The sequence below is a fragment of the Streptomyces sp. NPDC051582 genome, assembly GCF_040681715.1.
Lineage (GTDB): Bacteria > Actinomycetota > Actinomycetes > Streptomycetales > Streptomycetaceae > Streptomyces.
This window is the reverse complement of record NZ_JBFAZJ010000031.1, coordinates 1-55,487: the sequence shown is the minus strand read 5'-3', so window position 1 is coordinate 55,487 and position 55,487 is coordinate 1. Positions and strand designations below refer to the sequence as shown.

Below are 55,487 nucleotides of genomic sequence, written 5' to 3'. Positions count from 1 at the left end.
CTCGGCGGGGTCATCGGTGCGGTCGCCGCCGAACTCCACCGGGAGAACGGCGTCGACCTGCGCACCGGCATCATGGTCACGGCGCTGGAGGGCGACTCCACCGGCCGGGTCCGCGCCGCGCACTTCTCCGACGGCACCACGCTGGAGTGCGACGTCGTGGTCGTCTCGCTCGGGGCCCAGCGCAACACGGACTGGCTCAGCGGCTCCGGTCTCGGCGCCGGACCCCGGGGCATCGCCTGCGACGCCGGCTGCCGGGCCTTCGACATCCGCGGCATCGTGACCGACGACATCTTCGTGGCGGGCGACGTGGCCCGCTCACCGCACCCGCTGTTCGGCTACCAGTTCCTGTCGCTGGAACACTGGGGCAACGCCGTCTCCCAGGCGGAGACCGCGGCCCACAACATGCTCAGCGAGAGCACCGAGCGGCGCCCGCACATCTGGGTGCCGGCCTTCTGGTCCTCGCAGTTCGGGGTGAGCATCAAATCGGTCGGCGTGCCCTCGATGGGCACCGAGATCATGATCACCCAGGGTTCGCGCGCCGAACGCCGCTTCACCGGCGTCTACGGCTACCAGGGCCGGGTCATCGGGGCGGTCACGTTCGACAACTCGCGCTGGCTGCAGTTCTACCAGCAGCAGATCGAGGCCACCGCGCCGTTCCCGCCGCCGTTCCCCACCGTCGACCGGCGTTCCGAAGGGCAAAAGCCCCTCCCCGCGGACTTCCCGGACCCGTCCCTGCCCACGCACGGACCGACCGTCACCCTCAGCGGATACTCGCCGGCCGACCGGCGCCTCACCTTCACCCCCGCCGGGCACTAGGGGGCGCGCTCCCCCGACCGCCCGCCTCCCGGAGGACCCGGCCATGAAGCAAGGCATCCTGAACGACATCCTCGACTACTCGAACCGCGCGAACCCGTACCCCCTCTACGCGGAGCTGCGCAAGACCCCGGTCTTCCACGACGGGGACGGCCCGTACGTCGTCAGCACGTACTTCGACATCCAGAGCCTGCTGCACGACCCGCGGCTCAGCTCCGACGCCCGCAACCTCGCCGCGAGCGCCGGGGACCCGCTGGCCGGGGCGGAGGGCGAGGGAGCGGCGGCCCTGCCGCCCAGCTTCCTCAAGCTGGACCCCCCGGAGCACGACCGGCTGCGCCGGATGACGAACCGCCCCTTCGGGCCGCCGCACTCCCCGCACCGCGTCGACGACATGCGCGGCTTCCTCCAATCCACGGTCACCGGGCTCATCGACAACCTCGGCGACCCGGAACGGATCGACCTGGTCGACCAGTTCGCCTACCCGTTCCCCGTCACCATGATCTGCCGGCTGCTCGGCGTACCGCGCGAGGACGAGGCCCGCTTCCACGTCTGGGCCGACACCCTGGCCGCGAGCCTGGACCCCGATCCCGACGCCGATCCGAAGGAGCGGGAGAAGAAGACCCACGACGCCCGCATGGAACTCGGCATGTACCTGGCCGGGCTGATCGAGGAGCGCCGCAAGGAACCCGGCGAGGACATGCTCTCGCAACTGGCCGTCGGCCACGGCCAGGACGAGACGATGAGCACGATGGAGCTGCTCAGCACCGCGGCCCTGCTGCTCATCGCGGGCCACGAGACGACGGTCAACCTGATCACCAACGGGATGCTGACCCTGCTGCGCAACCCGGACGTCCTGCGGCAGCTGCGCGAGACGCCCGACCTCGCCGTGCCCCTGGTGGAGGAACTGCTGCGGTTCGAGCCGCCGGTGCAACTGCTCCCGCAGCGCACCCCGCTCGTGGACATCGAGGTCGGCGGGGTCACCATCCCCAAGGGCTCGTCGATGTGGCTGATCCTCGCCTCCGGCAACCGGGATCCGAACCGCTTCGAGAACCCGGACCGCTTCGACCCGTACCGCAAGGACATCCAGCACCTGGGCCTCGGCAGCGGCATCCACAGCTGCTTCGGCGCCCCTCTGGCCCGGCTGGAGGCGCAGCTCGCGCTGACCGAGCTGGCCCGGCGTCTGGAGAACCCGCGGCTGATGGAGGACCCGCCGCCGTACCGGCAGAACGCGGTCCTGCGCGGACCGCGCCACCTGCGGATCACGTGTGACGCGGTCCGCCCCTCCTGAGCAACGGCGCAGTGGTTCCCCGAAGAGCCGAGGATCGGCCGGTGCCGGCCGTCCGCCCGCAGGCGATCGGCCGGCCACGGAGCGGGCTAGGAGAGCTTGCCGTCGTAGTCCGGCAGCTTGAAGGTGCGCTCGGCGTGGCCGCCGACCAGGTCGCTGTCGTTGTTGCCGATGTTGGCGATGATCGTGTAGCCGCGGCCCTCGATCTCGGCGCGCTTGCCCGTCTTGTACGCGCTGACCTCGTCGAAGAGGTCGGGCAGGTCCCGGACGTACAGCCCCGTGACGGGGTAGCCGACCGCCTTGAGGTTGTGCTCGGTGAGGGACTGGATGATCCCGGGGCGGGCGGTGACGAAGAAGATGGCGACGCCGTGCTCGTTGGCGTACCGGGTCAGGTCGCGGACCTCGGAGATCGCCGGGGTCGGGAACGTCCAGAACCAGTGGAAGTCCGTCTCCAGCGAGGAGTTGTCGATGTCGAGGACGATCGCGGGCTTCTCGCCCGCCGGTGACTGGGCGATGCGCTGCTCGACGTACGGGCGGGCCGTGGCCATGACGGCGGCCACGTCGCGCTTCCACGTGCCGTAGTCGACACCGCGCAGCAGCGCGTTGCCGCCGGGCGCGGAGGCGGTGGCCGCGGCCGGGGCGGCCGCCGGGGCCGGGACGGGAGCGGGCGCGGCCTCGGCGGAGGCGGCGGGGGCCAGCATCAGGACGACGGTGGCCGCTGCCGTGGCGGTGGCGGTGCCGAGCAGGCGGGCGCGGGTGCTGCGCATGTGGGGGCGCTCCTCAGTGGCTGAATTTGACATGTACGGAGCCAGAATCCGTAAGATCGAGCCCCCTGTCTACTGGTCGGTAGTTAAATTCAGGTGGCCGTCCAGCCACCATCGAGGGGGAGCGAGGTTCCCGTGAGGTAGCCGGTGTCGGGCCCGCAGAGCCACACCGCCGCCGCCGCCACCTCCTCGGGCTCGATCAGCCGCTTCACCGCGGACCGGGTGAGCAGCACGCGCGAGAGCACGTCGGCGGGGTCGATGCCGTGCGCGGCCGCCTGCTGCTCGATCTGCGCCTCGACCAGGGGCGTACGGACGTAGCCGGGGCTGATGCAGTTGCTGGTCACGCCGTACGGTGCGCCTTCGACGGCGGCGACCTTGCTCAGCCCCTCCAGCCCGTGTTTGGCGGCCACGTACGCGGACTTGTACGCGCTGGCCCGCAGCCCGTGGGCGCTGGAGATGTTGACCACGCGCCCCCAGCCGCCGGCGTACATGTGCGGGAGCACGTGGCGCAGCAGCAGGAACGGCGCGGTGACCATCACCTGCTGGATCAGCGTGAAGCGCTCGGCCGGGAACTCGGTGATGGGGGCGACGTGTTGCAGGCCCGCGCTGTTGACCAGGATGTCCACGGCCGCCGGCAGCCGCTCGATCGAGCCCGGGTCCGCGAGGTCGACGACGTGCGCCTGTCCGCCGACGCGTGCGGCGACGGAGGCGGCCGACTCCTCGGCGATGTCGACCACGTGCACGTCGGCACCCGCCTGGGCCAGGGCGATCGCGCAGGCCCGGCCGATGCCGCTGCCGCCGCCGGTCACCAGCGCGACGCGCTCCCGCAGGAAAGGAAGTTGGCTCGTCATGGCTGAACCCTAGGGAGGGCGGAGGGCCGCGCCCATGGCGCCGCGCACCACACTCGGGGGCCGACGTGTGGTGCGCGGCGCCATGGGCGACGGCGGGCGGTGACCCCCCGTGCGGTGACGGCGTGCGGTGACGGCGTGCGGCGACGGTCGCCGTCAGCGCTTCCGTGCCGTGAGGAAGTCGAGCAGGGTGTCGCTCGCGTTCAGTGCGGTGCTGACGGATCCGAAGCCCGAGGGCGGCGCCATGGTCGACCCGGGCCAGGTGTGACCGGCCCCGTGCATGAGGAGCAGCCGTACCGTCGCCCCGGCCGGTCCGGGCGGCCAGGTGACCGAGTCGTAGCCGGACCTGCCCTCCTCGACGGGAGCCCCGGCCCCGGCCGCGGCGGCGAAGGCCTCCATGCCCGCCCGGGCGGACATCGTCGGCGTGATGGGTTCTTCCCCCGGAGCGGCCGGCCCGGGAGTGGGCAGACCGGCCGGCGGCCGTACCGGGTCCTCGGCCCCGTAGATCGTCAGGACGGGCACCGGGCCGGTGGGCTTCACGGCGGCGGCCCCGGTGGGCAGTTCACCGGAGACCGAAACCGCGCCCGCGACCAGCTCCGGGCGCTGCGCGGCCATCCGCAGCGCCATGGAACCGCCGTTGGAGAACCCGGCGACGTAGACCCGGTGCGGATCGGCCCGGCCGGTGCGCACGAGCGCGCCGACCAACGCCTCGGTGAAGCGGACGTCGGCATCCGGATCGGGCCGCTGCGGGGAGGGCGCGCTGCCGGCGCCCCAGGCCTTGCCCAGGGCCTCCGGGTACACGAGGAGCATGCCGCGCGCCTCTGCGGCCTTGTCCAGCGCGCTCTGCTCGCGCAGCTGCGCGGCGTCGGCCCCGCGCCCGTGGAAGGCGATCAGGAGCGGCCGGGGTCCACCGCCCTCCGTGGCCGGGCGGTGCATCAGGTACTCCCGGGTGCCGCCGTCCACGCGCAGCCGCTCCCGGCTGTCGACGCCGGAAGCGGCGGGGGCGGAGGCGCTCAGGGTCGCGCTCGTCCCGACCGCGCCGCCGGGCGGCCGCGAGTCCGTCGAGCAGCCGGTGAGCCCGGCGGATGTCAGCGCGAGGCCGAGGGCCAGGGCGGCGGCGTACGCGGCGCGACGGGTTGCCGTGCGCCGGGCCGCCGTCCCGCGGGAGGGCGGGGAGAAGGGTTTCGAGGACATGCCCGGAGCAGACCACCGCCGCCCACCCTCCGTCCAAGATGGATATGGATCTCGGATCGATCAATCTCCGATATCGTTGCTGATCGTGGACCTGATCCGGCATCTGCAGTGCTTCGTGGCTGTTGCAGAAGAAAGACACTTCGGCCGTGCCGCCGAGCTGCTCGGCATGGCCCAGCCACCCCTGTCCCAGCGCATCCGGCGCCTGGAACGCGAGCTCGGCGTCCGGCTCTTCGAACGCACCAGCCGTCAGGTGGCCATCACCGCGGCCGGCACGATGCTGCTGGAGGACGCCCGCCTGCTGCTCGCCCGCGCGGACGCCCTCACGGCCACCGCCCGCCGCATCCGCGAGGGCGAGAGCGGACTCCTGCGCGCCGCGCTGCCGCCCGATCTCGCCGCCGAGGCGATCGCCGCGATCCTGGCCGCCTTCCGTCAGCACCACCCCGGCGTGGAACTGGAGCTCCACGAACTGTCCACGGCCGAGCAACTGACCCGGTTCGGCTCCCGCGAACTCGACGTCGGGCTCGTCCGGCACCCCTGTGACATCGCCGGGCTGGAGCTCGGGCCGGTCCTGCGCCGGGAGCTCGGCGTACTGCTGCCCGGCGCGGCACCGGCCGCCGCGCTCGACGAGGTGCCGCTCGCCGCCCTCACCGGATACGGCCTGGTCCTCTTCCCGCGCGCCGAGGCCCCCGCCCTGCACGACGACGTCCTGAACACCTGCGCCCGCGGCGGCTACACCCCGGCCACCGTCCGCCAGGGCAGCGGCACCGGCTTCGTGCGCGGCCTCGTCCTCTCCGCGAACGCCGTGGCCTTCGCCCCGCGCGACACCGCGTCGGCCGATCCGGCCGGCCCGCACGCGGACATCGTCTGGCGGCCCCTCGCCGGCGCCCCGCTGGCCTGGCGCCACAGCGTCGCCTGGCCGCGGGGCCGCGGCGACGCCGCCGTCGGCGCCTTCGCCGAAGCGGCCTTCCGCGCCCTGTGGAACACTGCGGCGGTGACCGCCGACGCACCCGCACGGCCGCTCCACCTGCGCCCGGCGGCGGAGTACTGGCTGTGAACGACATCCGCCGCCGCATCGCCGCGGCCTTCGCCGAAGCCGGCGTCAGCGGCCGGCTGCACGCCGTGGACATCGATTCCGGTACGGAGATCGACGCCGGCGCGGACCACGCGGTCGTCACCGCCAGCGTGCACAAGCTCTGCCTGCTCGTCGCCCTCCACCAGCAGGCCGCCGCCGGCCTCCTGGACCTCACCGAACAGGTCGAGTGCCCGCCGGGCGACCGCACCGCCGGACCCACCGGGGTCGCCGCCATGCTGGATCCCGTCCGCATGTCCCTGCGCGACGCCGCCTACCTGATGACGGCCGTCAGCGACAACGCCGCCGCCGACCTGCTCCTCGCCCGCATAGGCCTCGACGCCGTCAACGAGGCCACGGCCCGGCTCGGCCTGACCCGCACCCGGGCCGTCCACACCTCCTTCCGCTCCCTGTTCGCCACCGTCCGGGAGGACGCGGGCCCCGCAGGCGCCCGGGCCCTCGCCGATCCGCAGGTCCTCGCCCGGCTCCGCGCCCTCGACCCGGCCCGGAGCAACCGGAGCACGCCCCGCGACATGACCCGGCTGCTCACCGCCGTCTGGCGCGACGAGGCCTGCACCCCCGAACACGGCGCCGCGATCCGCCGGCTGCTCGGACTCCAGGTGTGGCCGCACCGGATGGCCGCCGGATTCCCCTTCGACGACGTGCACGTGGCCGGCAAGACCGGCAGCCTGCCGACCGTGCGCAACGAGGTCGGAGTCATCGAGTACCCCGACGGAGGCCGCTACGCCGTCGCCGTCTTCACCCGCGCCGCCAACCCCGCGGCCACCCTCCCCGCGGCCGACGCCGTGATCGGCGCCGCGGCCCGCATCGCCGTCGACGCCCTGCGCACGAGGCCGCGGGCGGACGGCGGCGCGTACTCCCCGGGGAGTACGCCCGATCGGCCCGCCCGGCGGACGACGACGGCGGGTCCGGCCGTCTAGCGTGGCCGCATGGCGGAACGGCGGTGGCAGTACTGGGCGGAGCGCACCGGCGACGTCGGGCGGCTGCCCTGGCGGTCCACGCTCCTGGTCGCCGTCTTCACACAGGCGGCCACCGGCTGGGCGCAGCACGCCCAGCCCGGCCGCGAGGCCGTCGACCCGATCGGCCGGATCCTGCTGCTCATCGCCCCCGCCCTGCTGCTCCTGCGCCACCGGTACCCGGTGCCCGTCCTCTACGGGGTCTGCGCGGTCACGCTCGGGTACCTCGCGGGCGGATATCCGTACGGGCCCGTCTTCCTGAGCGTCGCCCTGGCCTGCCTCGCGGCCGTCGTCGCGGGCCACCGCCGCGCCGCCTGGGGAGCGGTGGGCGCCCTGTGGGCCGGCCACCTGCTCATCGCGCACTGGCTGTACCGGTGGCTGCCGCCGCCCGGCGACGGTCCCGCCCCCTGGGGGACGGAGGGCGGGATCACCGCCTGGGCGATCGCCGTACTCGCCGCCTCCGAGGTGGTCCGCGTGCGCCGGGAGCAGTGGGCCCGCGACCGGGCCGAGCGCAAGGCCGCCGAGCGGCGCCGGGTGGACGAGGAACGGCTGCGGATCGCCCGCGAGCTGCACGACGTACTGGCCCACAGCATTTCCGTCATCAACGTGCAGGCGGGCGTCGGGCTGGCCCTGCTCGACACGGACCCCGAACAGGCCCGTACGGCGCTCACCACCATCAAGGCGGCCAGCAAGGAGGCGCTCGGCGAGGTCCGGCAGGTCCTGAACACCCTGCGCGCCCCAGGTGAAGCCCCGCGCGCGCCCGCCCCCGGACTCGACCGGCTCTCCGAACTGGTCGACCAGGCCGCCTCGGCCGGGCTCACCGTCTCCGTGACGGGCGGGGCGCAGGCCCGGGGGCTGTCACCGGCCACGGACCTCGCCGCGTTCCGGATCCTCCAGGAGGCCCTCACCAACGTGGTGCGCCACTCGGGTTCGCGGACCGCCCGGATCCGCATCAGCCGGCCGCCCGGCGCGCTGGAACTGCTGGTGGACGACGACGGGCCCGCCACGGGCGGCGACGCCGGCGGCAGCGGCACCGGCCTGATCGGGATGCGCGAGCGGGCCGCCGCGCAAGGCGGCACCATCGAGGCCGGCCCCCGGCCGGACGGCGGCTTCCGGGTCCTGGCCCGGATCCCGCTGGAAACCAAGGAGGACTCGTGATCCGCGTACTGCTCGCCGACGACCAGGCGCTGGTACGGGCGGGCTTCCGCGCGCTGCTCGACGCGCAGCCGGACATCGAGGTGGCCGGCGAGGCCGCCGACGGGTCCGAGGCCGTGCGCCTGGCCCGCGAACTGCGCCCGGACGTCGCCCTGATGGACATCCGGATGCCCGAGCTCGACGGCCTGGCCGCCACCCGCACGATCACCGCGGACCCCGGCCTGGCCGAGGTGAAGGTGGTCATGCTGACCACGTTCGAGCTCGACGAGTACGTCTTCGAAGCCCTGCGCTCCGGCGCCTCCGGGTTCCTGGTCAAGGACACGGAGCCGGAGGAACTGCTGCGCGCGGTACGGGCGGTGGTCGCGGGGGACGCGCTGCTGTCCCCCGGGGTGACGCGCCGGCTGATCGCGGAGTTCGCGGCGCGCTCCAAGGCCCCCGAGGCGGCGGCCGGGCTGGAGCGGCTGACCGAACGGGAGCGCGAGGTGATGGCCCTGGTCGGCCTCGGGCTGTCCAACGAGGAGATCGCCCGCAGGCTGGTGGTCAGCCCGCTGACCGCGAAGACGCACGTCAGCCGGGCCATGATCAAGCTCGCCGCCCGGGACCGGGCCCAGCTGGTGGTGCTCGCGTACGAGTCGGGGCTGGTCCGACCGGGCTGGCTCGGCTGAGGCCCCTCCTGCCCGCCGGGTACTCCCGCCGCCGTACGCACGGTGCCGCCGGCCGTACGACGACGGGGACACCCTCCCGGGGCGAGTCTCGGAAGCGACAAGGAAACCGCACCCTTCCGAGGAGCTGAACCGAGATGAACACCCTGGCGTACGACGGGCCCGGCCCGTGGATCCTCTTCGTCCCGCTGATCTGGGCGGCCGTCGTCTTCGGCGTCGTGACGGCCTTGCGCCGCACGGTGTGGCGCGGCGGCCGCGGCCCGCGAGGCCCGTGGGCGACCCGGGGCTCGTACGGGGAGAACTCGCCGATCGCGATCCTAGGCCGCCGGTTCGCCACCGGCGAGATCGACGAGGACGAGTACTGGCGCCGGCTGTCCGTCCTGGACGAGCAGTTCGGCCGGACGAGCCCGGAAGGCACGGGCGGGGCCGGCTGAACCGGCCGGACTTCCGAGATTGCGCCCCGCACCCGGGCGGGGGGCCCGGAAGCGGGGTTACGGTCCCGCGATGGATTCGAACACGCAGACATTGGGCGCCCCTCCGCACAGCCGCCGGGGCCCGCTCCGCGCCACCGCGGCGGGCCCGGCGGCCGTGGGGTCCGTCCTCCCCCTCGCCGCCGCCCCTGTTGCGGCACCGGCACCCGCACCGCTCGCCGCCGGGGAGGCCGCCACGGGCCCCGTGTCGCCGCAGGAGGCGCTGCGCCGGCTGACCGCGGGCAACCGGCGCTGGCGCACGTACGGGCAGGAGCACCCGCACGAGTCGGCCTTCTTGAGGCTGCGGTTGACCAAGGCCCAGCACCCCTTCGCCATCGTCCTCGGCTGCGTCGACTCCCGGGTGCCGCCCGAGCTCGTCTTCGACCAGGGGCTCGGCGACCTCCTCACCGTCCGCTCGGCGGGCGAGGTACTGGACGAGGCCGTCCTCGGCAGCGTCGCGTACGGGGTCCTGGAACTGGAGATCCCGCTGGTGGTGGTGCTCGGGCACCAGTCCTGCGGGGCGGTCGGCGCCGCCGTGCACGCCGAGGCGACGGGCGAGCCGCTGCCCGCCCACATCCAGTACCTGGCCGACGGGATCCGGCCGTCCATCGACCATTCCCGGCAGGGCGAGGCCCGGATCGACTCCACCATCGACGCGCACGCCCGGCGCACCCGCGACCTGCTCGCGGCCGAACCCGACCTCGCCCGGCGCATCGCCGACGGCAGGCTGGAGGTCGTCGCGGCCCGCTACGGGCTCCGCGACCAGAGGGTGCGCACCCTGGAATAGGGCGGGCTCCGGGACCGGGCTCCCCGGGGGCGCTGGAGCGCCGCCGTGCGCCCCTGGTGGGGACGGCGGGCCGGCCGCCACGCTGGAGTTCGGTACACCCACCAGGGCGGGGGTCACGGTCGATGGCGACTTCGATGGAGAACCAGGGAAAGCCGACCACCACGCACGACATGGTGGTGGTCCACCGGATGTTCCGGCGCGAGTTCGGGGAGGCGGCGGGCCTGGTGCGCGGAGTGCGCCACGGCAGCCGCGCCCAGGTCAGGCTGGTCGCGGACCGGCTGGAGCTGCTGCTGGACACCCTGTACCACCACCACGAGGGCGAGGACCGGCTGCTGTGGCCCAAGCTGGCCCGGCGCCTGCCCGCGCAGGGCGAGCTGTGGCAGCGGATGCGGGGCCAGCACGCCGAGCTGTCGGCCGGGCTCGCACGGGCGCAGGACCTGCTCCGGGCATGGGCCGCGGACGGAGGGAACAGCCACCGCCAGGAGCTGGCCGAGGCGTTCGACCAGGTCTCCAAAGCCGTCGGGGACCACTTCGACCAGGAGGAGCGCGAGGCGCTGCCGCTGGTCGCGGGCGTGGTGTCGCAGGCGGAATGGGACGAGATGGGCGACGCGGCGAGCGCCGCCGTGCCCAGGAGCAAGCTGTTCACCGTCCTCGGGATGATCCTCAAGGACGCCGACCCGGGCGAGCAGATCCTGATCATGGGCCACCTGCCGCTGGCGCCCCGGGTGCTCTGGCGGGCGGTGGGCGAACGCAGCTTCCACCGCCTGGAACAGCGCCTGGAGGCGGCGGTGGGCCACGGCTGACGCGGGACGGGGAGGCTGCGGAACGGGCCTATGAGGTCTCGCAGTCCCTGAGCCCGGCTATCGCGAACGCGCGCTCGGCCGGATACGCGCCGGCGCAGGGGAAGGCGAGTACCGTCCGGAACTGCTGGCCCGCCTCACGGACCCGGCCCGCCGCCGAGTAGGCGCGGCCGAGTCTGCCGCGGATCTCCATCTCCATCCGGGTCTGGTGGGGTTCGTTCAGCGGGGACAGCGACTGGAGCCGGGCCAGGGCCTCTTGATGAAGTGCCAGGGCCGCCTCCAGATTCCCTTCGCCGAGCTCCGCCGTGCCCAGCATGCTCAGCGTGATCGCGGTCAGCGGGATGTCGCCCGCCTGCTCGACCAGCTGCGCCGCCCGGGTCAGCAACTCCTTGGCCTCGGCGAACCGGCCGAGGCCGAGGTGGACCTCGGCGGCGCAGCTCAGGGTCCTGCTGATCATCGTGGGCCGTCCGTTCGCCTCGGCGCGGACTGCGGCCTCGTCCAGACACCGCAGCGCGTCCCCGGTCCGCCCCAGCGCACGGTAGGCCGTGCCCAGCACGCAGAGCGCCATCGCCACCAGCCACTCGTCCTCCAGCCGCCGGGCGAGGTCTACCGCCGCGGTGACGGGGGCGACGGCCAGGTCGGGCCGTCCCACGTTCAGTTCGGCGGTCCCGATCCCGGCCAGCGCGCGGGCTTCCTCGCGCCGGTCCGCGTGCTGCCGGCTCAGGCGCAGCGCCTCGGCGAACGTCGCACGCGCGCGGGCGGGTTCGCCCTGGTAGATGCCGATGGCGCCCATGCAGTTCCGCAGCGCGGGCACCATCCGCCGGTCGCCTGCGCGGTCCGCCTGGGGGAGCGCGATCTCCAGGGCCGTACGGCCTTCGTGGTAGCGGCCCCGGCGCACGAAGTGGTCGGTCAGCGCCTCGGCGATCCAGCAGGCGAGGTCGGCTTCTCCGAGGCCCGCGGCATGGCCGACGACGTCGGCGAGTTCCGCGTCGGCGGCGTTCAGCCAGCCACTCGCGTCGGACCAGTGCGCGAACGCGCCCGTTGCGGCCGGCCCGGTGGGGAAGCCGCCGGAGCCCCAGTCGCTGGAGCTGCGGCCGGCGTCCACGTAGAGGCGGAGCACGGCCGTACGCGCCGCGCCCGCTTCGGCCGGGGAGACCTGGGCGAGCCGCCGGGCGTGGGCCCGCACCAGGTCGTGCAGCCGGTAGCGGCCCGGATGCGGCTGCTGCACCAGACTCGTATCGACCAGGCCCTCCAGGATCTGCTCGGCCTCGCGCGCCGGCCTGCCCAGCATGGCCGCCGGGGTCAGGGCGTCGAACTCGCTGGTCGGCGTCAGTCCCAGGACACGGAAGCCCTGCTGCTGGGCAGGGGTGAGCTGCTCGTACGACAGGCGGAAGGCCGCCTCCACGCTGCGGTCCCCGGCGCGCAGCTCACCCAGCCGCCGGTCGTCGTCCGCCATCCGGTCCACCAGATGGGCGAAGGTCCAGACGGGACGGGTCTGCAACCGGGTCCCGGCGATGCGCAGGGCCAGCGGCAGCCCTCCGCACAGCCGGGCCAGTTCGCGCGTCGCCGCCTGCTCCCGCGCCGTGCGCTCCTCCCCGACGAGATGACCGAGCAGGGTCTGCGCGTGGCCCGTCTCCAGCGGCTCCAGGGTGATGCGCCGGTCGGCGTCGAGTCCGGTCAGCCGTCGGCGGCTGGCGACGATCACCATGCTGCCCGGCCCCGCCGGGATCAGTGGCCGGATCTGCGCGCTCGCCAGGGCGTCGTCCAGTACGAGGAGCAGCCGCAGCGAGCCGGTCGCCGAACGCCAGGCGGCGGTGAGTTCGTCCAGATCGGCCGGTACCTCGCTGTCGGCCGTGCCGATCGTGCGCAGGAGCCGCCGCAGAACGCGCTGGGGCGAGAGCCGCTGCCGCCCCGGGCTGTGGGCGCGCAGGTCGACGAAGAGGCAGCCGTCCGGATAGTGGTGGCGCGATTCCTGGGCCGCGCGGACGACGAGGGCGCTCTTGCCGACCCCGGCGATGCCGTCCACGGCCGCGACCCCCACCGAGTCGGAGGGGAACGCGGCGGCCAGCAGGGCCCGTTCGCGCTCACGCCCGATGAGGACCCCGGTGACGCCGGGCAGTTGGTTGACCGGTGTGCGGGGGCGGGCCGGGCCGGGGAGGGCGGTCGGGCCGGCGGCCGGCAGGGCGGCGGGCAGGGTGGCGGGGCGGGCCGCCGCCGGTCCGAGGAGGAGTTCGTCATCGCGGCGCAGTACCGCTTCGTACACGCGGCCCAGTGCCTCGCCCGGGCTGACCCCGAGCTCTTCGCGCAGCCGCTCGCGCATGCCCTGATAGGCGTTCAGCGCCTCGGCCTGGCGCTGGTTGGCGTACAGGGCGCGCATGTGCAGGGCCAGGAGCGACTCGTCGTACGGCTCGGCGGCGGACAGCGCGGCGAGCCCCTCCAGGGCTTCGGCGGCCCGGCCCAGCAGCAGGAGGCATTCGAGCCGCTCCGACTGGAGCGTCCTTCGCCGCTGGGCCAGGCGCCGCCGCTCGGCCTGCGCGAACGGCCCCGGCAGCCCGGCCAGGGGCTCTCCCCGGAAGAGCGCGAGGGCGTCGGTGAGCCGTGCCATCGCGGTGACCAGGTCACCGGATTCCCTCACCCGGCGCGCCTCCCCGACCCTCTCGGTCAACTCGGCCGCGTCGACGCTGATCCCGTCCGCGGCCATGCCGTACCGGCCCTGGCTGCTGCGGATCGCCGATTCCTCGTACCCGGTGCCCTCCGGGTCGAGGGCCTTGCGCAGCGCATAGACGTAACTCGGCAGGACCCGGTGACCGGAGCCCGGCAGAGCCGAGCCCCACACCGCGTCGAGGAGGTCATCGTGGCTGACCGTGCTGCCCGGCCGCAGTGCCATCGCGGCCAGCACGGCCTGGCGCCGGACGGGTCCCAAAGCGAGCGGAGTCGTACCCCGCCAGGCCCGTACCGGCCCGAGCAGCTCGATCCTGAGCCGCTGCGGAGTTTCCCCGTCCACTCGAATCCCCTCGGCCACATCATCGAAATTTCATCAGCATTGCAATGCCCTCGGCCACCGTTGGCAAGGCACGAGGTGCACGAGTGGCAGCGCAATGGCTTGAAATCGGGGGGAGCCATGAAGGGTCCGGGTCCTGCGCGCCGCCCCGCGGCGCCGGGCTGGGGCGGCAGCCGGGACGTGACCAGGTATTTGTGCGCGGCCGCGTACCTGGAGCGCGCGTACGCGCGCTCCCTCGTCAAGGACGTGGCGGCCGAACCGCACCTGGGAGTGGCCGCGGCCCCGGCGTGCGATGTCCCGGTGGTGCTCAGGCACGCGTACTTCGCGAACGCGCGCAGGCACGGCCGGGACATCCTGCTGGCCTTCCTGCTGCTGTTCCTGCTCGTCTTCCAGCTGTGGGTGGGAATGCCGGGCCTCGCCCTGCTGATGTTCCTCCTCGCCTGGGTGACGGTCTTCTCGTTCGAGCTCTCCACCAAGTACGGCGCCCCCATGCAGGGCCTGCGCCCGGACCGCTTCGACCCGGTGGCCGCCCCCGAGCCGATCAGCCTGGGCGTCGCCGTGCGCCTGCGCGAGATCGGCGAGTACGCCGAGGGGAACGTGACCACCTACAGCGGCTATTCGCCGTTCGCCGGGTACGGGTCCGAACGCGATTCGTGGTCACTGGCCTTCGACGCCACCTCGCCGAGCCGGCCGGGTGTCGAACCGCAGGACTTCGACGTGGTGGACCTCTACTCCCACGTCGCCGCGCGACTGGCCACGCTGGGCCTGCCCTGCCTCGAAATCGAAGAGCGCGTCTTCGTGGACGGCGCGGCCGTCCGCGAGGACCGGCGCTTCCTCCCCGATCCACTGGGCCGGCCCGTCACCGCGATCACGTCCGGGACCATGGACGCGCTGAAGCGGTCGCCGGAGGAGAAGGTCCGGCCGTACCTCGGGGTGCACTCCACCGGCTGGGGCGGTGAGTTGGTGACGTCCCTCTTCGTCCGCTTCGTACGCTCGGATTCGAGTCTCGTCGTGGAGGCGGTCCCGACGGTGCTGTTCCCGCTGCGCGGCAGCTACCGGGTCGTCGACGTGCTGATGCCGAGCCCGCCCCCGCTCGAAGTGCTGGGGCTGGCGGTGGGCACCCTGCTCCCCACCGTGTTCGAGCTGGTGGCCTCGCCCTGGCGTGCGGTCGCGGGGTTCGCCCCCGATTTCTGGATGTACTTCCGGATCCGGGCGCAGGACAAGCTGATCACTCGGCTGCGCCGCTTCGATTACGGGGCCCGGCAGGCGGTGCGCCGCAACGCCGCCGACGACAGCCACCAGCGCTACTTCCAGGAAGCGGACAGCGGCATGGTCCTCAAGGCGATCGAGAAGAGGGTGCTGGGCGCGCTCGTCGAATTCGCGGAGGCCCACGGGATCCATACCGACGAGCTGGTGCAACGGCAGGAAATGATCATCAACCACGGGATCATCGCGAGTCACGGAGCGAGTGTCCACGCCAGCTCCGTCGCCTCCGGCGAGAACTCCAGCGTCTCGTCGAAGATCCTCAGGGCAATTCCGCGCGTGAAGATGGACTGACCAGGGTGAGGGGCGAGGAAAGACATGCGGAACAACGACGGGATCATCGCCACGGGGGGTTCGCAGGTCGTCTCTTCCGCCGTGGCGAGCGGCAGGGACGCGCGGGCCGCCGTGCACACCGGCGGGTCGACGGAGGTCGGCGACGGACGGCAGCGCTCACCCCAGGAGATCCGGGAGCTGGTGTCCCGGCTGATCGACGAACTCGGCCGCTCCGACCACCCCGACCGCGCCGACCTGATCGAGATCGCGGAGGACGCGCGTGAGGAACTCGCGTCCGAAAACCGGCGCATGGGCAAGCTGAGGATGATCGCGCGCACGCTCCTGAGCGCGGTGGCGGGATTCACGGCACTGGTGTCCCTGGCGCAGCCGATCGAAGAGGCGGTCCGAGGTCTGTGAGGGCGGCGGGATTCCGGAGGGGATGACCATGCCATCGTCGCTGCCCGGCGGCCACGGCCACGGCCACGGCCACGGCTACGTGCGGGTGGGATCCACCGTGCTCCCGCGGTGGCTTCCGTGGCTGCTGGCGGCTCTGGTGGTGGTGGGCGGGGTCGGTACGGGCGTGCTCCTCGCCGTGGCCCCCGGCCCGCAGGAGCGGGCGGCGGACCGGGGCGTGAGCGGGCTGCCGTCGCCCGAGGACGCCGGCTCGGCCCCACCGCCGGCGGCGGCGCCGTCTCCCGACCCGCCGTCTCCCGACCCGCCGTCGAGCGGATCCCTTCCGTCCGCCGTGCCGTCCGCAACGGCCGTCCCGCCCGTGCAGGTTCCGGTCGACCCCGGTCCGGACCTCCCCGACGACCCGAGGGAGGTGGTGGAGGCGTACTACCGGGACCTCGCGGACCGCGACTTCGCCGCCGCCTGGGAACTCGGGGGCAAGTACATCGCCCACACCTCGTACGAGAAGTGGGTGGCGGGCTACGACACCACGGCCGCCATCTCGCTCGACTCGGCGGACACGGTGGACGCCGGCCGGGTCCGGGTCGTGATCCGGGCGCTCCAGACGGACGGCACGCGCAGGGCGTACGAGGGTACGTACACCGTGTCCGGCGGGGTGATCACCGCCGCGCGGGTCACCGGAGGGTGACCCCGGTCTAGCTGCGGTAGACGCGCAGCTCGGGGACCTCGTAGGACATCTCCGAGACCGACGGGTCGGGCGCCGGGTGGTAGCGGCCCGCGCACACGGAGAGGTTCACGATGAGGTACGCCCGCCAGCGCCGGCCCACCCCGCTGTGATCGGAGTAGGCGCGGGTCCCGTTGACCCACCAGACCACCGAGTTCGTGCCGAACCTGACCTTGAGGTCCACCCATGCGCCGGGGCGGATGGCGGGGTCGTGGAAGTAGTGCGATCCGCCGCCCCGGACGTGGTTGGAGAGCTCCAGAAGGTCCGGGTTGTCGGGGTGGTACTCGAAGACGTCGACCTCCTGGCCGCCGTCCCGCCAGGTCCAGATCGCGGGCCAGGCGCCGAGCGCCTCCGGCAGCCGGACCCGGGCCTCCAGCACGTCTTCCGCGCGCAGCAGGAAGCCCTCTTCGCTGCCCTCGGTGGTCAGCAGGCCGCTGTCCCAGTTCCCGTCGGGACGCAGGGTCGCGCGGAAGGTCCCGCTGCGGCTGTGGGCGGGGTCGTCGACGAGGTGGTCGAGCTTGTTGTCGCCCGGATTGACCGGGCCGCCGTCGGGAAAGGCAGAGGTCCGGCCGGCGACCCACCGGGAGGTCGAGCCGAAGTCGGCGGAGAAGACGAGGGTGCGGGGGCGCCGGAACGGGGCGAGGAGTTGCGAGATCACGCCGCAGCCATGCCCGCGACACGCCGTCCGCATTCCGGTGATCTTTGTCGAAATGCGGACGGGGCGGGGCGCTTCAGGGCACTTCAGGCGTCGGGGCGCCGCCCCGGCGCCCGGCGGCGCACGCGGATCAGGAGTCGGACTGCTGAAGGCGCTGGGTCTTCTCGGCCTTCTCGGCGTTCTTCTCCTTGATGCGGACCGCTTCCTTGCGGACCTCGGCCTGGGTGGCGCGCTCCTTCTGGAGCCACTCCGGGTCCTCCTGCTTGAGCGCGTCGATCTGCTCCGTGGTGAGGGCCTCGGTGACCCCGCCGCGGGCGAGGCCGGCGATGGAGACGCCCAGCTTGGAGGCGACCACGGGGCGGGGGTGCGGGCCGTTGCGTCGCAGTTCCTGCAGCCACTGGGGCGGCTCGGCCTGCAGCGCGTTCAGCTCGCTGCGGGTCACGACACCCTCCTGGAACTCAGCGGGGGTGGCTTCGAGGTACACACCCAGCTTCTTCGCCGCGGTGGCGGGCTTCATGGTCTGGGTGGTCTTGTGCGACGTCATGGGTCAAGGGTATCGAGCGTGTGCGCTACTTCTGACCACGCCCGGTAATCTGGGCGGGTGACAGGCTCGGAAGCAACTCCCTCGGCATCTCCCACGGCAGCTCCCTCGTTCCGGCTCGCGTACGTTCCCGGAGTGACCCCCGGCAAGTGGGTGCGGATCTGGAAGGAGCGCCTGCCCGACGTCTCGCTGACCCTCCTCCAGATGCCGGCCGCCGAAGCCCCCGGCGCACTGCGGGGCGACGAGGCCGACGCCGCCTTCGTGCGGCTGCCGATCGACCGTACGGGCCTGGCCGCGATCCCGCTCTACACCGAGACCACCGTCGTCGTGGTGCCGAAGGACCACCTGGTGGCGGCCGCGGAGGAGGTCTCCACCGAGGACCTCGCCGACGAGATCGTGCTGCACCCGCTGGACGACACCCTGGACTGGGAGAGCATGCCCGGGAAGCCCGCGTTCGAACGCCCCGCCACGACGGCGGACGCGATCGAGCTGGTGGCGGCCGGGATCGGCGTACTCGTCGTACCGCAGTCCCTGGCCCGCCTGCACCACCGCAAGGACCTCACCTACCGGACGCTGACCGACGCCCCGCAGTCCCGGGTCGCCCTGTCGTTCCTCGAACACGACGGTGAACCCACCGATCTGGTCGAGGAGTTCATCGGGATCGTGCGCGGCCGGACCGTCAACAGCACGCGCGGCCGCGGCGCCCCGACCCCGCCCCAGCCGAAGCAGCGCAAGCGCCCCGATGCGGCGGGCGCAGGGCGCAAGCCCGCGGCCGGGAAGTCGGGCGGCAAGAACCCGCGCGGCGGCTCCGGCGGAGCCAAGGGCGGCAAGAACACCAAGGGCGGCAAGCCCCGCCGCGGGCGCTGAGCGTCTTGACGCACGCCCTTCAGTCACCGATCCGGACCAGGGCGAGCGTGATGTTGTCGGGGCCCCCGGCCTCGATGGCGGCCTTCCACAGCTCGAACGCCGCCTTGCCGTCGTCGTGCACCCGCAGCAGCTCGTCGAGCTCCTCGGGCGGCACCGGGTCGGTCAGGCCGTCCGAGCACACCAGGTAGCGGGCTCCGGCGGGCAGCGGCTGCGTCGAGACGTGCGGGGTGATCCCGCTGTGCCGGCGGGCGCCCCCCAGCGCCTGGGTGAGCACGGAGGTGGTCCGCTGCCCCGGCTCCAGCGGCGGATTGTCGTCCACGCTGACCTGCCGGAGCTCCTGCGCCGTGGCGTCGAGCACACGGCTGTCGCCGACGTTGAACGAGATCAGCGAATCCTCCAGGACCACGGCGCCGGCCACGGTCGTGCCCATCGTGGCCAGCTCCGGATCGCTGTCACCGGCCGCGTACACGGCGCGGTTGCACAGGGCGAGCGCCTCGCGGACGGCCCCCTCGCCGTCCAGGGAGGGCCCGAGCACGGCCAGCTGCCGCACGACCAGCGCACTGGCCACCTCGCCGGCCGGCTGACCGCCGATCCCGTCGGCCACCGCCACGACGAGCGGCGCACCGAGGGGGAACACGAAGGTCTGCGGACTGCGGGTCACGCCGGCGCACAGGGTCCACGGCCCGACGACGAGGCTGTCCTCGTTGTGGTCGCGTACCAGCCCGGCATGGCTCAGGGCACTCACGGCTACGTACGGCATCGCACCACCATGGTCCGCCCGCCCACGCGCGGCCGCCTCATCCGGGCCCCCCGCCCCCGCCCAGCGCCTGCCGCTCCATGAGCCGGGTGACGTCCTTCGCGGTGACGATCCCCACCAGCCGGTCCGCGTCCACCACCAGGAGCGGCAGCCCGACACCCGGCCGCAGCGCGTCCAGGGCCTCGCCCAGCAGATCCCCGGGGACCGCCACCGCGCACCGCTCCAGCGGGGTCGCCACCTCCCGCACGCGCAGCGCGTCCCGCTGCGCCCCCGGGATCCGGGCCAGCCCGCGTACGTGCACCACCCCGCTCGGGCGGCCGTCGAAATCGAGCAGCGGCAGGGCGGAATGCCGCGATTCCACGGCCACCTCCTCGATGAACCGCCGCACGCTCAGCCAGTCGGCGGCGGCCGCCACCGGGCTCGACATGGCATCGGCCACGCGCACCCCCCGCAGCCCGGTCTGCAGGACGGCCCGCCGGCGCTCCGCGCCCGCGACGAACGTGATGAAGAGGCCGATGACGACGAGCCACAGCCCGCCCGAGGACCCGCGCAGGAAGGAGACCCAGCCCAGCGCCGCCAGCAGCACGCCCATGACCTGCCCGCTGCGCGAAGCCGCCCGGTCCGCCCGGTCCCGGTCGCCCGTACGCCACCACAGCAGCGCCTGGAGCACCCGCCCGCCGTCGAGCGGCGAGGCCGGCAGCAGGTTGAACACGCCGAGGAACAGGTTCGCCCAGCCGAGCCAGACCAGGACGGCGGCCGGCACCGCCCAGCCGAGCAGGGCGTGCAGCCCGATCCCCGCGCCGACCGCGGCGCCGCCGATGACGAGGCTCGTCAGCGGCCCGCTCACCGCCACCGCGAAGGCCGCCCCCGCGGTCTGTGGCCGGCCCATCCTGGTCAACCCGCCCAGGGCCCACAAGGTGACGTCCTCCACGGAGATCTTGCTCCGGCGGGCCGTGGCGGCGTGCGCCGTCTCGTGCAGGAGCAGGCTGCCCATCAGCAGCAGGGCCCCCACGACACTGGCGAGGGCGTACACGGCGTTCGAGCGCCCCGGAGTCCACACGGGGAGGGTCTGGCGGCCGAGCCCGTACGCGAACAGCACCACGAGCAGCGGCACGCTCCAGTGCATGCGCAGCGGTACTCCGACGACACGTCCGATGGGGACCGAGCCGTTCATCTTCGTCTCCTGCCGGCTCGGCAGTGTGGGTCCACCCCCATTGTCGCTCCGTGACGCCGGACCCGTACCGGAGCGACAGGGGCCGCGGCTCAGCCCTCCGTGGCGGCCGGAGCGGCCGGAGCGGCCAGGGCCTGGTCGAGCTCCCACGCGTGCCGCTTGAACTCGCGCAGGAAGTCGCCGTGGTCCTCCCACTGGCGGGCGATGCCGCGCAGCACGTCCCAGTGGTGCTCCACCGACTGGTCGATGACCCGGCGCAGCGCCGGCTCCGCCGTCTCCCGCTTCTCGACGAGCCCCTTGACCGCCGAGGCCTCCAGCACGGCGTTGCGCAGCGCGCGCAGCGCCCGGGAGGTGTCGTCCATCGCGAAACCGCGCTCGCTGCCCGTGGACTCGTCGAACAGCGGGGTCAGCCGCGCCTCGATGAATGCGGTGATCCGCTCGAAGTGCTGCACGTCCATCGGGGCTCCATCTCGTCTGCTTCGGGGCGCGGCGGCTCCTTCGCCGGCGCGGATGAAGAATATCCGCTGAAGATCGGCGGGGAACGGGCGGCGGCCCCTCCACCAGGTGGCGGCTGCGGGTGTCCACTTCCGGGTGACACGTCCGTAGGCCTCACCGGCCCGGGGGGCGCCCGTGGTCGACGATCTCCAGCGGCCGTATCCGCCGCGGCCGCAGGTCGCCGGGGGCCGGACGCTTGGGAGATCACGTGCACATCCTGCTCGCCGCCAGCGCGTTCAACAGTCTCACCCAGCGCGTGCACGCGGAGCTGAGGGACCGCGGGCACAGCGTGGCGGTCGAGCTCGCCCTGCCCGCCGTCTCCCTCGCCGAAGCCGTCGAGCGCCACCGGCCGGACCTGGTGATCGCGCCGATGCTGAGGACACCCATCCCCCGGGAGGTCTGGTCCGCCCACACCTGCCTGATCGTCCACCCGGGGCCCGTCGGCGACCGCGGTCCCTCCTCGCTCGACTGGGCCGTCACCGAGGACGCGACCCGCTGGGGCGTGACCGTCCTCCAGGCCTGCGAGGAGATGGACGCGGGCGACGTCTGGGCCAGTGCGGACTGCCCGCTGCCGCCCGTGGGCAAGAGCGACGCGTACCGCGGCGAGATCGCCGACGCCGCCCTGTCCGCCGTCCTGACGGCCGTCGACCGCTTCGCGTCCGGCACGTACGTCCCCGAGCGCCAGGGTTCCGGCCGCGCCCGGCCGTACCTGCGCCAGGAGCTGCGCCGCATCGACTGGGCGAGGGACTCCACGCAGAGCGTCGTGCGGGCGCTGCGCGCCGCCGACTCCCGTCCCGGCGTACTCGACGAGCTGCTCGGCGGCCAGTGGTTCCTGCACGGCGGGCACCCCGAGGACCGGCTGCGCGGCCGGCCCGGCGAGCTGATCGCCACCCGCGCGGGCGCGCTCTGCCGGGCCACCGTCGACGGAGCCGTGTGGATCCCCGAGCTCCGCGCCCGGCGCATGCCCGGCGAACCCGGCGAGCCGGCCCCCGTCAAACTCCCCGCCACCCTCGCGCTCGGCGACCGGCTGCCGCCGCTCCCCGAGGTCCCCGCGCCGCCGTACGCCGGCAGCGGCGCGGACGGCCCGCGCACCTGGTCCGACATCACCTACCGGGAACGGGGCGGGGCCGGGTTCCTCACGTTCTCCTTCCCGGGCGGCGCGATGAGCACCACACAGTGCCGGCGCCTGCTCGCGGCCTACCGGGAGGCCTGCACCCGGCCCGTCTCCGTGCTCGTCCTCGGCGGCGGCCGCGACTTCTTCTCCAACGGCATCCACCTCGGCGTCATCGAGGCGGCCGCCGACCCGGCCGAGGAGTCCTGGGCCAACATCAACGCCATGGACGACCTGGTCGAGGCCGTCCTGACCACCACCGACCGGTTCGTCGTGGCCGCCCTCGGCGGCAACGCGGCCGCCGGCGGGGCCATGCTCGCCCTCGCCGCCGACGAGGTCTGGTGCCGCAGCGGCGTGGTCCTCAACCCGCACTACCGGCTGATGGGCCTGCACGGATCCGAGTACTGGACCTACACGCTGCCCCGCCGGACCGGAACCGGCGTCGCGGAGCGCCTCACCTGCGACGCCCTGCCCATCAGCGCCGAATCCGCCCGCCGGCTCGGGCTGGTCGACCGTACGATCGACTGCGCCCCGCAGGAGTTCGCGGACGAGACGTCCCGGCTCGCCGTCCGCGTGGCGGACTCGCCCGCCATCCTGTCCCGGATCGCCGGCAAGAAGGCCCGCCGCGACGCCGACGAGAGCGTCCGGCCGCTCGCCGCCTACCGGGAGGCCGAGCTGGCCCGGATGCGGGAGACCTTCTTCGACCCGCAGGCCCCGTACCACGCCCTGCGCCGGGCCTTCGTACGCAAGGAAACGGCCGACCGGACCCCGCCCCACCTGGAGCGGACCGTGCCCGGACGGCGCACCGCCCCGCTGCCCTCCCGGCGGCCCCAGGTCACTGGACCGGCCGTACAAGACAGGGCGCCGGGCCCCGCCGACTGCTAGCAAGAAGGGTGAGGCCGGCGCGGAGCACCTGCCCGTCCGCCGTCCCCGTTCCCGTCCCCATCCGCGTCCCCCGGCCCCACCCACCACCCCCCCCGCATCCCCTCCCAAGGAGCGATCCTCATGGATGCAGCAACGCCGAGCACGGCGGTAGAGGACCCCCCGATCCACATCCTCTGGATCAACGCCGGACTGAGCTGCGACGGCGACTCGGTGTCCCTGACGGCAGCGATGCAGCCCAGCATCGAAGAGATCGTCATGGGCGTCCTCCCGGGCCTGCCCAAGATCGCCGTGCACTGGCCGCTGATCGACTTCGAGTGCGGACCCGTCGGCGGCGCCGACACCTTCATCGAGTGGTTCTTCAAGGGGGAGCGCGGGGAGATCGACCCCTTCGTGCTCGTCGTCGAAGGCTCGATCCCGAACGAGAAGATCAAGCCCGAGGGCTACTGGTGCGGCTTCGGCGACGACCCGGAGACCGGCCAGCCCATCACCACCAGCGAGTGGATCGACCGCCTCGCGCCCAAGGCCCTCGCCGTGGTCGCGATCGGCACCTGCGCCACGTACGGCGGCATCCACGCGATGGAGGGCAACCCCACCGGTGCCATGGGCGTGCCCGACTACCTCGGCTGGGACTGGACCTCCAAGGCCGGCATCCCGATCGTGTGCGTCCCCGGCTGTCCGATCCAGCCCGACAACTTCTCCGAGACCCTCACCTACCTGCTCTACCAGGCGGCCGGCTCCGCGCCGATGATCCCGCTGGACGACAAGCTGCGCCCCACCTGGCTGTTCGGCGCCACCGTGCACGAGGGCTGCGACCGGGCCGGCTACTACGAGCAGGGCGAGTTCGCGCAGACCTACGACTCGCCCAAGTGCCTGGTCAAACTCGGCTGCTGGGGTCCGGTCGTCAAGTGCAACGTGCCCAAGCGCGGCTGGATGAACGGCATCGGCGGCTGCCCGAACGTCGGCGGCATCTGCATCGCCTGCACCATGCCGGGATTCCCCGACAAGTTCATGCCGTTCATGGACGAGCCCCCCGGCGCGAAGGTCTCCGCCACCGCCAGCGGGGTCTACGGAACGCTGATCCGCAAGCTCAGGTCGATCACGGAGCACACCGTGGACCAAGAGCCCAAGTGGCGCCATCCCGGACGGCAGTTGACCACCGGCTACCGCAAGCCCTGGTGAATCCCGCCGCGTCCCCGGCCCCGGCCGCCGCCTCGTCCACCCCTGCGGCTCCACGTACCTCCAGCTCCGGTCTCCAAGAAGGGTCACGGCAGACAAGATGACACCGAAGACGAAGGCGGCCGGTGACGGCAGCGGCCTGGTGGAGATGGCCTGGGATCCGATCACCCGGATCGTGGGCAGTCTCGGCATCCACACGAAGATCGACTTCAAGCAGAAGAAGGTCGCGGAGTGCTACAGCACCTCGTCCGTCTTCCGCGGCTACAGCGTGTTCATGCGCGGCAAGGACCCGCGCGACGCGCACTTCATCACCAGCCGCATCTGCGGGATCTGCGGCGACAACCACGCCACCTGCTCCGTCTACGCCCAGAACATGGCGTACGGGGTGAAGCCGCCCCACCTCGCCGAGTGGATCATCAACCTGGGCGAGTCCGCGGAGTACATGTTCGACCACAACATCTTCCAGGAGAACCTGGTCGGGGTCGACTACTGCGAGAAGATGGTCCGCGAGACCAACCCGGGCGTCCTCGAACTCGCCGAGCGCACCGAGGCACCGCACGCCGGTGACCACGGCTACCGCACCATCGCCGACATCATGCGCTCGCTCAACCCCATCGAGGGCGAGTTCTACCGCGAGGCCCTCCAGGTCAGCCGGTACACGCGCGAGATGTTCTGCCTGATGGAGGGCCGCCACGTGCACCCCTCCACGCTCTACCCGGGCGGTGTCGGCACCATCGCCTCCGTCCAGCTCTTCACGGACTACATGAGCCGCCTCATGCGGTACTGCGAGTTCATGAAGAAGGTGGTCCCGCTCCACGACGACCTCTTCGACTTCTTCTACGAGGCGCTGCCCGGGTACGAGGAGGTCGGCCGCCGGCGCGTCCTGCTGGGCTGCTGGGGCGCGCTCAACGACCCCGAGTACTGCGACTTCACGTACGCCAACATGACCGACTGGGGACGGAAGATGTTCGTCACCCCGGGCGTGGTGGTGGACGGCAAGCTGGTCACCAACGACCTCACCGAGATCAACCTCGGCATCCGCATCCTGCTCGGCAGCTCGTACTACGACGACTGGCAGGGCCAGGAGAAGTTCGTCACCCACGACCCGCTCGGCAACCCGGTCGACGCCCGCCACCCGTGGAACCAGCACACCATCCCGGCCCCGCAGAAGCGGAACTTCGACGACAAGTACAGCTGGGTGATGTCCCCGCGCTGGTTCGACGGCAAGGACCACCTCGCCCTCGACACCGGTGGCGGCCCCATCGCCCGCCTGTGGTCCACCGCCCTGTCCGGGCTCGTGCACACCGACTACGTCCAGGCCACCGGCCACAGCGTGGTCATCACCCTGCCCCGCACCATGACCAAGCCCGAGACCCGCTTCGAGTGGAAGATCCCGAAGTGGAGCAACGCGCTGGAGCGCAACCGCGCCCGCACGTACTTCCAGGCGTACGCGGCCGCCATCGCGCTGCACTGCGCCGAGAAGGGCCTGGCCGAGGTCCGCGCCGGACGCACCCAGACCTGGGAGAAGTTCGAGGTCCCGGACGAGTCCATCGGAGTCGGCTTCACCGAGGCCGTCCGCGGCGTGCTCTCGCACCACATGGTGATCCGCGACGGCAAGATCGCCAACTACCACCCCTACCCGCCGACCCCGTGGAACGCCAGCACCCGCGACACCTTCGGCACCCCCGGACCGTACGAGGACGCCGTCCAGAACACCCCGATCTTCGAGGAGAACTCCCCGGAGAACTTCAAGGGCATCGACATCATGCGCGCCGTGCGCAGCTTCGACCCCTGCCTGCCCTGCGGCGTCCACATGTACGTCGGCAGCGGCAAGACGGTCAAGCAGATGCACGTGCCCACCGGCCTGAGCGGACTGGGCGGATGAGCGTGACGGTGACCGATGCCCGGGAGGCGGGCCGGCGGGTGGACGAGGTACTCGACCGGCTGGCCGCCTCCGGCGACCGCGAGGCCTGTGCCACGGCCGAGGAACTCGTGCGCGTACTCATGGACTTCTACGGGGCCGGGCTCGCCCGGATCGTGGAGAAGCTCGGCGCGGAGCGCCTGGGCGGGCTGCTCGACGACGAGCTCGTCGCGAGCCTGCTCGCCCTGCACGACCTGCACCCCGAGGACGTCCACGCCCGGATCGCCCGAGCCCTGGACTCCGTACGGGACCCCGTGGAACTCGTCGGCTTCGACGCGGCCACCGGCGTGCTGCGCCTGCGCTCCGCGCCGGGCGGCGGCTGCGGCTGCGGTTCCGGCGGGGACGCCGTACCGCAGGGCGTCGAGGACGCCCTGGCCTGCTTCGCGCCCGAGGTGACCTCGGTGGAACTCGAAGCGGCCGAACCGCCCCTGCCCCTGCTCCAGATCGGCACCCGCCCGCAGGCCCCGGCGCGGGCCCGGTGAACGCGGCGCACCCCTGGGCGACGGCGGAGCCGGGCACCGACGCGGCCGGGGCCCCCGGCTCCGCCGGGCTGCGCGGCCCGCGCGGCCTGCGCCGGTTCACCGGGCCCCGGCCGCCCCGGCCCGAGCGCTGCGAACTGTGCGCGGTGGCGGTCCCCGAGGACGGCCACCGCCACCTGGTGGAGGTCGAGAAGCGGGCGCTGGTCTGCGCCTGCACCGCGTGCGCCCTGCTCTTCGACCGGCCCGGCGCCGCCACCGGGCGCTTCCGCGCCGTCCCCGACCGCTACCTCACCGACCCGGACCACCGGCTCGGCGAGGGCGCCTGGGAGCAGCTGCAGATCCCGGTCGGCGTCGCCTTCTTCTTCCGCAACGCCGCCCTCGACCGGCTGGTCGCGCTCTATCCGAGCCCGGCCGGAGCCACCGAGAGCGAACTGGATCCGGCCACCTGGCAGGACGTGCTCGGCGGCGGAGCGCTCGCCGCCCTGCTCGAACCCGATGTGGAGGCACTGCTGCTGCGCCGGACCGGGGGCCGCACCGAGTGCTACCTCGTGCCCATCGACATCTGCTACCAGCTGGTGGGGCGGATGCGGCTGCTGTGGCAGGGCTTCGACGGCGGGGCCGAGGCCCGGGCGGCGCTCGACGCCTTCTTCGCGCAGGTGGAGCGCCGGGCCAAGGTCCCGGCCGGGGCGGGGGAGGGGCGGCCGTGACCGACTTCTCCTTCGCCTGCACCGGGGTCCGCGCCGACCCGTACGCGGCCGGCCCCACCCTCGTGTTCCGGCTGCGCATCACCACGGCCCCGGACAAGCGCGTCCACGCCCTCGCGCTGCGCTGCCAGATCCGCATCGAGCCGGCCCGGCGCGGGTACGGCACGGGCGAAGCCGCCGCGCTCCACGACCTGTTCGGCGAACGGGCCCGCTGGGGGAACACCCTCCAGCCGCTCCAGTTCGCCCAGGTCTCACTGATGGTCCCCAGTTTCACCGGGGAGACCGAGACCGACGTGGTCGTGCCGTGCTCGTACGACATGGACATCGCCTCCGGCCGCTACCTCAGCGCCCTGGAGGAGGGTGCGGCTCCGCTGCTGATGCTGTTCTCGGGCACCGCCTTCACCGGGGCGGGTGGCTTCCAGGTCGAGCCGGTCCCGTGGGACCGCGAAGCCCCCTTCCGGATGCCCGCCGAGGTGTGGCGGGAGATGATCGAGCAGCACTTCCCCGGCTGCGGCTGGCTGCGGCTGCCCCGCGACACCATGGCGGAGCTGCTCGCCTACCGCTCCCGCCACGCGCTCGCCTCCTGGGAGGCGACCGTACGGGCCCTGCTGGACGCGGCGTCGACGGCCGAGCCGTCGCCCCCCGACCCCGCCTGGGCGGGCGCCGTACTGCCGCGGGCCGCCGAGAGGAGCGCGCCGTGACCACGACGGCCCTGCCCGAATCCCGCTTCGCCGTCGCCCGGCAGGTGGCCGACGCCGTCCTCTTCGAGGGCTACGTCCTCTACCCGTACCGGGCCTCGGCGGCCAAGAACCGGCTGCGCTGGCAGTTCGGCGTCCTGGTCCCGCCCGCGTGGGGCCCCGCGCAGGGCGAGCACACCTTCCAGCGCACCGAGGTGGTCATGGAACCCCGCGGCGCGGCCACTCTCGCCGTCGAGCTGCGCTTCCTGCACGCGCAGCGCCGGACCGTCGAAGAGGCCCGCCCGGACGGCTCGTTCGCCGCCGTTCCCGAACTGCACCTGCCCGACCGGGTGCTGGTCCCCTGGGACGAAGGGACCGAAGAGCGCGTCGAGATGACCGTCCCCGTCGCCGAGCTGGAGGAGGGCGAGGTCGCCCTGCCCTTCGTCCGGCCGGCCCGCGAGGAGACCGAAGCGGTCCTCGGCGCCGACGGCCGGGAGGTGGGCCGCCTGGTGCGGCGCACCGAGCGGGCCGACGGGGTGCTGCGGCTGCGCGCGGAGCAACTCGACGTCCCCTACCGGGCATTCAAGCTCACGGCGATGGTCGAGAACACGAGCGACTGGACCCCGGGCGCCGACCTCGCCGGGGGAGCGGACCGCGATGCGGCCCTGCCCCGCTCACTGGTCGCGGCCCACCTCCTGCTCGGCCTGAGCGCCGGATCCTTCCTCTCGATGACCGACCCGCCCGAGTGGGCCAAGGCCTCCGTCGCCACCTGTGCCAACCGGCACACCTGGCCCGTCCTGGCGGGAGAGCCGGGCAGCAGCGACGTCGTCCTGTCCTCGCCGATCATCCTGGAGGACCACCCCGGCATCGCCCCCGAGAGCATCGGGGCCATGTACGACGCCACCGAGATCGACGAGATCCTCGCCCTGCGCACGGCGGCCCTGACCGATCAGGAGAAGCGCGAGGCCCGCGGCACCGACCCGCGCGCGGCCGCCGTCATCGACCTGGCCGAGAGCATGCCGCCCGAGGTGCTGGAACGCCTGCACGGCGCGGTCCGGGCGCTGCGCGAGATCACCGACCCCAGTGCCCCCGCGCCCACCCCCGAGTCGTTCGCCGAACTCTTCGACGAGGACCCCGTCTTCAGACCGGAGACCCCCTGGTGGGACCCCGCACACGCGGATCCCGCCGGTCCGGCCCGCGACCGGATCCTGATCGACGGGACCTCGGTGGGCCCCGGCAGCCGCGTGATCCTGCGCCCGGGCCTGCGGCGCACCGACGCCCAGGACCTGTTCCTGCAGGGAGCGGCCGCACAGGTCGAGGCCGTGCTCCACGACGTCGACGGCGGAGTGCACCTCGCCGTCACCGTCGAAGGGGACCCGGGCGCCGACATCCGCCGCGAACAGGGCCGCTTCCTCTACTTCCAGCCCGACGAGGTCGCGCCCCTGGAGGACAAGTGAGCGGCCGCGTCCTGGTCGCCGGCATCGGCAACGTCTTCCTGGGCGACGACGGCTTCGGCGTCGAGACCGTCCGCAGGCTGGCCGAGCCCGGGCACGAGATGCCCGAGCACGTCGAGGTGGTGGACATCGGCGTGCGCGGGGTCCACCTCGCCTACCAGCTCCTCGACGGCTACGACACGCTCGTCCTGGTGGACGCCACCGCCCGTGGCGGCCCTCCCGGCACCCTGTACCTGATCGAGCCCGCCGAGCCCGGCTCCCTCGCCCCGCAGGGCCCCGCACTCGACGGGCACCAGATGTCCCCCGACGCGGTGCTCGCCCTGCTGGACACCCTGTGCGCCGGTACCGGCACCTCGCCGCCCCGGCAGATCCGGGTCGTCGGCTGCGAACCCGACTGCCTGGAGGAGGGCATCGGCCTGAGCGCCCCGGTGGCCGCGGCGGTCCCGGAGGCCGTACGGATGGTCCTGGACCTGGTCCGCCGCCCGGACGGGGAACCGCTCGACCAAGAGCGCAACGCCACCGCCAACTGAGGAGAACCCATGAAGAAGGCCATCATCGGCGGCGCGGCCGCCGCCGTCCTCGCCTGCGCGCTGAGCGTGGTGCTGCCCGACCTCCAGCGCTATCTGCGGATCCGCCGCATGTGACCCGTGCCCCGCGAGCCCCGTACCCCGCGATCCGTGACCCGCGGCCCCGCGGCCCGGCGATCCCCGACGTGCGGCCGCCCCGGCGCCCGAATGGCGTACGGGGCGTCGGCGCGTCGGCGTGCCCGACCGTCCCCCGCGGCGGCGCCCGGTCTAATGAGGCCCGGCAGGACGGAGTCCCATGCACGAGATGTCGATCGCCATGGCCGTGGTGGGCCAGGTGGAGGAAGCCGCCGGGGCCGGTGGCGCGAGCGCCGTCACCTCGGTCCGGCTCCAAGTCGGAGAACTGGCCGGGGTGGTGCCCGACGCCCTCGCCTTCTGCTTCGAACTGGCCTGCGCGGGAACGGTCCTGGAGGGCGCCGAGCTCGTGACGGAGTCCGTCGAAGCCCGCGCGCACTGCCGCACCTGTGCGGGCGACTGGGCGGTCGGCATGCCGCCCCGGCTGGTCTGCCCCGGCTGCGGACGGGCGACGGACGTCGAACTCCTCACCGGGCGCGAGCTGCAGATCCTCAGCGTGCACTGGGAGGACGGCTCCGGCTCCGACCGCGTCCGCACCCCCGCCCCCACTCGCGAACCGATCCCCGAGGAGCGCTGAACCATGTGCCGTGTGGTCGACCTGAAGCAGGCGGTCCTCGCCAAGAACGACTCGGCCGCGCACGCCCTGCGCGCCGAACTCGCCGCCCGCGGCACCACGGTGGTCAATCTGCTGTCCAGCCCGGGCAGCGGCAAGACCGCCCTGCTGGAGCGCGAACTCGGCCTGGCCCGAGAGCGCGGGGTACCGGTCGCCGCCCTGACCGCCGACCTCGCCACCGAGAACGACGCGCTGCGACTGGCGCGTTCGGGCGTCCCCGTCAAGCAGGTGCTCACCGACGGGCTCTGCCACCTCGAAGCCCACATGCTGGGGCGCCACCTCGACGGCTGGATGCCCGAGGACACCCGGCTGCTGTTCGTGGAGAACGTGGGCAATCTCGTCTGCCCCGCCTCGTACGACCTCGGGGAGTCGCTGCGCGTCGTCCTGGCCTCCGTGACGGAGGGCGAGGACAAGCCGCTGAAGTACCCGACGGCGTTCGGTCTGGCCCAGCTCGTCGTCGTGACGAAGACGGACATCGCGCAGGCCGTCGAGTTCGACGAGGCCGCCTTCCGCGCGCACGTCCAGCAGGTCAACCCGGGGGTGGAAGTGGTGCTGACCTCGGCCCGCCGCGGGGAGGGCCTCGGCATCCTGCTGGAGCGGGCGCTGGCGGTGGGCGCCGGCGGCGCGGTACACGCACCGGTCATGGCCCGGCAACAGCACACGCACGCGCACACGCATCACGACGACGACCACGACCACCCCGCCGAGGGCCACTCGCACTCCGCCGCGGTGCCGACCCGCTGATGGAGGCCGTGGAGCGCCGCCGGGTCACGGTGCGCGGAGTGGTGCAGGGCGTCGGCTTCCGGCCGTACGTGTACACCCGCGCGACGGGTCTCGGCCTCGCCGGTCACGTCACCAACACTCCCGAAGGGGTCGTGGCCGAGGTCGAGGGCGCACCGGCCGCGGTGTCCGCGTTCTGCGAGCGGCTCGCGGCCGACGCCCCGCCGCTGGCCGTCGTCGACGCCGTCGACCACCACGAGGTCCCCGCCTCCGGCGGCGCCGGCTTCACCATCGTCGCCTCCCGCTCCGGCGGCCCCGGCCGCACCCTCGTCTCCCCGGACGTGGCCACCTGCGCCGACTGCCTCGCGGAGCTCGCCGATCCCGCCGACCGGCGCCACCGGCACCCCTTCATCACCTGCACGCACTGCGGACCCCGCTTCACCATCGTCACCGGGCTGCCGTACGACCGGGCGCACACCACCATGGCCCGCTTCCCCCTGTGTCCCGACTGCGCCCGCGAGTACGCCGACCCCGCCGACCGGCGTTTCCACGCCCAGCCTGTGGCCTGCCCCGCCTGCGGACCCCGGCTGCGCCTCCTCGCCGGTACGCCGCCGCGCGAGACGGCCGGCGCCGACCCGGTGGCCGAGGCCCGCCGGATGCTGGCCGACGGGGCGATCCTCGCGGTCAAGGGCCTCGGCGGCTACCACCTCGCCTGCGACGCCGCGCACCCGGCGGCCGTGGCCGAGCTGCGCCGTCGCAAGGACCGCGGTGACAAACCGTTCGCCCTGATGGCCCGCGAACCCGCCGACATCGAGCAGTTGGTCCACCTCGGCCCGGCCGAACGGGACCTGCTCACCGGGCCCGTCCGGCCCATCGTCCTGCTGCGCCGCCGCCCCGGAGCCACAGCCGGAGCCGGGGGAGCCGTGGCCGACGAGGTCGCCCCGGGCAGCCCCGACCTGGGCGTGATGCTGGCGTACACCCCCGTGCACCACCTGCTCCTCGGCCTCCCCGGCGACCCGCCCGGCCCCCGGCTGCTCGTCATGACCAGCGGAAACCTGTCGGGCGAGCCCATCGTCACCGACGACACCGAGGCCCTGGACCGGCTGGCCCGGCTCGCCGACGCCTGGCTCACCCACGACCGCCCCATCCACGTCCCGTGCGACGACTCCGTGGTCCGCGTCTGCGACGGCGAGGTGCTGACCCTGCGCCGCTCCCGCGGCCACGCGCCGCTGCCCCTGGACCTGCCGCTGCCCGTACCGGCGTCACTGGCCGCCGGGGGCGACCTGAAGAACGCCTTCTGCCTCGGCGAGGGCCAAAAGGCCTGGCTGTCGGCGCACATCGGCGACATGGACGACCTGGCCACGCAGTACGCCTTCGAACGCGCCGAGCAGCAGCTGGAGTCCATCACGGGCGTCACCCCCGGACTGCTCGCAGTGGACCGGCACCCCGGCTACCGCTCGGGCCGCCTGGTGCGCGGCCGGGCCGCCGGCCGCCCGGTCGTCGCCGTCCAGCACCACCACGCGCACATCGCCTCCGCGCTGGCCGAACACGGCGAGGCCGGCGCCCGCAGGGTGATCGGCTTCGCCTTCGACGGCACCGGGTACGGCGACGACGGGGCGGTGTGGGGCGGGGAGGTGCTGCTGGCGGACTACGCCGGGTACACCCGGTTCGCGCACCTCGCCTACGTCCCGCTGCCGGGCGGCGACGCCGCCGTGCACCGGCCGTACCGGATGGCCCTGTCCCACCTGCGCGCCGCAGGGCTCGACTGGGATCCGGACCTGCCCTGCACGGCGGCCTGCCCGCCCGAGGAACTGCGGCTGCTCCGGCGCCAGCTGGAACGCGACCTGCACTGCGTGCCGACCTCCAGCATGGGCCGCCTCTTCGACGCCGTCTCCTCCCTGGCGGGCGTCTGCCAGCGCGCCGGGTACGAGGCCCAGGCGGCCATCGAGCTGGAGGGCGCGGCGGTCACCGCGAGCGCGACCGAGGCCCGCGCGGACGTGGGCGGCGACTACGCGTTCGCCCTCCGGCCCCCGGTGCGCGCCGGCCGGGAGGCCCCGCTGACCGCGGACCCGGCCCCGGTGCTCGCGGCGGTGGTGCGCGACGTACGCGCGGGCACCGCACCCGCGGTGGTCGCCGCCCGCTTCCACGCGGCCGTCGCCGACCTCGTGGCCACGTTGGCCGTCCTCGCGCGCGAGCGCCACGGACTCGACACCGTCGCCCTGACCGGCGGGGTCTTCGCCAACGCCCTGCTGTCCTGCGCCTGCGCCCGCCTGCTGCGCGAGCAAGGCTTCACCGTCCTGCGCCACCACCGCGTCCCGCCGAACGACGGTGGGCTGGCCCTCGGCCAGCTCATGGTGGCGGCCCGCGCCCCGCGACACCCACAGCAAGGAGAGGGCCATGTGCCTGGCGGTACCCGGCAGAGTGATTGACATCGGGGAGAAGGACGGCACCCGCATGGCGACCGTCGATTTCGGCGGTGTCGTCAAGGAGGTGTGCCTGGAGTACCTGCCGGACCTCCAGGTCGGCGAGTACGCCATCGTCCACGTCGGCTTCGCGCTCCAGCGTCTCGACGAGGAATCGGCCCGGCAGACCCTCGAACTCTTCGCCCAACTCGGCATGCTTCAGGAGGAGTTCGGCGACCCCTGGGAACGGGCCGCCGCCGAGGCGGGGGTGGCGGACTGGCCCTTCGCCGACGACGTGGCGGAGCAGCCGCAGCGCGCCGGGGACGCCGTACAGGAGGCGCAGCAGTGAAGTACATCGAGGAATTCCAGGACCCCGAGCTGGCCCGCCGCCTGCTCGACGACATCCACGCCACCGTCACCCGCCCCTGGGCGCTGATGGAGGTCTGCGGTGGCCAGACCCACACCATCATCCGGCACGGAATCGATCAACTCCTGCCTGATCAGGTCGAGTTGATCCACGGCCCGGGCTGTCCGGTGTGCGTGACCCCGCTGGAGGTCATCGACAAGGCGCTGGAGATCGCCTCCCGCCCCGGGGTGATCTTCTGCTCCTTCGGCGACATGCTCCGCGTGCCCGGATCCGGCCGCGACCTGTTCCAGGTGCGCAGCGAGGGCGGCGACGTGCGGGTGGTGTACTCCCCGCTCGACGCCCTGCGCATCGCGCAGCAGAACCCCGCGAGCGAGGTGGTGTTCTTCGGTATCGGCTTCGAGACCACCGCGCCGCCCAACGCCATGACGGTCCATCAGGCCAAGAAGCTGGGCATCCCCAACTTCAGCCTGCTCGTCTCCCACGTCCGGGTGCCCCCGGCCATCGAGGCGATCATGACTTCGCCGAGCTGCCGGGTCCAGGGCTTCCTCGCCGCCGGGCACGTGTGCAGCGTGATGGGCATGGGGGAGTACCCGGAACTGGCCGCGCGCCACCGGGTCCCCATCGTGGTCACCGGCTTCGAGCCGCTGGACATCCTCGAAGGCGTACGCCGGGCCGTACGGCAGCTGGAGCGGGGGGAGCACACCGTCGACAACGCCTACGCCCGCGCCGTCCGCCCGGAGGGCAACCCGGCCGCCCTCGCCATGCTGGAGGACGTCTTCGAGGTCACCGACCGCGCCTGGCGCGGCATCGGCGTCATCCCGCGCAGCGGCTGGCGGCTCTCCGCCCGCTACCGCGACTACGACGCCGAACACCGCTTCTCGGTGACGGACATCGCCACGCAGGAGCCCGCCGAGTGCCGCAGCGGCGAGGTCCTCCAGGGCCTCATCAAGCCGCACGAGTGCGAGGCGTTCGGCACCACCTGCACCCCGCGCACCCCGCTCGGTGCCACGATGGTCTCCAGCGAGGGCGCGTGCGCCGCGTACTACCTCTACCGGCGCCTCGACCTCGCGCCGGCCGCCCGGACCGCACCGCTGGAGGCGAGCCCCGTTGTCTGAAGCCCCGTCCGACGCCGCCGTACTCGACGTCACGGGCTGGACGTGCCCGGCCCCGCTGCGGGACCGCCCGCGGGTGGTCATGGGCCACGGCGGCGGCGGAGCGCTCTCCGCCGAGCTCGTCCAGCACGTCTTCGCACCCGCGTTCGGCGGCGAGGTGCTCGCCCAGCTCGGTGATTCGGCCGCGGTCTCCCTGGGCGGGGCCCGCCTCGCCTTCTCGACCGATTCGTACGTGGTGCGGCCGCTGTTCTTCCCCGGCGGCAGCATCGGCGACCTCGCGGTCAACGGCACCGTCAACGACCTGGCCATGAGCGGCGCCCGGGCCGCCTACCTCTCCTGCGGGTTCATCCTCGAAGAGGGCGTCGAGCTCTCCGTGGTGGCCCGCGTCTCCGCGGACCTCGGCGCGGCCGCGCGGGCCGCCGGCGTCGAGGTGGCCACCGGGGACACCAAGGTCGTGGAGGCGGGCCACGGCGACGGCATCTACCTCAACACCGCCGGCATCGGACTCATCCCGGACGGGGTGGACCTGCGTCCGCAGCGCGTCGTACCGGGCGACGTCGTCATCGTCAGCGGGGAGATCGGCCTGCACGGCGTGGCCATCATGAGCGTCCGTGAAGGCCTGGAATTCGGGGTGGACGTCCAGAGCGACTGCGCGCCGCTGGGCGGGCTCGTCCAGGCCATGCTCGCGGTCACCCCCGACCTGCACGTCCTGCGCGACCCCACGCGCGGCGGGCTGGCGGCCGCCCTCAACGAGATCGCGGCCGCCTCGGGCGCCGGGGTCGTCATCCACGAGGGCCGGGTGCCGGTCCCGGAAGCCGTCGGCAACGCCTGCGCGATCCTCGGCCTCGACCCCTTCTACGTCGCCAACGAGGGCAAGCTGGTCGCCTTCGTACCCCGTGAGCACGCCGACGCCGTCCTCGACGCGATGCGCGCGCACCCGCTCGGACGGGGTGCGACGGTGATCGGCGAGGCGGTCGAGGCCCACCCCGGCCTCGTGGTGGCCCGTACCGGCCTCGGCGGCACCCGTGTGGTCGACCTGCCGATCGGGGAGCAGCTGCCCCGCATCTGCTGAGGCCGGCCCCCCCCCGGCGGCGCCGACGGCGCCGGCGCCGTCAGGGGAGTTCGGGGATGAACGGGTAGTAGTCCTCCACGGCCGACGAGGGGAGGACCGCGTAACTGGCCTCGGGGAGTTCGTTCCACACCCCCGGCAGGTCGCCGAGCGGCTCGGAGACCACCAGGCGCGTCGCGTCCGAGACCGCCCGCAGGAACGGCAGTTCCGGGTACAGCTGGCGCACCGTCTCGGCCTTGCTGCTGTAGAACAGCGAACGCGAACGGCCCGCGCTGGAGTAGCGGAAGGCCCAGACCCGCTCGCCGTCGCTGACCGCGATCGTCATCTGCATCGGGTCGGCGACGCCGTGTTCCTTGCCGACGCGCTCCACCAGGCCCGTCATCCGGGCGACCGCGCCCGGCGGGTCCTGGTCGAGGCCGTAGGTGACGGCCAGGTAGAACATGACCTCGGAATCCGTCGAGCCCTCGATGCAGGGGAACAGCGCGGGGTCCACGGCCATGCACAGATCGCGCTGGAGGCGGTGGAAGTCGGTGATGGCGCCGTTGTGCATCCACAGCCAGCGGCCGTGCCGGAACGGGTGGCAGTTCGTCTGCTGAATGGCCGAACCCGTGGAGGCGCGCACGTGCGCGAAGAACAGCGTCGAGCGGACGTGGGCGGCCAGTTCTCGCAGATTGCGGTTGTTCCAGGCCGGTCCGATGTCCCGGAAGATCGCCGGTGTGCCGCCGCCGTCGGCGCTGTACCAACCGATCCCGAAACCGTCGCCGTTCGTCGACTCCACGCCCATCCGGGAGTGGAGGCTCTGGTCGATCAGCGAGTGTTCCGGCTGGTAGAGAACCGCGTCGAGCAGCATCGGCGAACCGGAGTAGGCGAGCCAGCGACACATCCGCATCATCCCTCTCCTGCGCCTCGTACGAGCCTATCGCGGCCGAGCTTCCGCTGCCTCGCGCCTTGACGCGCATGCCCTCGACGTGCTGCGCCGGACGGGTGCGGCCTTCCGCGCCGGAACCTCGCCCGGGGGCCGGGCGGCCGCCGAGAACGTGTCCCTGCGGCCCGGGAAGGGGTCGCGGCGGCCGGTGCCGCCGTCGTCGTACGGCACGTGCGCCGGGCGGCGGACGTACGGGTGAGCGGAGCTTCCGGGGCGCCGGGGGCGGTGGCGGGACCGCCGCTCGCCGTCTTCCGGGGGCTCGCCGTACTGGCGGGCGTCGTGGCCGGCCGGGAAGCGGGCCGGACCCGGCCCGGCGCTCCTCGCCGGCGCCCGCCCGCGGCTGCCCGGCTTCGGCACCGGTCACCACCCGTACGGGGACCGCGCCGGCCCACCCCACCGCCAACCTGGTCTCCTCGAACGACTTCGACCTCCGGGCCCGCGACACCCTCGGTGAGGAGTCGTTCCCCTTCGTCACCGTCCTGGCCTCGGCCCCCAGGGAGCGGGCAGGGGAGGAGCCGCAGGTGCGGGAGCCGCGGAAGTCGGCGCATCCCCCCATGGTCGTGGCTCCGGCCGCCCTCCTCCCGGGGCTGCTCGGCGGCGCGGTACCGGCGCTCGCGCAGAGCCGCAGCCACGGCGCGGGGCTCTTCACTGCGTGGGCGGTCCTACATCCGCTCCTCGATGCGGATCGCGGATTCCAGGTCCTCGCGGGCCTTGCCCGCAGCCTCGCTGCCATCGCGCTTCTTGCCGTCCTTGGCGTCCTTGGCGTCCTTGGCGTCCCGCTGTTCCAGCAGTGCGGCGGCGATCGCGTCGAGTTTGCGCTGGATGGCGTGCTCGGCGCGCCGCTCGGAGTTCTTCAGCAGGGCCAGCAGCAGCAGGGACACGGCGGCCATGGCGTCACCGGCGAGGTGCTGCCACTCCGTGGACAGCCCCGCCAGGTGGACGGTCACGAAACCGGCCACGAGGAGTACGCACAGGAGGGAGAAGACGGCGGAACTCGTGAAATTGGAGGCGAGCTCGGCCAGTTTCTCGAAGCGGGCGGGTCGCCCGCCGCTCGCGCGTTCCGCCGGGTGCTGGAGTGCCATACCCGGCGCCTGCCCATCCGTGCCCCTCGCACACCCACCGTTTCCCCTCCGGTCCCGTGGCGCCCGAATTCGGCCAGGGCGAGGCGGCCCCGAGGCGTTGGCCGTTTCGCGTCCTTCCCAGCACCCACCGGCTGTGGTGGCATGTGCATGCCGAAATTCGAGCGAGAATTGGAGAATCGACGATGTTGCTCCGCAGATTCACCGTCGGCGCGGCGGTCGCGGCGTTATGCGCCCTGGCCGTTCCCGCACAGGCCGACACCCCCTCCACACCGCCCGGCAGAATCACCGTCGAGGTGGTCGGCGTCAACGGCTCGGGATGCCCGCAGGGGACCGCCGGGGTCACGACCGCCTCCGACAACACCTCGTTCAGCGTCACGTACAGCAACTACCTGGCCCAGGCCGGCGCCGGCTCGGGCGGCACCGAATTCCGGAAGAACTGCCAGCTCGCCCTCCAGGTCCACGTACCGCAGGGGTTCACGTACGCCATCGCCCGCGCCGACTACCGCGGCTTCGCCCACCTCCAGCGCGGGGCCTACGGGCAGCAGCGCGCCAACTACTACTTCCAGGGCATGCCGCAGACGGCCCGCACGAACCACCAGTTCGGCGGCCCGTACTCCGACAACTGGCAGGCGAGCGACCAGACCGACTACCAGGACCTGGTCTTCGCCCCCTGTGGCGAGGAGCGGAACCTCAACGTCAACAGCGAACTGCGGGTCTACGCGGGGACGTCGAACCCGCAGGCCTTGAGCTTCATGAGCATGGACTCGACGGACGGCAGCGTGAGCACGGTCTACCACTTCGAGTGGAAGGAATGCCCGGCGGCGGCCTGACGCGGCGTGAGCGCAGGAAACACCGATCGATGATCAGGAGTGACAACGATGTCTCATTCCCTGTCTCGTACCCTGCTCACCGGCGGCGCGGCCGCCGTGCTGATCGCCACGGCGGCGACCTCGGCGGGGGCCGCCGGCCACACCCCGCAGATCACCGCACCGCCCGACAAGATCGTGATCGAACTCGCCACCGTGAACGGATCCGGCTGCCGGGAGGGCACCGCCGAAGTGGCCGTCGCCCCCGACAACACCGCCTTCACGGTCACCTACAGTGAATACCTCGCGCAGGTGGGGCCCGGCGCGCCGCCCACGGCATTCCGCAAGAACTGTCAGCTCAATCTCCGCGTCCACGTTCCTTCGGGATTCACCTATGCCATCGTCCAGGCGGATTACCGCGGATTCGCATTTCTCCAGCCCGGTGCGTGGGGACAGGAACGGGCGAACTACTACTTCCAGGGAATGCCCCAGACGACCCAGCGCACCCACCAGTTCAACGGCCCGCACAACGACAACTGGCAGGCGAGCGACAAGACCGAGTACGCCGACCTGGTCTGGGCGCCGTGCGGGGAGAAACGCAACTTCAACATCAATACGGAACTGCGCGTGAATGCGGGCACGTCCAATCCGCAGACCACCAGCTTCATGGCCATGGACTCCACTGACGCGAGCGTGAGCACGCTCTACCACCTCGCCTGGCAGGTCTGCCCCACCCCGAAGAAGTAGCCGCTGCCGCCCGACGCCCCGTGCCGTACCCGGCGGATCCGCCGGGTACGGCACGGGGGCCGCTTCGCGCGCGGCTCACGTCAGGGGGCGCAGCCGGGACCCCGTGCGGTGGGACACCGCCGGGAGGACGGCGGCCGGGACGGGGGCGTCGGCGGCGAGGGCGCTGCCCGCCCGCCAGGCCCGCCAGTCCAGGTTCCAGTCGCCGAAGCCGTTCTCGAACGGAGCCATCGGCTCGCCCTCGCTGTTCACCACCTGCACGATGTCCCCCTCCCGAACGGTCTGGAAGAACCAGGCGGCCTCCGCCGTGCTCATGCCCGTACAGCCGTGGCTCACGTTCTCCTCGCCCTGCGAAGCGACCGACCAGGGAGCGGCGTGTACGTACTCGCCGCTCCACGTCACCCGCGTCGCGTAGAAGACGGGCAGGTCGTAGAACTCGCTCGTGCCGCGCTTGATGCCGACGGAGTCGCCGCGCATCCGGACCTGGTACTCCTTGCGCAGCACGACCTTGACGCCGCTGCGGGTCCGGAACCCCGCCTTGCCGGTGGTGACCGGGATCGTCCGGATCACCTTGCCGTTGCGGCGCACGGTCATCTCGTGCGCCTCGGCGTCGGTGATGGCCTCGATCCGGTCCCCGACGGTGAACTGCGTGGAGTCGGAGGGACCGCCGTAGTCGTGGTCGCCCACCTCGACCCCGTCGAGACCGCTCGTCACGTGCACCTCGGCGTGCGCCGGCCAGTAGGTCCGCGGCCGGTAGTGCAGCGTCGAATCGTCCACCCAGTGCCAGCCGCCCTCGACGGCCGGCTCCGAGGTGACCTGGAGCGCCCTCTCCACCCGGGCCCGGGCGGTCCGGTCGGCGGCGGGAACGGGCCGGCTCAGGGCGGCCGTCACGATCTGCCCCGCGCCGTACGTGCCCGGCCGCGGCCCGAACTCCACCGTGAGCCGGCCCTCGTCCGGGGGCGGCGCGGTCCGGAAGGCCATGGTGGCGCCGACCGGGGTGCCCGCCGCGTCCTGGGCGCCGACCCGCACGGTGTAGAGCTCGCCGGCCCGCAGCGGCTCGGTGTTGGTCCAGTGGCGGCTCCTGGCGGCGAGTTCGCCGCCGACGTAGCGCCCGTGCCCGTCGTGGACGGTGACGTCGGTGAGCTGTCCCGCCTCGGCGAGCGCGATGTCGAGCGGACCGCCGGAGTTGGTGGGCAGGACGACGGTGCGGCCCGCCCCGCCGGCCTCGCGGGAGGCCGGCCCGCGCAGGACCGACCCGGCTCCCCGGGAGGTGGCCCGTACGCGCTGCTGACGCCAGCCGGTGCACAGGCCGTCCCGGAAGGCCTCCAGGGCGCATCGCGCGGCGATCCCGCCGTCGCCCTGGTCCAGGGCCCGTCCGACGAGCAGGGTCACGGCGGCGTCCGGGCCTCCGGCGGGCCGCCCGGCGGCGTCCGGCTCGGGTGCCCGGCCCGGCGCCGCGGCCACGACCAGGGCGGCGCCGGTCACGGCGGCCACCACGCTCCACGTCCTGGTGCCCGGTGCCCCTCGGGCCTTTCGTGCCCGTCGTTCCTTTTGTGCACGGTGCGTCGATGACATCGCCACGCAGCCTTCCCAGCTCGCCCACGGCCCGTTGGGAGCATCAAAACGATTGCGCGGCTAAATGATGATCATGCGCTCGGACGGTGCGACCGAACGGGCACGCAAGAGAACTCGTACGGAGCAACCGTGCGTTCGGGGCGGCTGCAGGCGGCTGCAGGCGGCTGCAGGCGGCTGCAGGCGGGTGCGGGCGACTGCAGGCGGGTGCGGGTGGACGCCGGGCGGGTTCGGCGCAGCGGGTCAGGGCAGGGGGCGGACGCGGACCACGCGGGCGGGGTCCTGGCCGCCGCCGGAGGCCAGGACGCGCACCTCTTCCTGGTCGCTGATCTCCGCACGGACGATGCCGGTCGCGTCCGCGTAGACGGGATGGCCGCCCGGCCCGGCCTGGCCGGTGGCCGTCACCACGACGACGTCCTCGCTCGTGTCCGGGCCCTCGGAAAACACCAGCTCGTAGCGCTCGGCACTCATCCACGCCCTCCTCAGCCAGGCGAAAGGGAGCGTTCCCCACAACCATGATGCGCGCAGCTGCCGGTCCGCGCCCTCGCTGCCGCCCAGGGGACGTCTCGCCGATCGGACCGGGTCCGCGGGCCCGCCCGACGGGATGCCCCTACGCGCGGAGGACCGCGTACAGGCCGCGCGCCTTCGTGCCGTCCGGCAGCGTCCACCCCGCCGTGACGTGTCCCAGCGGCGGCCCGGCGCCGTCGTCCGGCTCCGGCGCGGGCCGCAGGACGCGCCGTACGGAGAGGGTCAGCTCCCCGTCCGGGGTCCGTACGAGCACGTCGGTCGTGTCCGGCCCGCCGGACACGCCGAGGATCGAGGCCGGGCCGGGGCGGCCGGTCTGCGCGGACCAGCCCGTGACGGTCGGGTCGGGGGTGTCGCTCTCGCCCTGCGCCTGCGGCGCCGCCTCGCCGCGGACGAGCGCGTACAACCGCTCGACGAGGACCGGGTCGTGGGTCCCGTCATAGATCCAGCGGCGCCCCAGCACCCCGTGCTCGGAGGTGCCGATGAGGGCCTCCTCCGCCGCCTCCAGCGGCGCGCCACGGTACGTGAGCGGCACGAGGTAGGTGACCGGCCGGTCTCCCGCAGCGTCGGACACGGCCATGAACTCGATCCCGACCTCGCCCTGCGGGTCGTCGAGCCGGAAGCCCCCGGCCCGGGCCGGCCGCGGGGCGCTCCCCGCACCGGGGTCGCGGTACCAGGGCCGGGTGGGGAGCCACGCGGCGAGCAGCTCCAGCTTGCCGGGGGTCATCGTGGTCCGGTGGACGACGGCCATGGTGCGGCACCTCTCGATCGACTGCCGATCATCCTGCCACCGGCGCCGCGCGGCCCCGAAGGTTGCGACCGCCTTACGGGGCGCCGACGTCCGCGCCACGTACCGTCCACCGCCGGTGAACAGGCAGGAAACTCAACGGAGTTGGCGTTGACGGCCGCTGCTCTACGCGCGTCATCATGGGCCGCATGAGAATCCCCCCACGCTTCGTGACCCTCGTCGGCGCGGCCGCGATCGCCGGCGCCCTCCTCACGGGACCGGCCGCCTCGGCCGCCCCCGCCCCCGCTCTCGCCCCCGCTCCCGTCTCCGCGGCGGCCGTCGCCGCGGCCGTGGTCGGCGGAGTCTGCTACTCGGCGCTGCCGTCCCAGGCGCACGACACCCTCGACCTCATCGACCAGGGCGGCCCGTTCCCCTACTCCCAGGACGGCGTCGTCTTCCAGAACCGCGAGCGGCTGCTGCCGATCCACGGCAGCGGCTACTACCACGAGTACACCGTGACGACCCCGGGCTCACCGACCCGCGGGGCGCGGCGGATCATCACCGGGCAGCAGTGGGAAGAGGACTACTACACCTCCGACCACTACGCCTCGTTCCGGAAGGTCGACTTCGGCTGCTGATCGGCCCGTTCCGCGACCTCCCGGCCGCCCCGGCCGGCCGGTCCGCCCGCCGCACGACCCGCATCCGGGCCGGGCGGCGGGCGGTCACCGTCACCGCCACCGTCACTCGAAGCGCGTGGTGTCGCCCGCCCCCCGCCGCACGATCTCGGCCTCGCCGCCGGAGAAGTCGATGACGGTGGTGGGCTCGGTCCCGCAGTCACCGGAGTCGACCACGATGTCCACGAGGTAGTCGAGGCGCTCCTTGATCTCCCAGCCCTGCGTCAGCGGTTCGGGCTCGTCCGGCAGCAGCAGGGTGCTGGACAGCAGCGGCTCGCCGAGCTCGGCGAGCAGGGCCTGCGTCACCCCGTGGTCGGGGATCCGTACGCCGACCGTCTTCTTCTTGGGGTGCAGCAGCTGGCGCGGCACTTCCTTCGTGGCGGGGAGGATGAAGGTGTAACTGCCCGGCGTGGACGCCTTGATCGCGCGGAACACGTCGTTGTCGACCTGTACCAACTGGCCCAGCTGGGCGAAGTCCTGGCACACCAGGGTGAAGTGGTGACGGTCGTCGAGATTGCGGATGGACCGAATCCGGGCGAGGCCGTCACGGTTGCCGAGCTGACAGCCCAGCGCGTAGCAGGAGTCGGTCGGGTACGCGACGAGCGCGCCGGAGCGGATGCTGTCAGCGACACTGCCGATGGTGCGCTGCTGGGGGTTCTCGGGGTGCACGTCGAAGTACTTGGCCATTGGCCGAGCCTACGCGATCGGGTCACCCCCGGCTCGCCGGGCGCCCGAGGTCCAGCCCCGCAGGCGGAGGCGTTCGAAACCGTCGAGGAGCAGGTCCAGCGCGAACTCGAACTCGAACTGGTCGTCACAGCCGCCGCCCACGACGGAGTCCCCGTCGTGCGCCGCGGCCCCGGCCAGCTCCGCTACGTGGGGATAGGCGGCCGCGGCCTCCGGCGGCATCGCCGGCCGCCCTCCCGGATCCGGGTCCGGCGCGGCGTCGAACACCTCCTGGGTGAACCCGAGGACACGGCCGCCCAGCGCGTGCATCACGTGGTGGGTGAGGTCGACCGAGAACCCCCCGGCGCGGAACATGCCGATCACCGAGTCCAGGTACGCGAGCACCGCCGGGGTCGGGCCGCTGCGCGAGCGGATCACCTGGGCGGCCCAGGGGTGCCCCAGCAGCGCGGCGCGCGCGGAGAGGATCCGCTGCCGGACCGCGCCCTGCCAGTCCGATCCGCTGGCCGGCGGGTCGATCCCGACCACGACGGCCTCCACCATGCCGTCCAGGAGCTGTTCCTTGTTGGCGACGTGCTTGTAGAGGGCCATCGGCACCACGCCCAGTTCCTGGGCGAGCCGGCGCATGCTCAGCGCCTCGATCCCGGTTCCGTCGGCCAGCTCCACGGCGGCGCGCAGCACCCGGTCCCTGCTCAGGGGCGCCCGGGGCGCCGCCTCCGGCCGGCTCGTCATCACCCTCGGCCTCCTTGTCCGTCGTCTTCTCGCTTGACGAGTGTACGCCGTACACCTAGCGTGTCACTCAGGTGTACGCCGTACACCTCTCACAAGGGAGTGGTTCCGCATGGGCTCGACCAGAAAAACCGCGGTCGTCACAGGGGTGTTGTTCCTCGTCACCGAGGCCGCCGCGATCGGCGGGCTCACGCTGTACGCCCCCGTGCTGAACGACGCCGGCTACGTCCTCGGCCCCGGCGCCGACACCCGCGTCCTCCTCGGGGCGCTGTGCGAGTTCGTCCTCGCGCTGGCCGTCATCGGCACCGGGGTCGCCCTCCATCCGGTCGTCAAACGGCAGAACGAGGGGGCCGCGCTCGGCTATGTCTGCGGCCGGCTGCTGGAGGCGGCCGTCATCCTCGTCGGCGTCATCAGCGTGTTGTCGGTGGTGACGCTGCGCCGGGATTCCGCGGCAGCACCGGGCGCCGACGCCCCGTCCCTGGTCGCGGCGGCCGACGCCCTCGTGGCGGTCCACGACTGGACGTTCCTCTTCGGGCCCAACTTCGTCCTCGGCGCGAACACCCTCGTCCTGGCTTCCCTGATGTACCGCTCACGGCTCGTCCCGCGGCCCCTCGCCGTGCTGGGACTGGTCGGCGGCGCACTGATCGCCGCCTCCGCGACGGCCGTGCTGTTCGGCGCGTACCCGCAGGTCTCGGCGGCCGGATCGCTGGCTGCGCTCCCGGTGTTCGCCTGGGAGGTGGGCCTGGCGGTGCGGCTCATCGCCAAGGGGTTCACCGGGACCGAGGTGCCCGGCGAGCGGGTTCAGCTCCCGAACACCCCGGAGAAGTGGGCGGCCAGCCCCGAGGCGGTCGGCGGGCACAGCCTGGCCCCGAGGTAGCCGTCCGGCCGCACCACGAACGCCGCCGGCTCCCGTACCCCGTACATCCGGGCGAACTCGCCCCGGCCGTCCCGGTACACGGGCACCGGCGCCCCCCGGTCGGCCTCGGGCGCCGCCTCGGCGAGGATCGCGCACACCTGGACCCTGCCCGGCGCGAAGTTCCGTACCGCGCCGGCGAGCTCGGCGAGGCCGTCCAGCGCCGTGCCCGGCCCGTACAGCAGCAGCACGTGCTCGCGCCCGCGCAGCAGGTCGAAGAGCCGCACCGGATACGCGGCGATGTGCCCGGAGAGCCCGCCGCAGTCCGGCGCCCGGTCGCCGGGCCGCGGCCCGGACCCGTCGCCGTCCTCCGGGTCCGCCGCCCGTACGAGGGGGCTGCCGCGGTAGCCGACGAGCAGCTGGGCCTCGCGCATCATCAGCGTGTCCGCGTCCTCCGGATCGGCCTGCACGCCCCCGGCGGAATGCCGGACCGTACGGCCGACGACCTCCTCGCCCACCGGCCGGCGCTCGGCGTCGTAACTCGCGAGCAGCCCCGGAGCCCCGGCACCCCGCACGGCCAGCGCCAGCTTCCAGGCCAGGTTCCAGGCGTCCTGGATCCCGGTGTTCATGCCCTGCGCCCCGGTCGGCGGATGGATGTGCGCCGCGTCCCCGGCCACGAAGACCCGCCCCTCCCCGTACCGGTCCACCAGCCGGTGGCTGATCCGGAACACCGACGACCACCGCATCGCCGACGCCGTCGTGGGCTGCGGGGACAGCCGGTCCAGAACGGCCTGGATGTGCCGGATTCCGGGGGTCCGGCCGCCCTCCAGGCCGTGCACCACCACCTCATCGCCCCGCGGGGGAGCGGCGGAGAGCTCGGGCGGCACCAGCATCGACACCCGGTAGCGCCGGTCGCCCGGAAGCGGGATGCACACCAGCACGTCGTCGACGGCGCCCCGGGCGTCGTGGTGCATCGCCCGCACCCCGTACCCGTACGGCAGGTCCCAGTCGACCTCGATGTCGGCGAGCATGTACTCCTCGGGGAAGGCGCCGCCCTCGAAGGCGAGGCCGAGCCCCTTGCGGACGACGCTGTGCGCGCCGTCGCAGCCCACCAGGAACCGGGTGCGGACCTCCTCCTGCCCGCCGGGGCCGGTCAGCCGGCTGGTCACCCCCTCGGCGTCCTGGACGAACGACACCAGCTCGGTGCCCCGCTCGACGCGCGTCCCGAACCCCTCCAGGAACTCCTCGATGATCCGCTCGGTCTCGTACTGGGGCAGTGCGGCGAAGCGGTACGGGACCTCGGGCGGCAGCACCAGGTCCAGCCGGGGCTGCTCCACACCGTTCACGTACGTCAGCTGCCCGCGCATCGGGACGGCCGCCTCCAGCGCGGCCCGGACGAAGCCCATGCGGTCCCAGATCTCCAGGGTCCGCGGCTGGATCCCCACCGCCTTGGCGTACGGCAGCCGCGCCGGGAGCCGGTCGACGATCCGGCAGGAGATCCCGCGCCGCCTGAGCTCGGCGGCCGCGGTCAGCCCGACCGGGCCGGCGCCCGCCACCAGGACCTCCGCGGCCGCTGCCTCGCTGTGCACCATCGGCGCCTCCCGGCCGGGGTCCCGTGGATACGGATCACCCTCCATGGTGGCCCGGACGACCGCGCCCGGCGATCGGACCGCCACGCGGCCCCCTCGGCCGGCCGCGCGGGGCCGGGAGCACCGGCCGGCCGGCGGGCCGGTCGGTACCCCCGGCGGACCTCAGTCGCCGACGTCGCGGCGGCGGAAGTCGTCCAGGGTCTCGCGGCGTACGAGGAGCCGGGCCGCGCCGTGGCCGACGGCGACGACCGGGGGACGGCCCACCATGTTGTAGCCGGACGCCATGGACAGCTGGTAGGCGCCGGCCACCGGAACGGCGAGGAGGTCCCCCGGGTGGACGTCACCCGGGAGTTCGGCGTCCGCGGCGAGGATGTCGCCCGCCTCGCAGTGCCGGCCGACCACCGTGGCCGTACGGGGCTCGGCGTTGGAAGAACGGCCGATCAGGCGGGGCGCGTACCGCACCCCGTACAGCGCCGGCCGGGGATTGTCGCTCATACCGCCGTCCACGGCCACGAACACCCGCTCCCCGGTGCGTTTCACGGCGAGCACCCGGTACAGGGCCACGCCCGCCGGACCGGCGATCGCCCGGCCCGGCTCGATGGCGAGGCGGGGCACGGGCAGCCCCGCCGCCGCGCAGCTCTCGACGAGCTCGGCGCGCAGCCGGCCGGCCAGGGCGGTGAGGTCGAGCGCGGGTTCGCCCGGGCAGTACGCGATGCCGTGGCCGCCGCCCATGTCGATCCAGGGCAGGGTGATGCCGTGGGCGTCGCGGATGCGGGCCATCAGGCCGACCGTGCGGCGCACCGCCGTCAGGTACGGCTTGACGTCGGTGATCTGCGAGCCGATGTGGCAGTGCAGGCCGACGAGTTCCAGCTGCGGCTGTCCGAGGATGCGGGTGACGGCGTGCTGCGCGGAGCCGTCGGTGAGGGACAGGCCGAACTTCTGGCCGTCGGTGCCGGTACGGATCTTCTCGTGTCCGCCGGCCGAGATGCCGGGGACGACGCGGACCAGGACCCTTTGGTGCCCGCCCGGCCCCACGGCCGCGGCGAGGCGGGCGATCTCGGACGAGCTGTCGATGACGATCCGCCCGACGCCCAGCCGCAGGGCGGTCTCGATGTCGCGCGGCGATTTGGCGTTCCCGTGCAGAAGGATGCGCTCCGGCGGGAAACCGGCGGTGACGGCGAGTTCGAGCTCGCCGGCCGAGCAGACGTCGAGCCCGAGGCCCTCCTCGGCGATCCAGCGGACCATGGCGCGGGAGAGGAAGGCCTTGGCGGCGTACAGCACTTCGGCATCGGGGAAGGCGTCGCGGTAGGTGCGGCACCGGGCCCGCACCTCGCCCTCGTCCAGTACGTACGCCGGGGTGTCGAAGCGGTCGGCGATCTCGGTCAGCGGGACCCCGCCGACGGCGAGACCGCCGTGCGGCAGCCGGATGGTCGAGGCCGGCCAGACGGACAGCTCGTCCGCGGAACCGGAGGCGGCCTCGGACAGGGTGACGGTGGTCACGGGACTCCTCCCCTCAGGCGGCCTGGGCCGGCCGCCGGCCCGCCCGGAGCGGCGCCGCGGCGGCGGGCGGGGCGGCCGGGGCCGCCGGGGCCGCCGCCGGGGCCGACAGCGCCGGGTCGACGGTGATCAGGTCCGCGCCGAGCGGAGCGCACAGCTCCCGCAGCACGGCCTCCGACAGCCGGATGTACCCGTGGCCCTCGCCGAGCGTGGCGGCCAGCAGGTCCGTGCGCGTGAAGCCGACGGCCGTACGGGCGCCCAGCGGAGTGCGGAACAGGCGGATCACCGCCTCCGCTCCCCTTCCCGGCCGGACGGGCACGTACAGGAGTCCGGCCGGGACCCGTTCCTCGGGCTCGGGATCGTCTTCGTACCGGAACAGACACATGGGGCCCTCCCTGAGGAACCGCAAGAGGCGACTGGTGACGCCCCGAGTGCGGGGAGGCAGTCCGGGGCGCGATGACGAAGCTATCCCCGCCCGCGGCCTCCTCGCGCCGGTCCATGACGCCACCTTGACGGGAAACGGCCCACTCCATATGCGCCGCTGACACGCTCCCGATCCCGGCGTCAGCCCGCCCGGCCCGCGTGGTGGGCCAGGGCGGCGTGCGGGTCCTCGTGCCCCGTGGTGTGGTCGATGTGCACCGTGGCCGCGGTCAGCCGGGGGACGGCGTGGATCAGGGCGTGTTCGGCCTCGACGGCCAGGGCGTGCGCCTGCACCACCGTGAGGTGCGGATCGACGACGATGTCCGCTTCCGCCCGCAGCGCGTGCCCGATCCACCGCATGCGCACCTGTCCGGTGCCCCGGACGCCCGCCACCCCGAGCAGCGCGTCGTGAGCGGTGTCGACCAGGGCCGGATCGACCGAGTCCATGAGCCGCCGGCAGACCTCGCGCGCTGCGTCGCGCACCACCGTGAGGATGGCCGCGGTGACGAGCAGGCCGACGATCGGGTCGGCGCTCCTCCAGCCGACCGCGGCGCCGCCCGCGCCGAGGAGGACGGCGAGGGAGGTGAACCCGTCCGTACGGGCGTGCAGTCCGTCGGCGACGAGCGCCGCGGAACCGATCCGGCGGCCGGTGCGGATCCGCTGCCGGGCCACCCATTCGTTGCCGAGGAATCCGACCACCGCGGCCCCCGCGACCGCCCACAGCTGCCCGATCTCGCGGGGGTGCAGGAGCCGGTCCACGGCCTGGTACCCGGCGAAAGCACAGGAGGCCGCGATGGTGAGCACGACCACGATGCCGGCGAGGTCCTCGGCGCGGCCGTAACCGTAGGTGTAGCGGCGGTTCGCCGCGCGCCGCCCGAGCACGAACGCGATGCCGAGGGGCACGGCGGTCAGCGCGTCGGCGGCGTTGTGGACGGTGTCGCCGAGCAGGGCCACCGACCCGGACAGCGCGACGACGCAGGCCTGCACGGCCGTGGTCATTCCCAGGACGCCCAGGGACTGCCACAGCGTGCGCATGCCCTGCCGGGAGGTCTCCATGGCCGCGTCCACCTTGTCCGCCGGCTCGTGGCCGTGCGGGGTGAACGCGTGCGCCAGATGGCCGAGCCGGTGTGCGAGCCGGCGCCGCAGCCCTGCCCGGGACGGCCCGTCGTGGTGCTCGTGGTGGTGGCTCACGGCGTGCTCGCTTCCGACGAGGACGACAGGGAACGGTGGACGCGGGCATCCCCCCGGCATCCACCCGCCTAGTGTGTGCGGATGAGCGCACGCATGCACCCCTCGCCTGCGCCAGGGCCGCACCGGCAAGAGCCCGGCCCGCAGGCCTTCGAGGCCGCGGCCGAGATCCTGGGCCTGCCGGCCGACCGCACCCGCCTCGCCCTCCTGTGCACCATGGCCTCGGAAGAAGCCGATGTCGCCACCTGGCCGCGGCGGTCGGAGCCGCCCGGCCGGCCGTCCGCTACGCCCTGACCGACGACCACCTGCGGCGCCTCGTCGCCGCGGCGCTCGCCGCGGCCGGAACCGATCGCCCCGATCGCCCCGGTCGCGGCAGGGTGTGACACTGGGCGGGTGTCCGGAGGAGGCCGGGTCCCGGCCGGTGCGGTCACCGTCGTGGCGACTCTGGCGCTCGCCGCGGGCGGCGGCCCGGCCGCGACCGAAGCCACGGCGACGCCGGCGGCCACCGCCACGGCGACGGTGGCAGCGGGCGGCACCTCAGGGGACCTCTCCCGCCCGGTGCCCGTAGGCGGCGGTCGCCACATCCGGATGGAGTGCCGGGGAACCGGGTCCCCGACCGTCGTGCTCGTCTCGGGGACGGGCGGGGCCGGGGACGAGTGGACCCATGTCGTGGACCCCGCCAACCCCGCGGCCGGCCTGAAACCCAGTGCGGCGGCGGTGCTTCCGACGGTCGCCTCGTTCACGCGGGTATGCGCCTACGACCGCCCCGGGACCGTGCGGACCGACGGAAAGCCGACCTCCTCGACCCCGGTGCCCCAGCCGACCACGGCGCGGGCGGGGGTGCAGGACCTGCGGGCGGCGCTGTCCGCCGCAGGCGAGCACGGACCGTACGTGCTGGTCGGCGCCTCCTGGGGGGCGATGATCGCCGAGCTCTTCGCACGCACCGACTTCCCCCGGGTGTCCGGCCTCGTCACCGTCGACGGAGCGTCACCGTACCTGCGAGACACCCTGACACCGGCTCAGTGGTCGGACTGGATGCGCAAGATCGCGACGATGGACCGGGGGAAGGGCCTCGAAGTGCCGGACTACGAGGCCTCCGTGGCAGAGATCCGCAGCGCGCCCCCGATGCCGCACCCCCTGCCCGCCGCCGTGCTCACCTCCGACAAGCCGTGGGACCTCGCGGTCGGCGACAGCGGATCGACCTGGCCGGCCTGGCTCGCCGCGCAGGACGAGCTCGCCCGCGAGCTCCGGGCCCGGCACGTCACCGACACCGACAGCGGACACGGCATCGCGGTCGAGCAGCCCCGGCTGGTCGCGGACGCAGTGCGCGAGGTGGTGGACGAGGCGCGCAAGCGCTGAGGACCGCGGGGGGCCCGGTCCGCCGGCGGACCGGGGCCCCGCCCGTCAGCGGGGGCGCACGGGCGCGTCCAGCTGCTCCGCCGACCGGGCCAGGCCGGCCGCCGCCGTCGCGCAGCGGTCGGCCAGGGCCTCGATCCGCCACCGGAAGGCCTCGGCCTGCGGACCCTTCCAGTCCAGCGCCACGGCCCCCGCCCGCAGCCGTTCCGCGTGCCGCAGCAGGGCCGCGGAGTGGGCCCGCAGCCCCTCCGCGGGCCCGTACCGGCGGCCCTCCTGCGCCGTGCGCGGCGCGGGGACGGCCGTCACAGGGCCCTCCACGGGGCGAAGGCATTGCTCACGCCGTCCAGCGCCGGGGCCAGTTCGGGGTGGTGGCGCAGGAGCACCGAGACCATGCTGCCCCGGTCCACCCACTCCAGGCCCTCCGCCGTGTACACCTCGGGCCGGTAGTCGGTGGTGAAGAAGCGGTCGCTCTTCAGCCGCCTGCTCGCCATCAGGATGAAGATCCGGAACAGGGAGTCGCTGAATCCGAATCCGGCCGGCCGCGGCTCGGCGAGATTGCCGACCAGCGTGTCCACCCGGTCGAGCCGCCCCTCGTACAGCTCCTTCAGCAGGGGCGTGTCGCCCGGGTGTCCGCCCGTCAGCTCCTCGAAGGAGGTCACCGGACGCTTGCGCAGCATCTGCCGGTAGGCGTTGTAGCGGGGGATCCCGCGCTCGCGGTCGCGCAGCACGTCGACCGTGCCCAGGTCGACGTGCTCGCCGGTGAGCCGGGACAGATTGCGCAGCGCGTCGGGGTGGTTGTGCAGCACGAGTGCCCCGGGGTGGGCCGTGCCGAAGCTGTAGAAGAGGTCGCTCATGCCGTACGCGTCGACCGCGGTACGGGTGGCCCTGCCCTGCATCTCGTCGAAGCCGATCTTCGCGCGCACGGCGCCCGCCCGGTGGTCCCGTACGGCCAGTTCGTCGGGGATCAGCGGGTGCAGCCGGTACGCGGAGACGAACTCCTCCGTCATCGAGAACGGCGCCGCGTGGTGATCGGTGGCGGAGCCGAGGATGCCGCTGAGCATCTCGCCCTTGCCGACCCGCCCGTACGTCCGGCTGACCCAGCGCGGCAGCACCCCGTACCAGTTGGCGTCCATCGCGTGCCGCAGCACCGGCGTGTCGAGGATGCCCGGGGTCCACTCCACCGTGTGGATCTTCGCCATCAGCGCCGTGTTGACCAGCCGCGCGGTGTGGAAGAGCCGCTCGTCGTCCCAGGACGGGCGATGGGCGCGCAGGTAGTCGCAGATCGCGTTGTGCTCCTTGGCGAAGAGCGTGTGCAGCAGCGACAGGCCGGCCCAGTAGTCGCTGTTCATGCCCGTCCAGTCCAGGCAGGACATGCCGGGCCGCGGGTCGGCGGGCAGCCGGCCGTCCTCCAGGATCAGCCGCCCGTGCTCGCCCGTGCGCAGCGCCCGGCAGCGGGCCTCGTCGGAGCCGTAGAGCTGCGAGCCGTCCCACCAGTGGGTGACGGTGTTCTCGTACGTGGGCGGCGTGTCGGCCGCGGTGTGCCGGGCCGGGTCGGGGCGGGTGCGGTTCACGCGCATCGGGCAGCCGCCGCCGTGCTCGGCCCAGTCGTCGTCCTCGGCGAGCGGGACGGTGAACGGCTCGGCCTCCTCGTTGTCGCCGTGGTTGGCCCAGCCGTGGTTCTCGAACTGGATCCAGGCGGCGGCCAGCAGGTTGAGGGTGGGCGCGGGCACGAACCCCTTGCGGGCCAGCAGCTGCCTGCTGATCTCGCGCGGGCTCGGCGACATCAGCTCTTCACCGGAATCCGGGAAGACCAGGTGCAACGGGGCGTTGCGGTCGAGCCGGGTGCCGACCCGGCCCATGTCCTCGTCGTACGGGTCGTAGCCCGAGCCGTCGTACGAGCGGTAGGGCGCGAGCGCCGGGGTCGGACGACGGCGCCGTTCCCCGCCCGCGCCGTAGGTGTCGTACAGGTTCTTGCGGCGCAGGTCGTCGCGGAGCACCCGCAGGTTCAGCAGTCCGAGGGGGAGCGGCAGTTCGTGCCATTCGCGGGTGCGGTTGACGCGGGCGAAGGCGGCCGAGCCGAGGCGTTCGAGGAGCCCGGGCGGGCCGTACGAGGGGGCCGGGCCGGGGCGGACGGCCTGCGCGGGGACGGCCGGATCCGCGGTGTTCCCCTGGCTCGGGGCCTCGCTCGGCTCGGTGGAGGTGGTGTCGGTCATGGCGTTCCTCAGCGGTCGTGGAGCTGTCAGCGGTCGTAGAGCCGGAAGAAGCGGGCGGCGGTCACCCGGCCCCGGAAGGGCGCGAGGTCGGCGTCCACGCGCGCGCTCGCCTCGGGGACCGCGTGTTCGAGGTTGTGCGCGTACCGCTCCGCGGCGTGGCAGAGCGGGAAGGCGTGCGTGTCGTCGGTCCAGGTGAACTCGGTGAACTGCTCGGGCAGCGCGTACGCGGAGACCGGGGAGCGGCCCTCCAGGGCGGGCACCACGTCGTGCTCGTTAACCAGCGAGTACACCCGGGTCCGCGGATCGGCCGGGCGCTTGCCGTCGACCGGGGAGCCGATCGCGACGACGTGCGTGACCTGGTGGATCCCGCAGAAGTCCCGGTCGGCGGCCAGGTTCATGGCGGTGATCCCGCCCAGGCTGTGGCCCACCAGCGCCAGTTCGCAGCCCGAGGGGATCAGCCGGCGCAGCGCCTGGGCGACGGCCCTTGAGTACGGGGTGGCCGGCCGCGCGACGGCGTGCACGGCGCCCAGCAGGTCCTGGGGGCTCTTGCCGCTGACGCCGGACATGCCGGCGAGCTGGACCACGTACCGCTGGACGCCGTCGGGGCCCGAGACCTGCTGGACCAGCAGCGTTCCGTCGGTGCCCACGGCGCCGATGTTGCGGACGTACCCGGCGATGGTGCCGGAGGTGTCGAGGCGTTCGGCGAGCGCGGGGGAGGGCACGAGCGGTTCGGCCCGGCCCGGTCCGCGGTCCAGGAAGGCCCAGACCCGGCCACTGACGCCGAGGACCGGCTCGGCGCCGGTCAGGGTGCGGCCGGTGGCGATCTCCCAGCCCGCCCCGTCGTTGAGGGGGTTCTCGTCGGTGAGGGCGTTCCACGCCAGGAGGTCGGCGAAGACGGGGGCCAGCCGGGCGAAGGTGCGCTCGGCGCCCTTGGCGGCGAGGATCGAGCGGAAGACGCGGACCGCCTCCCGCTGCCGGTCCCTCTGGACGGCCCCCAGCACGCGCGCGGTGTCGGGGTCGCGCAGCAGCTCGGGGTGGGTCACGGCGGCGGCCCGGATCCTGGCCTTCAGGCCCGTCACGGCCAGGCTGACCGCGAGGTTCTCCCGGCTGGTGAACACGCCGGCGAGCCAGCCGATCCGGGCGAGGCCGCGGCCGCGCGGGGCCCAGCCCAGCCCCTTGGGGTCGGTGATCGTCCGCAACAGGGTGCGCCGGGCGCCGCCGCGAGCGCCCCGAGCCGGCCGGGCGCCGAGGGCCAGTTCGGAGGCGTACCGGGAGGCGTCCGCCACTGCCTCGGCGGCTTCCGCGAGCAGGCGGCACAGGTGGTGCAGGGAGCCGATCTCCGGTTCGGGCGCGGGCGCGACGGCGGCGGTCGTGGCTTCGGTCATGCAGGTGCCCTCCGGGGCGTGGTGGGGTAGGGGTGGCGGACGGGACGCAAGGCGGGGACGGACGTGCGGCGGGGAGGGACGTGCGGCGCGGGACGGGCGTGCGGCGCGGGACGGGCGTGGGGGGGGGGGCCCGCCGCCCGCCCGGCGCCCCCCCCCCCCCCGGCGCACCCCCGGGCGGGGGCGAGCCGGC

At 73.6% G+C, this 55,487-nt stretch carries 55 protein-coding genes and 1 pseudogene (1 of these 56 running past the window's edge); 33 read left to right on the top strand and 23 right to left on the bottom strand.

Going from position 1 to position 55,487, the window contains the following annotated elements:
• Together AB0M92_RS31490 and AB0M92_RS31485 are read left to right on the top strand one after the other, a co-directional pair.
• Positions 1 to 816: the 3' portion of an FAD-dependent oxidoreductase gene (locus tag AB0M92_RS31490; RefSeq protein WP_366105726.1), read on the top strand. The gene continues 576 nt to the left of window position 1, outside the view; 816 of the gene's 1,392 nt are visible here — the last part of the coding sequence; the start codon falls outside the window, past its left edge; it ends in the stop codon at positions 814 to 816.
• Positions 817 to 859: 43 nt separating this feature from the next.
• Positions 860 to 2,101: a cytochrome P450 gene (locus AB0M92_RS31485; protein ID WP_366105725.1), complete on the top strand. Its 1,242-nt coding sequence runs from the start codon at positions 860 to 862 to the stop codon at positions 2,099 to 2,101.
• An 86-nt stretch (positions 2,102 to 2,187) separates the two neighbouring features.
• On the opposite strand, the gene AB0M92_RS31480 is transcribed toward AB0M92_RS31485, so the two are convergent.
• The 3 genes from AB0M92_RS31480 to AB0M92_RS31470 form a co-directional block, all read right to left on the bottom strand.
• Positions 2,188 to 2,865, bottom strand: a complete 678-nt coding sequence (locus AB0M92_RS31480; RefSeq protein WP_366105724.1) for an HAD family acid phosphatase — start codon at positions 2,863 to 2,865, stop codon at positions 2,188 to 2,190.
• Between the two features lie 89 nt (positions 2,866 to 2,954).
• Positions 2,955 to 3,713 (bottom strand): 3-hydroxybutyrate dehydrogenase, encoded by a 759-nt coding sequence (locus AB0M92_RS31475; protein WP_366105723.1) that lies wholly within the window; start codon positions 3,711 to 3,713, stop codon positions 2,955 to 2,957.
• A gap of 153 nt (positions 3,714 to 3,866) precedes the next feature.
• Positions 3,867 to 4,904 (bottom strand): PHB depolymerase family esterase, encoded by a 1,038-nt coding sequence (locus tag AB0M92_RS31470; RefSeq protein WP_366105722.1) that lies wholly within the window; start codon positions 4,902 to 4,904, stop codon positions 3,867 to 3,869.
• An 85-nt stretch (positions 4,905 to 4,989) separates the two neighbouring features.
• On the opposite strand from AB0M92_RS31470, the gene AB0M92_RS31465 reads away from it, so the two are divergent.
• The 7 genes from AB0M92_RS31465 to AB0M92_RS31435 all read left to right on the top strand — a co-directional run bounded on the left by AB0M92_RS31465 (position 4,990) and on the right by AB0M92_RS31435 (position 10,827).
• Complete coding sequence (locus AB0M92_RS31465; RefSeq protein WP_366105721.1) at positions 4,990 to 5,958, top strand: LysR substrate-binding domain-containing protein; 969 nt, start codon at positions 4,990 to 4,992, stop codon at positions 5,956 to 5,958.
• A complete protein-coding gene (locus AB0M92_RS31460) occupies positions 5,955 to 6,914 on the top strand; it encodes a serine hydrolase (RefSeq protein WP_366105720.1) in 960 nt (319 codons plus the stop codon). The genes AB0M92_RS31465 and AB0M92_RS31460 overlap by 4 nt, the downstream gene beginning before the upstream one ends.
• Before the next feature lie 9 nt (positions 6,915 to 6,923).
• A complete protein-coding gene (locus tag AB0M92_RS31455) occupies positions 6,924 to 8,108 on the top strand; it encodes a sensor histidine kinase (RefSeq protein ID WP_366105719.1) in 1,185 nt (394 codons plus the stop codon).
• Complete coding sequence (locus AB0M92_RS31450; RefSeq protein ID WP_366105718.1) at positions 8,105 to 8,770, top strand: response regulator transcription factor; 666 nt, start codon at positions 8,105 to 8,107, stop codon at positions 8,768 to 8,770. The genes AB0M92_RS31455 and AB0M92_RS31450 overlap by 4 nt, the downstream gene beginning before the upstream one ends.
• 134 nt (positions 8,771 to 8,904) lie before the next feature.
• Complete coding sequence (locus tag AB0M92_RS31445; protein ID WP_366105717.1) at positions 8,905 to 9,201, top strand: SHOCT domain-containing protein; 297 nt, start codon at positions 8,905 to 8,907, stop codon at positions 9,199 to 9,201.
• Between the two features lie 70 nt (positions 9,202 to 9,271).
• Complete coding sequence (locus AB0M92_RS31440) at positions 9,272 to 10,024, top strand: carbonic anhydrase (RefSeq protein WP_366105716.1); 753 nt, start codon at positions 9,272 to 9,274, stop codon at positions 10,022 to 10,024.
• Positions 10,025 to 10,158: 134 nt separating this feature from the next.
• Positions 10,159 to 10,827, top strand: coding sequence for a hemerythrin domain-containing protein (locus AB0M92_RS31435; RefSeq protein WP_366105715.1), 669 nt, complete (start codon positions 10,159 to 10,161; stop codon positions 10,825 to 10,827).
• 28 nt (positions 10,828 to 10,855) lie between these two features.
• On the opposite strand, the gene AB0M92_RS31430 is transcribed toward AB0M92_RS31435, so the two are convergent.
• Entirely contained in the window at positions 10,856 to 13,828 is a 2,973-nt protein-coding gene (locus tag AB0M92_RS31430; RefSeq protein WP_366105714.1) for a BTAD domain-containing putative transcriptional regulator, read from the bottom strand.
• A gap of 177 nt (positions 13,829 to 14,005) precedes the next feature.
• Between AB0M92_RS31430 and AB0M92_RS31425 the strand changes: the two genes are divergently transcribed.
• The 3 genes from AB0M92_RS31425 to AB0M92_RS31415 are packed head-to-tail and all read left to right on the top strand — an operon-like array spanning position 14,006 to position 16,460.
• Complete coding sequence (locus tag AB0M92_RS31425; protein WP_366105713.1) at positions 14,006 to 15,382, top strand: zinc ribbon domain-containing protein; 1,377 nt, start codon at positions 14,006 to 14,008, stop codon at positions 15,380 to 15,382.
• Positions 15,383 to 15,406: 24 nt separating this feature from the next.
• Positions 15,407 to 15,778, top strand: a complete 372-nt coding sequence (locus AB0M92_RS31420; RefSeq protein WP_366105712.1) for a hypothetical protein — start codon at positions 15,407 to 15,409, stop codon at positions 15,776 to 15,778.
• A gap of 22 nt (positions 15,779 to 15,800) precedes the next feature.
• Positions 15,801 to 16,460 (top strand): hypothetical protein, encoded by a 660-nt coding sequence (locus AB0M92_RS31415; protein ID WP_366105711.1) that lies wholly within the window; start codon positions 15,801 to 15,803, stop codon positions 16,458 to 16,460.
• 7 nt (positions 16,461 to 16,467) lie between these two features.
• Here AB0M92_RS31415 and AB0M92_RS31410 read toward each other — a convergent pair whose 3' ends face one another.
• On the bottom strand, positions 16,468 to 17,154 hold the full coding sequence (locus AB0M92_RS31410) for a beta-glucanase (protein ID WP_366105710.1): 687 nt from the start codon (positions 17,152 to 17,154) through the stop codon (positions 16,468 to 16,470).
• A 127-nt stretch (positions 17,155 to 17,281) separates the two neighbouring features.
• Positions 17,282 to 17,695 carry a DUF5997 family protein gene (locus AB0M92_RS31405; RefSeq protein ID WP_366105709.1) on the bottom strand — a complete coding sequence of 138 codons (414 nt, stop codon included), beginning with the start codon at positions 17,693 to 17,695 and terminating at the stop codon, positions 17,282 to 17,284.
• A gap of 57 nt (positions 17,696 to 17,752) precedes the next feature.
• Between AB0M92_RS31405 and AB0M92_RS31400 the strand changes: the two genes are divergently transcribed.
• Complete coding sequence (locus tag AB0M92_RS31400; protein WP_366105708.1) at positions 17,753 to 18,559, top strand: LysR family substrate-binding domain-containing protein; 807 nt, start codon at positions 17,753 to 17,755, stop codon at positions 18,557 to 18,559.
• Between the two features lie 19 nt (positions 18,560 to 18,578).
• On the opposite strand, the gene AB0M92_RS31395 is transcribed toward AB0M92_RS31400, so the two are convergent.
• The 3 genes from AB0M92_RS31395 to AB0M92_RS31385 form a co-directional block, all read right to left on the bottom strand.
• Positions 18,579 to 19,319 carry a PP2C family serine/threonine-protein phosphatase gene (locus tag AB0M92_RS31395; protein ID WP_366105707.1) on the bottom strand — a complete coding sequence of 247 codons (741 nt, stop codon included), beginning with the start codon at positions 19,317 to 19,319 and terminating at the stop codon, positions 18,579 to 18,581.
• Between the two features lie 37 nt (positions 19,320 to 19,356).
• Entirely contained in the window at positions 19,357 to 20,490 is a 1,134-nt protein-coding gene (locus AB0M92_RS31390) for a site-2 protease family protein (RefSeq protein WP_366105706.1), read from the bottom strand.
• An 89-nt stretch (positions 20,491 to 20,579) separates the two neighbouring features.
• Positions 20,580 to 20,945, bottom strand: a complete 366-nt coding sequence (locus AB0M92_RS31385; RefSeq protein ID WP_366105705.1) for a hypothetical protein — start codon at positions 20,943 to 20,945, stop codon at positions 20,580 to 20,582.
• Between the two features lie 245 nt (positions 20,946 to 21,190).
• Here AB0M92_RS31385 and AB0M92_RS31380 point away from each other — a divergent pair, with 245 nt between their 5' ends.
• From AB0M92_RS31380 to hypE, 14 genes are all read left to right on the top strand, one after another.
• Positions 21,191 to 22,978 carry a hydrogenase maturation protein gene (locus AB0M92_RS31380; RefSeq protein WP_366105703.1) on the top strand — a complete coding sequence of 596 codons (1,788 nt, stop codon included), beginning with the start codon at positions 21,191 to 21,193 and terminating at the stop codon, positions 22,976 to 22,978.
• 120 nt (positions 22,979 to 23,098) lie between these two features.
• Positions 23,099 to 24,157, top strand: coding sequence for a hydrogenase expression protein HypE (locus AB0M92_RS31375; RefSeq protein ID WP_053693570.1), 1,059 nt, complete (start codon positions 23,099 to 23,101; stop codon positions 24,155 to 24,157).
• Between the two features lie 97 nt (positions 24,158 to 24,254).
• Complete coding sequence (locus AB0M92_RS31370; protein ID WP_099894562.1) at positions 24,255 to 26,039, top strand: nickel-dependent hydrogenase large subunit; 1,785 nt, start codon at positions 24,255 to 24,257, stop codon at positions 26,037 to 26,039.
• Positions 26,036 to 26,557, top strand: a complete 522-nt coding sequence (locus AB0M92_RS31365) for a hypothetical protein (protein WP_366105702.1) — start codon at positions 26,036 to 26,038, stop codon at positions 26,555 to 26,557. Before AB0M92_RS31370 ends, AB0M92_RS31365 begins: the two co-directional genes overlap by 4 nt.
• Before the next feature lie 68 nt (positions 26,558 to 26,625).
• Positions 26,626 to 27,261, top strand: coding sequence for a DUF5947 family protein (locus AB0M92_RS31360; RefSeq protein ID WP_366105758.1), 636 nt, complete (start codon positions 26,626 to 26,628; stop codon positions 27,259 to 27,261).
• Positions 27,258 to 27,959, top strand: coding sequence for a DUF6084 family protein (locus AB0M92_RS31355; RefSeq protein ID WP_366105701.1), 702 nt, complete (start codon positions 27,258 to 27,260; stop codon positions 27,957 to 27,959). The genes AB0M92_RS31360 and AB0M92_RS31355 overlap by 4 nt, the downstream gene beginning before the upstream one ends.
• Complete coding sequence (locus AB0M92_RS31350) at positions 27,956 to 29,392, top strand: hypothetical protein (protein ID WP_366105700.1); 1,437 nt, start codon at positions 27,956 to 27,958, stop codon at positions 29,390 to 29,392. The genes AB0M92_RS31355 and AB0M92_RS31350 overlap by 4 nt, the downstream gene beginning before the upstream one ends.
• On the top strand, positions 29,389 to 29,919 hold the full coding sequence (locus AB0M92_RS31345; protein WP_366105699.1) for a hydrogenase maturation protease: 531 nt from the start codon (positions 29,389 to 29,391) through the stop codon (positions 29,917 to 29,919). The genes AB0M92_RS31350 and AB0M92_RS31345 overlap by 4 nt, the downstream gene beginning before the upstream one ends.
• A 292-nt stretch (positions 29,920 to 30,211) precedes the next feature.
• Positions 30,212 to 30,625 carry a hydrogenase maturation nickel metallochaperone HypA gene (locus AB0M92_RS31340; RefSeq protein ID WP_366105698.1) on the top strand — a complete coding sequence of 138 codons (414 nt, stop codon included), beginning with the start codon at positions 30,212 to 30,214 and terminating at the stop codon, positions 30,623 to 30,625.
• A gap of 3 nt (positions 30,626 to 30,628) precedes the next feature.
• Positions 30,629 to 31,405, top strand: a complete 777-nt coding sequence (gene hypB, locus AB0M92_RS31335; RefSeq protein ID WP_366105697.1) for a hydrogenase nickel incorporation protein HypB — start codon at positions 30,629 to 30,631, stop codon at positions 31,403 to 31,405.
• Positions 31,405 to 33,810: a carbamoyltransferase HypF gene (gene hypF, locus AB0M92_RS31330; protein ID WP_366105696.1), complete on the top strand. Its 2,406-nt coding sequence runs from the start codon at positions 31,405 to 31,407 to the stop codon at positions 33,808 to 33,810. The genes hypB and hypF overlap by 1 nt, the downstream gene beginning before the upstream one ends.
• Positions 33,779 to 34,132, top strand: a complete 354-nt coding sequence (locus tag AB0M92_RS31325; protein ID WP_366105695.1) for a HypC/HybG/HupF family hydrogenase formation chaperone — start codon at positions 33,779 to 33,781, stop codon at positions 34,130 to 34,132. The genes hypF and AB0M92_RS31325 overlap by 32 nt, the downstream gene beginning before the upstream one ends.
• The gene (gene hypD, locus AB0M92_RS31320) at positions 34,129 to 35,265 is read left to right on the top strand and encodes a hydrogenase formation protein HypD (RefSeq protein WP_366105694.1); all 1,137 of its coding nucleotides are present in this window, start codon (positions 34,129 to 34,131) and stop codon (positions 35,263 to 35,265) included. The genes AB0M92_RS31325 and hypD overlap by 4 nt, the downstream gene beginning before the upstream one ends.
• Before the next feature lie 79 nt (positions 35,266 to 35,344).
• The gene (hypE, locus tag AB0M92_RS31315) at positions 35,345 to 36,334 is read left to right on the top strand and encodes a hydrogenase expression/formation protein HypE (protein ID WP_366105757.1); all 990 of its coding nucleotides are present in this window, start codon (positions 35,345 to 35,347) and stop codon (positions 36,332 to 36,334) included.
• Positions 36,335 to 36,374: 40 nt separating this feature from the next.
• On the opposite strand, the gene AB0M92_RS31310 is transcribed toward hypE, so the two are convergent.
• Both AB0M92_RS31310 and AB0M92_RS31305 read right to left on the bottom strand, forming a co-directional pair.
• Positions 36,375 to 37,214: a class II glutamine amidotransferase gene (locus tag AB0M92_RS31310; protein ID WP_366105693.1), complete on the bottom strand. Its 840-nt coding sequence runs from the start codon at positions 37,212 to 37,214 to the stop codon at positions 36,375 to 36,377.
• Positions 37,215 to 37,918: 704 nt separating this feature from the next.
• Positions 37,919 to 38,338 (bottom strand): hypothetical protein, encoded by a 420-nt coding sequence (locus AB0M92_RS31305; RefSeq protein ID WP_366105692.1) that lies wholly within the window; start codon positions 38,336 to 38,338, stop codon positions 37,919 to 37,921.
• A 182-nt stretch (positions 38,339 to 38,520) separates the two neighbouring features.
• Here AB0M92_RS31305 and AB0M92_RS31300 point away from each other — a divergent pair, with 182 nt between their 5' ends.
• Together AB0M92_RS31300 and AB0M92_RS31295 are read left to right on the top strand one after the other, a co-directional pair.
• Positions 38,521 to 39,168: a DUF4360 domain-containing protein gene (locus AB0M92_RS31300; RefSeq protein WP_366105691.1), complete on the top strand. Its 648-nt coding sequence runs from the start codon at positions 38,521 to 38,523 to the stop codon at positions 39,166 to 39,168.
• A gap of 60 nt (positions 39,169 to 39,228) precedes the next feature.
• A complete protein-coding gene (locus tag AB0M92_RS31295) occupies positions 39,229 to 39,891 on the top strand; it encodes a DUF4360 domain-containing protein (protein WP_366105756.1) in 663 nt (220 codons plus the stop codon).
• A 75-nt stretch (positions 39,892 to 39,966) separates the two neighbouring features.
• On the opposite strand, the gene AB0M92_RS31290 is transcribed toward AB0M92_RS31295, so the two are convergent.
• The 3 genes from AB0M92_RS31290 to AB0M92_RS31280 all read right to left on the bottom strand — a co-directional run bounded on the left by AB0M92_RS31290 (position 39,967) and on the right by AB0M92_RS31280 (position 42,736).
• The gene (locus AB0M92_RS31290) at positions 39,967 to 41,385 is read right to left on the bottom strand and encodes an Ig-like domain-containing protein (protein WP_366105690.1); all 1,419 of its coding nucleotides are present in this window, start codon (positions 41,383 to 41,385) and stop codon (positions 39,967 to 39,969) included.
• A 318-nt stretch (positions 41,386 to 41,703) separates the two neighbouring features.
• A complete protein-coding gene (locus tag AB0M92_RS31285; RefSeq protein ID WP_366105689.1) occupies positions 41,704 to 41,931 on the bottom strand; it encodes a DUF6296 family protein in 228 nt (75 codons plus the stop codon).
• Positions 41,932 to 42,070: 139 nt separating this feature from the next.
• Positions 42,071 to 42,736 (bottom strand): 1,4-alpha-glucan branching protein, encoded by a 666-nt coding sequence (locus tag AB0M92_RS31280; RefSeq protein ID WP_366105688.1) that lies wholly within the window; start codon positions 42,734 to 42,736, stop codon positions 42,071 to 42,073.
• Positions 42,737 to 42,921: 185 nt separating this feature from the next.
• Between AB0M92_RS31280 and AB0M92_RS31275 the strand changes: the two genes are divergently transcribed.
• Positions 42,922 to 43,350, top strand: coding sequence for a ribonuclease domain-containing protein (locus tag AB0M92_RS31275; RefSeq protein WP_366105687.1), 429 nt, complete (start codon positions 42,922 to 42,924; stop codon positions 43,348 to 43,350).
• A 102-nt stretch (positions 43,351 to 43,452) separates the two neighbouring features.
• On the opposite strand, the gene AB0M92_RS31270 is transcribed toward AB0M92_RS31275, so the two are convergent.
• Both AB0M92_RS31270 and AB0M92_RS31265 read right to left on the bottom strand, forming a co-directional pair.
• Positions 43,453 to 44,073, bottom strand: coding sequence for an L-threonylcarbamoyladenylate synthase (locus AB0M92_RS31270; protein WP_366105685.1), 621 nt, complete (start codon positions 44,071 to 44,073; stop codon positions 43,453 to 43,455).
• Between the two features lie 9 nt (positions 44,074 to 44,082).
• The gene (locus AB0M92_RS31265) at positions 44,083 to 44,799 is read right to left on the bottom strand and encodes a TetR/AcrR family transcriptional regulator C-terminal domain-containing protein (protein ID WP_366105684.1); all 717 of its coding nucleotides are present in this window, start codon (positions 44,797 to 44,799) and stop codon (positions 44,083 to 44,085) included.
• A 109-nt stretch (positions 44,800 to 44,908) separates the two neighbouring features.
• On the opposite strand from AB0M92_RS31265, the gene AB0M92_RS31260 reads away from it, so the two are divergent.
• Complete coding sequence (locus AB0M92_RS31260; RefSeq protein WP_366105683.1) at positions 44,909 to 45,673, top strand: DUF4386 domain-containing protein; 765 nt, start codon at positions 44,909 to 44,911, stop codon at positions 45,671 to 45,673.
• Here the strand turns inward: AB0M92_RS31260 and AB0M92_RS31255 are convergent.
• From AB0M92_RS31255 to AB0M92_RS31240, 4 genes are all read right to left on the bottom strand, one after another.
• The gene (locus tag AB0M92_RS31255) at positions 45,598 to 47,241 is read right to left on the bottom strand and encodes an FAD-dependent monooxygenase (RefSeq protein WP_366105755.1); all 1,644 of its coding nucleotides are present in this window, start codon (positions 47,239 to 47,241) and stop codon (positions 45,598 to 45,600) included. The genes AB0M92_RS31260 and AB0M92_RS31255 overlap by 76 nt on opposite strands.
• A 159-nt stretch (positions 47,242 to 47,400) precedes the next feature.
• Positions 47,401 to 48,738 carry a diaminopimelate decarboxylase gene (lysA, locus tag AB0M92_RS31250; RefSeq protein WP_366105682.1) on the bottom strand — a complete coding sequence of 446 codons (1,338 nt, stop codon included), beginning with the start codon at positions 48,736 to 48,738 and terminating at the stop codon, positions 47,401 to 47,403.
• Positions 48,739 to 48,751: 13 nt separating this feature from the next.
• Entirely contained in the window at positions 48,752 to 49,120 is a 369-nt protein-coding gene (locus AB0M92_RS31245) for an SAV_915 family protein (protein WP_366105681.1), read from the bottom strand.
• Positions 49,121 to 49,299: 179 nt separating this feature from the next.
• Positions 49,300 to 50,346: a cation diffusion facilitator family transporter gene (locus tag AB0M92_RS31240; RefSeq protein ID WP_366105680.1), complete on the bottom strand. Its 1,047-nt coding sequence runs from the start codon at positions 50,344 to 50,346 to the stop codon at positions 49,300 to 49,302.
• Positions 50,347 to 50,427: 81 nt separating this feature from the next.
• On the opposite strand from AB0M92_RS31240, the pseudogene AB0M92_RS31235 reads away from it, so the two are divergent.
• Positions 50,428 to 50,726, top strand: a pseudogene (locus AB0M92_RS31235) (transcriptional regulator).
• Positions 50,727 to 50,736: 10 nt separating this feature from the next.
• Positions 50,737 to 51,702, top strand: a complete 966-nt coding sequence (locus AB0M92_RS31230) for an alpha/beta hydrolase (RefSeq protein ID WP_366105679.1) — start codon at positions 50,737 to 50,739, stop codon at positions 51,700 to 51,702.
• Between the two features lie 45 nt (positions 51,703 to 51,747).
• On the opposite strand, the gene AB0M92_RS31225 is transcribed toward AB0M92_RS31230, so the two are convergent.
• Genes AB0M92_RS31225 through AB0M92_RS31215 form a run of 3 tightly spaced genes read right to left on the bottom strand, consistent with a single transcriptional unit; the run spans position 51,748 to position 55,297 of the window.
• Positions 51,748 to 52,005, bottom strand: a complete 258-nt coding sequence (locus AB0M92_RS31225) for a hypothetical protein (RefSeq protein ID WP_366105678.1) — start codon at positions 52,003 to 52,005, stop codon at positions 51,748 to 51,750.
• Positions 52,002 to 53,912, bottom strand: a complete 1,911-nt coding sequence (locus AB0M92_RS31220; protein WP_366105677.1) for a peroxidase family protein — start codon at positions 53,910 to 53,912, stop codon at positions 52,002 to 52,004. Before AB0M92_RS31220 ends, AB0M92_RS31225 begins: the two co-directional genes overlap by 4 nt.
• A 26-nt stretch (positions 53,913 to 53,938) precedes the next feature.
• Complete coding sequence (locus tag AB0M92_RS31215; RefSeq protein ID WP_366105676.1) at positions 53,939 to 55,297, bottom strand: hypothetical protein; 1,359 nt, start codon at positions 55,295 to 55,297, stop codon at positions 53,939 to 53,941.
• Positions 55,298 to 55,487: the final 190 nt, after the last annotated feature.

Bases quoted from the DNA above. Each gene is read 5' to 3' on its own strand.
- AB0M92_RS31485 (WP_366105725.1), top strand. From the start codon at position 860: ATGAAGCAAGGCATCCTGAACGACATCCTCGACTACTCGAACCGCGCG.
- AB0M92_RS31480 (WP_366105724.1), bottom strand. From the start codon at position 2,865: ATGCGCAGCACCCGCGCCCGCCTGCTCGGCACCGCCACCGCCACGGCA.
- AB0M92_RS31475 (WP_366105723.1), bottom strand. From the start codon at position 3,713: ATGACGAGCCAACTTCCTTTCCTGCGGGAGCGCGTCGCGCTGGTGACC.
- AB0M92_RS31470 (WP_366105722.1), bottom strand. From the start codon at position 4,904: ATGTCCTCGAAACCCTTCTCCCCGCCCTCCCGCGGGACGGCGGCCCGG.
- AB0M92_RS31455 (WP_366105719.1), top strand. From the start codon at position 6,924: ATGGCGGAACGGCGGTGGCAGTACTGGGCGGAGCGCACCGGCGACGTC.
- AB0M92_RS31445 (WP_366105717.1), top strand. From the start codon at position 8,905: ATGAACACCCTGGCGTACGACGGGCCCGGCCCGTGGATCCTCTTCGTC.
- AB0M92_RS31440 (WP_366105716.1), top strand. From the start codon at position 9,272: ATGGATTCGAACACGCAGACATTGGGCGCCCCTCCGCACAGCCGCCGG.
- AB0M92_RS31435 (WP_366105715.1), top strand. From the start codon at position 10,159: ATGGAGAACCAGGGAAAGCCGACCACCACGCACGACATGGTGGTGGTC.
- AB0M92_RS31420 (WP_366105712.1), top strand. From the start codon at position 15,407: ATGCGGAACAACGACGGGATCATCGCCACGGGGGGTTCGCAGGTCGTC.
- AB0M92_RS31415 (WP_366105711.1), top strand. From the start codon at position 15,801: ATGACCATGCCATCGTCGCTGCCCGGCGGCCACGGCCACGGCCACGGC.
- AB0M92_RS31405 (WP_366105709.1), bottom strand. From the start codon at position 17,695: ATGACGTCGCACAAGACCACCCAGACCATGAAGCCCGCCACCGCGGCG.
- AB0M92_RS31395 (WP_366105707.1), bottom strand. From the start codon at position 19,319: ATGCCGTACGTAGCCGTGAGTGCCCTGAGCCATGCCGGGCTGGTACGC.
- AB0M92_RS31390 (WP_366105706.1), bottom strand. From the start codon at position 20,490: ATGAACGGCTCGGTCCCCATCGGACGTGTCGTCGGAGTACCGCTGCGC.
- AB0M92_RS31385 (WP_366105705.1), bottom strand. From the start codon at position 20,945: ATGGACGTGCAGCACTTCGAGCGGATCACCGCATTCATCGAGGCGCGG.
- AB0M92_RS31375 (WP_053693570.1), top strand. From the start codon at position 23,099: ATGGATGCAGCAACGCCGAGCACGGCGGTAGAGGACCCCCCGATCCAC.
- AB0M92_RS31370 (WP_099894562.1), top strand. From the start codon at position 24,255: ATGACACCGAAGACGAAGGCGGCCGGTGACGGCAGCGGCCTGGTGGAG.
- AB0M92_RS31365 (WP_366105702.1), top strand. From the start codon at position 26,036: ATGAGCGTGACGGTGACCGATGCCCGGGAGGCGGGCCGGCGGGTGGAC.
- AB0M92_RS31340 (WP_366105698.1), top strand. From the start codon at position 30,212: ATGCACGAGATGTCGATCGCCATGGCCGTGGTGGGCCAGGTGGAGGAA.
- hypB (WP_366105697.1), top strand. From the start codon at position 30,629: ATGTGCCGTGTGGTCGACCTGAAGCAGGCGGTCCTCGCCAAGAACGAC.
- hypF (WP_366105696.1), top strand. From the start codon at position 31,405: ATGGAGGCCGTGGAGCGCCGCCGGGTCACGGTGCGCGGAGTGGTGCAG.
- AB0M92_RS31325 (WP_366105695.1), top strand. From the start codon at position 33,779: ATGTGCCTGGCGGTACCCGGCAGAGTGATTGACATCGGGGAGAAGGAC.
- hypE (WP_366105757.1), top strand. From the start codon at position 35,345: ATGGGCCACGGCGGCGGCGGAGCGCTCTCCGCCGAGCTCGTCCAGCAC.
- AB0M92_RS31310 (WP_366105693.1), bottom strand. From the start codon at position 37,214: ATGTGTCGCTGGCTCGCCTACTCCGGTTCGCCGATGCTGCTCGACGCG.
- AB0M92_RS31305 (WP_366105692.1), bottom strand. From the start codon at position 38,338: ATGGCACTCCAGCACCCGGCGGAACGCGCGAGCGGCGGGCGACCCGCC.
- AB0M92_RS31300 (WP_366105691.1), top strand. From the start codon at position 38,521: ATGTTGCTCCGCAGATTCACCGTCGGCGCGGCGGTCGCGGCGTTATGC.
- AB0M92_RS31285 (WP_366105689.1), bottom strand. From the start codon at position 41,931: ATGAGTGCCGAGCGCTACGAGCTGGTGTTTTCCGAGGGCCCGGACACG.
- AB0M92_RS31280 (WP_366105688.1), bottom strand. From the start codon at position 42,736: ATGGCCGTCGTCCACCGGACCACGATGACCCCCGGCAAGCTGGAGCTG.
- AB0M92_RS31275 (WP_366105687.1), top strand. From the start codon at position 42,922: ATGAGAATCCCCCCACGCTTCGTGACCCTCGTCGGCGCGGCCGCGATC.
- AB0M92_RS31270 (WP_366105685.1), bottom strand. From the start codon at position 44,073: ATGGCCAAGTACTTCGACGTGCACCCCGAGAACCCCCAGCAGCGCACC.
- AB0M92_RS31265 (WP_366105684.1), bottom strand. From the start codon at position 44,799: ATGACGAGCCGGCCGGAGGCGGCGCCCCGGGCGCCCCTGAGCAGGGAC.
- AB0M92_RS31260 (WP_366105683.1), top strand. From the start codon at position 44,909: ATGGGCTCGACCAGAAAAACCGCGGTCGTCACAGGGGTGTTGTTCCTC.
- AB0M92_RS31255 (WP_366105755.1), bottom strand. From the start codon at position 47,241: ATGGTGCACAGCGAGGCAGCGGCCGCGGAGGTCCTGGTGGCGGGCGCC.
- AB0M92_RS31245 (WP_366105681.1), bottom strand. From the start codon at position 49,120: ATGTGTCTGTTCCGGTACGAAGACGATCCCGAGCCCGAGGAACGGGTC.
- AB0M92_RS31220 (WP_366105677.1), bottom strand. From the start codon at position 53,912: ATGACCGACACCACCTCCACCGAGCCGAGCGAGGCCCCGAGCCAGGGG.
- AB0M92_RS31215 (WP_366105676.1), bottom strand. From the start codon at position 55,297: ATGACCGAAGCCACGACCGCCGCCGTCGCGCCCGCGCCCGAACCGGAG.